Consider the following 43,034-nt stretch of genomic DNA (forward strand, 5'->3'; position numbering starts at 1 on the left):
GCCGCTGTCATCGCACTGTACTTAAAGAAATCCCGGCGATTTATTTCTCCAAATAATGAACTCAACGTTACCTCCTTAAAGTTTAATTCATTGTTTTGCTCGACATCTTTTTCGTTTTATTCAAATTCTGATTTTGGTGACTGAATTTTTTTATCGAAATACTATTGATTAATGAGCTTTTGTTATCTACATTTTTCAAATGACATTTACCGCACTTTTCCTTATTGTCAACATCATGGCAGAGCATACAGGTACCATGGACACCTTTTCGAGCCAATACACTTATCGATGGTGGTTGTTCAGCATTCTGATAATGACAGGCGATACATTTCCCTTTGGTATGACAATCGGCGCATACTAACTGCTGCTTGGTTGAATGCTTTTCATGCGAGAATTTCACATAGGGACCTTCAAAATAGCGACAAAAATAGACCAACTCGTTAGGCTTTTTAGGTTGGCGTAGCGCCGGTCGTGTATAGCTTGTTTTTTCACCATTTTTACCATTTGTTGAATGACAATAGTTACAATCTGTTTTTTTACTCCATTCTACATGGCATCCTACACACTTTCGATGATAAGCTGCTTTTAATTCAATTTCTGCTAAATTTGTCATTGAAAAATCTGGTTCATGACATTCACTACATTTAGGAAACTTCTTTTTTAATGGCGTGTGGTGATGACAATCTGCACAATCACCCAAAGTTTCTGCCATGTGCAAATGCTTGTTATGGTCGAATTTTACAGGACCATATTTTTCTTCTATTTCATAAATAATTATCGAGTCTGCCGGCAGTCTATCTCGTGATATTTTAATATCCTTGTCCAAAAAAAATGAATCTTTAAGCTTGAGACACGGATTTTTTGTGGTGGGATTGACGCATTCATGACAGGCAGAACATTTTAAATCTTTTATCGTATTGTGGAGCTTGCTTATTTTTCTCTCCTGCGCAGTCAGTACTGTTACAAAACCAACTACAAAAATAAAAATTAACGATACTAATTTCTTAAACATTTTTCATCACTCCTTTTCCAAATTTTTATCAAATATTTTTCAAGCTTGCTTCTCATGAGCAGGTAATATGGGAAAAATGCTAACAATAATTCGATAAAGTAAAATCAGCGCTGCAATCAATCCGATGGTTACAGCAAATTCGCCGATGGCCGGAACGTATTGTTTTTCAGCATACTGAGGCTGATAGGCGATAAAAAAAACATTGACTCGATTCAAAAGAACGCCAAATAAAATATAAAGTGCAGATGCAATAAACAGCAACTTTGGTGATCTTCTTACTTTTTCGAATAGTAACATAATTAATGGAATGACTAATCCTACTACAAATTCAAGAAAAAACATATTACTCTGCAAACTTCCTTCAAATGCAAAACCCCAGGCTTCTCGGATGGTCAAATCAATAATGCGCATGAAAAAATAAATAGCGATGATGACTGCTGCTACCTTTGACAGGGGAGAAAGAACATCCATTTCCGGTTTTCGTTTAAATGACCAGGACGCCCAGATTGATTCGAACATGACCATAGGAAGTCCTACTGCGATCGCAGATGTTAAAAAGAGCAACGGCATAACACGAGTGTACCATAACGGGTGCATTTTATAAGGTGCAATTACCATTAAGTTACCGAGTGAAGATTGGTGGAGACATGAAAGCAAGACACCAAGAATAATGAATATCCACATAATTTTATTGAAAATTCTATCCAGAAATTTTAAGATTGCATCTATCCATTTGGGAGAATGTCCGATAAATCTTTCTGTGACAATGGGAATGAATTCAATATACAAAACAGTTAAATAAAGCATCACGCACATACCCACTTCAAATAGAACTGAATTTCCCTGCCACATTGTGGGCAGCAGTGGATGCCAGACATTATACCATCGTCCCAGATCAAATAATAATCCGATCGCCACAAAGGTGTACCCCAGCATGGCAGTGAGATGAGCAGGCCGACCAATAACTGCGTATTTGTCCCGGTAAAAAATGTGGATGAGCGCTGCGGTCGTAAAACCTCCGGCAGCCAGGGCAACGCCACTGGATACATCAACGCCAATCCAGAGTCCCCACGGATATTGGTCATTTAAATGGGTCACGGAACCTAAACTGAAAATAAAACGATATAATCCGAATGCCATGCCGATGCCAAATATAGCGATTAAAATTTTGACACCAGTCGTAAAGAATTTTTTTTCTATCGGAGCTGCTTGAATATGTCCGCTCATTCTTCACCTCCCTCCCGTTTGCCTTCAACCTCGTCTCTCTTTTTAAATAGCCACATAATACCGCCTAACAAAGCAAATAGAGAAATTTGGGGAACAAAATGTTTGAAAATTCCGTGTTGAACCGGCTCGGTATAAGTGGGAATGGGCCGTTCGCCAAATTTCTTCATGCCCATTTCAGTCATTGGCTTACCTGAAAGGTATAGCCACGCGGTTCCTCCCAGTTCATGTTCGCCGTAAATATGATCAACATACCTGTCTGGATAAGTTCTGATTTTCTGCCGCGCTATCTCGATTAATTCTGATCGTTTCCCGTAAGTCATTGCCTGAACCGGACAAATCTCGACGCAGGCCGGCCGCCCCTGATATTTGGATAATCTTTGGTAACAAAAAGTGCTTTTTCTCACCTGCGGTGTTAAAGCATTATCATATTCATAGGCAGGAATTTGAAAAGGACAGGCAACCATACAATAGCGGCAGCCAATACATTTCCAGGGATCATAAATAACTGCTCCTGTCTTTGCATCTTTTTTTAGCGCTCCTACGATACAAGCAGAAACACAGGCAGCGTCAATACATTGCATGCACTGATATTTTACGTAATAGGGCTTTTCAGGACTTTTAGGATTTTCAAACTGATTGACAACAGTATATGCTCCTGCAGAAGGGCGTCTCATTTTCTTAAAGACTGATTTGTCTTCATAACTTTCTATGGGTTCAGTGGGAAGTTTATTGATGTTTTTACACGCCCATTCACATTTACGACAGCCAATGCAAACCGTCGTATCCAGCAAGACACCTGCCCAGTCACCCGAATCTGGTTTGGGAGTCGAAGCTTTAACTTTCTGAACAGCACTCGCAGCGCCCATTGTTCCTGTTGCAACCGTGAATTTTAGGAAATTTCTTCTGTTCAAGTCCAAATTTTATCCTCCTCAAGTTTAATCCTTTAATAAAATATTTTATGATAAAAATAAAATATGCGACAATTATATTAAAACTTCAGAAGTCCTCTGTATTCTTAAGCAGATTAAGAATATTCTTGATGCTGTTTAAAAGCTGCTCCCAACGACATAATTAATTGTTCTTTATTTAGCGGTGGTGCCATCAACTGAAACACACCTTCACTCAAAATTTTTCCCCCAAATTTCCTATTTAATCCGGAAGCAAAAACAAGTAGCGGTATTTTGGGTCTCATTCGACGAATTAATTTTATTGATTTTAACGAATCCCAACTTCCCAGTTCAAGATCAAAAAGAATTACCTGATACTCACTTTGTTGAATAGCAAGCAGAAAATCCTCAATTTTTTCTTCCAATAATAATTTAAACCCAAGTTCATCTGCCACTTCATAACAAAGTTGAATAGTTTCTATGTTTTGGCTTCCTAAGAGGAATGTTGGAGATAACATAAGAAATCCTCACTACAAATTAGGTAAATTAATACTCAAAAATTATTCCAGCTTCACATAAAGTGCCGCTTCATCGTTGATTAAATAATAGGATAAGTCCTTAAAAATCAAGCACACCAACAAAAAATCGTAAACAATCAAAACAATTTTAAATTTAAAAATATACAACCGGGACATTGGTGTCTCAAGATATTTAAAAATAATTTCTAATTCTTTAATTAATAATGTATTAGTAAAGGTGGGACTATGGCATGAAAATGAGACAACAATGACTCAATTTTTTTAAAAGATATGAATTAAAAAAAATGGGTAAGCTTTGTTAGAAGAATCAAAGCTTACCCATGATGTGCTAATTCTGTGGGAATTTCCCTAAATTTATTTAAGCAAAGTCATCTTTCTGATGCTTTTGTATTCAGCGGCTGTAATCCGGTAAATATAAATTCCGTTCGGCACTTCTTTTCCCACATCATTTCTGGCGTCCCAAACTACCGAGTGCTCGCCGGCGTTTTGTTGTGAGTTCACCAGCGTTCTCACTTTTTCTCCGAGAAGATTGAAAATTTCCAGTGTCACCTGGGTGCGTTCAGGAAGCACATAAGCAATTTTTGTCGTTGGGTTAAATGGATTCGGGTAGTTCTGAAAAAGCGAAAAAGTTCTAGGGTTTTTGACTCCATACTCTTGAACACCCGTTGCAGCAAGAATATCATTAGCATTTTGAATAACATTTGCTAATAAATCCATTTGATATTTGTGATTATGAAAGCCGCCGCTTTCGTCTCCTTCGACCAAAGCAAGATTGGTTTCCGCTTCAGCTAACTTGGCCTGCAGCGTGGCATCTGTGTTGCCTTCCATCTGGCTTGCTGCTAAGGCAAATTTTTGTTCAGCGCTATCCAGACGCGCTTCCGTCTCATCCTGATATGTTTGGATGTCTGATCGGGAAACGGTCGCGTCCTTGTCCTGATGACAGGCTTGACAGGAAACTGTCTCACTTCCGTTCTCCTCTGCCACAAATATTGACCAGCTATGACCATGATACATGGTTGAATTGCTTTCCTCAACATCGCTGGCGTACATGTGGCAGTCAGTACAAGTGACGCCGGACATGGTTTCGCTGAATTGAACGCCGGACGCGCCTATGCCTTTCAGAATATTATAGGATAAATGATCCGTATCAGGAAATCTTAAATTTCCGTGACATTGCCCACACAATTTATCCGCGCTATCCATAGTCTCATATTCCTTGGTACTGGAATTAAAATAAGAGACTTCGTTCGGTGTGTGTGGATTGTGGCAGGAAATACAAGAAACATCGGGCCACTCATCTTTATGAAGAGAAACCGTATTTGAAGAGAAAACACCATTTTCTGTGGAAAAGAAATAGTCAAGTGCTTCTACCTCACTCATTTCTCCGTTGGCAAGAACAGCCGTGGGCCCATGGCAGGCAATACAATTTTCAGGATCAGAGCCAGCAATAACCGAATCCGGTGATTCACCGGTACGTTCTTCGGCTAACTCATCAGCCACGTCATCCTGGGTTAGAGAATGTTTGCTCATGTCCCAGGCATTGTAGGTCAGATGGTCTGTCCCTTCAAAACGAATATTTCCGTGACAACGCCCGCATAAAGTCGCCACTTTGCCTATATCATCGTAGTTGGTAGTTGTGGAATTAAAATAGCCAAAAACTGGCATGGAAGCCGGATGATCTGTCGGAACATTGTGGCAGGTGGTACAATAAGTATGAGGCCAATTTGCTGTGTCAGCAGCAGTAGTAGATTCTGTAAACACACCGTTAGTCGTCGTGAAAAAATGCGCTAATGCCTCTGCTTCGGTCATTCCGCCGTTTTTTGTAACAGCTAAAGCTCCATGGCAAGCGATGCAATTTTCAGCATCCGAACCATACAATACAGTATCTGGTGATTGTCCGGTACGTTCTTCCGCCAATTCACCCGCAACGTCCATTTGCGTGTCGGAATGGCTTCCGGCTAACCATTGTTGATAAATGGAATTATGACACAATTTACAATCCAAATTGGATTGCGAGAAAACCATCTGATTCGTTGCCATGATGAATAGCGTCATAGCAGCTAAAAAGATGATTGAACCGTAACGTTTAATTTTCATCTTTTGTAACCTCCAATGTTTTTGTTTAACTACGAATTGCGTCAATGATTTTTCTCGCCTTTTTGAAGCGTTTTGAAAATTTCGCTTTTGATGATTACTTTGTTATAAATTTATTCTTGCTTCCCATGATAAAATCTCCTTGATTTTAAGAGGTGCGGTGTGTTAATAGATAATTTTCTCAGCCCATTGATTCTCTCAATCTTTTTCCCAAAAAGCTTTAGAGGTAAAAATTTATTATTCGCTAAAAGCTAAGTATAATCAATAATTGTACCAAAAATAACAATGGAATAAATACTTTTACGATTTACTAACTTAATAACTCTAATAAAAACAATGGACAAAATTAAATTGACTAAATTAGCTTCCTAATGAAAAAAATGTTAGGGAGCCCATGCGTCAAGAATGTCACATTTAAAATTTTATAATCACAACTAACTCATTGAAAATATTATAAGATAATCATTGTAGAGCAAATTTCTTTCAATGGGACATCAATGACTCACTTTTGATTTCGCCAGGCGGCTGGGTTCAGACCATGGCGATTTAATATGCGATGTAAATTTCGTCGTGTCATTTTTGATTTTTCAGCGATTTTGGTGATATTCCCATGATATTCTTTTAACAGAGCAAGAAGGTAAGTTTTCTCTGTCTTTTCAATGGCACGGCGTTTTGCTTCAGCTAAAGGTAAAGAAGTCAACGGTTGAATTTCATGATGGTTCTGCACGAATTGCAAAATAGATTCAGGCAAGTCATTCAGCAAAATTTCATCCCCTCTTGCCAATGAAATGGCGTGTTCGACAACATTTTCCAATTCGCGAACATTCCCGGGCCAGGGGTACACTTGAAATAAATCCATCACCTGAGGGTGAAATCCCTGAATGGACTTGGGAGAGGATTTCAATTGTTCTCTTAAAAAATGCTCCATTAGCAAAGGAATATCCTCGGGTCGTTCACGAAGCGGCGGCAAATGAATATTTACCACATTCAAGCGATAATAAAAATCGTCTCGAAGCACACCTTTCTCCCGTGCTTGCTGAAGGTCCCAATTCGTAGCAGAAATCACTCTGACATCAACTTGAATTAACCCAGTACCGCCAATATGACGAAGCCGCTGATCTTGAAGAACCCGTAACAATTTTGCCTGTAAAGAATTCGGTAGTTCACACACTTCATCGAGGAAAAAAGTACCGCCATCGGCAAATTCCAGCAAGCCCATTTTGCGTTTGTTTGCCCCGGTAAACGCGCCCCTTTCGTACCCGAAAAGTTCGGCTTCAAACAGACTTTCCGGAAAAGCGCTGCAATTTACAGGGACAAAAGGATTTTTTTTTCGATTACTTCTGGCGTGAAGACTGCGAGCGATCAATTCTTTCCCAGTACCACTCTCTCCGGTAATAAGCACACTGGCATCAGTTTTAGCAATACTTTCAATCGTATCAAAAATACGGCGCATTGCCATGCTTTTTCCAATAATATTCTCAAAGCTATATTTTTCTTCGAGTTGGTTGATTAAATTTGTTCGTTCCTGATAAAGCCGACGTTGTTTTAATCCTTTCTTGATGAGAACTTTTAAATATTCGATATCAAATGGTTTTTCGATGAAATCAAAGGCGCCGTATTTCATCGCATCAACGGCACGGCCGATCGTACCGTAAGCTGTAAAAATCACAACCGGCGTAAATGGCGCCAGTTGTTTTGCCTGTTTTAATACCTCCTTACCATCCACATCAGGCATGAAAAGATCGCATAAAATTAAATCGAATTCATCTTGTTGAAGCAAGTCTATTGCCAGCGCGCCACTGGCAGCGGTGGCGGGAATATACCCCAACGCTTGAATAATTTTACTACAGCCATTGAGCATATCCGTTTCATCGTCAACAACCAAAATTCGAGCGGCTCGCGTTTTCATAATTCTGACCCATTATTAGAATTTACCGGAAGAAAAACATTGAATGTGGTACCGACGCCACGTTCGCTAATGACACTAATTTTGCCATGGTGTCGCTGAATAATTGCCTTGGAAATGGAAAGCCCTAAACCAGTTCCCCTTGCCGCAAATTTTGTGCTATAAAATGTCTCGAAAATATGTGGCAGATTTTCCGGTGAAATCCCTTCTCCGGTATCTGATATAATAATCTCCATCCCATTCGAGTCATCTCTATTGCTTATCCTTGTTTCTAATTTAATTTCCCCATTTCTGCCAATAGCATCAACTGCATTGTTAAGAATATTAATGAAAACTTGTTCAATCTGTCTGCGATCCGCAGAAATGTTGAGTGAATGTGGAGCATAATTTTTTATAATTTTAATGCTACTCGCCCTAAACCTGGGCGCCAATAAAAACAAACACTCATCAAGCAGCCTTGACAAATTAATTTGTTTGGGTTCAAAAGGCATACTTTTTGAATAATTGAGCAGCCGATGGGTGTAGTATCTCACTCGTTGGACTTGCTTCTTAATAATCTCAATTTCTTCTCTGAATATATTCTGGTCTTCTTTCATTTTTAAAAATAATGCATCTGCCTGAGTCATGATGATACTGACGGGCGTATTAATTTCATGAGCAACGGCGTCAACCAGTTCGCCCACTGATGCCAGCTTGGATGCCTGACAAGCTTGCAGATGCAAGAGTTCTTTTTGCTGACTCAGTTTTTCAGCCTCTTCTGCTTGTATTCGTTTAAGGTTCATTTGGTAAAAATAAATAGCAGTAATGACAATGAATGCGAGAATGAAAATGACCAGTACAAAAAACAAAGAAAATTTACTTCTCAAAACGGCGGTCACATCTGACAAATTGGAAGAAATGACAAGCATCCACCGCGCGTTGTGAATTTGAAGCGTAATGTGAGACATTATTTTTCGGGGTTCGTTTCCCACCGTGTACTCACCAAAAGCCGCTTCAGAAGTAAGCATCCGTTTTTGCCAATCAAAAGAAGAATGACATTCCATGCAATCTGCTGAATCATTTTCTATACTCCGCAAGACCATTTCCGAATGATGCGAGTGAAAAAGAAGACGGCCGCCGCTGTCCATCAGCCACACCGACATGCGAATTTCGCGATCCAACGGAGTCACATAATGTTTGACCAGCCAATCGAAACTCGCAATGACTCCAATGTAACCGATTATTTGATTTCTCCGGTTCTCATTTTTGGCAATCCCGGCGTTTCGAAATATCGGAAGAATTACTGAATAGCCGAGCTCTCGTTGCGTGGTTGCAAGGGGAAAGATTTTTGAATACCAAGCTTTTCCACCTTCTTTCTCCAGAAAATCGCGAATGTCCCCTGTCGGCAAGGCCAAAATATATTCGGTAATGTTATCGGGCAATGAAAAAATTGTATTGAAATTTGCATCAGTGACAAATATCCCCTTGAGATTGGAACGCGCATGAACCAGGAAAAAATCATTTAAAAACAATTTATAGTCATCTTTTGCCATATTTTGCAAACAGGGCGAAACTGCTAATAGCTGAATGTCTTCTGTCACATGTGTTAAATAATGCCGAATTCCAGTTGCGGAAACGACAATCATTTCCTTTTGCATCAGTTGGTGATTTCGTTTCGTCTCATCAAGCGCAATGTGATATATTTTCAGGGAAGAAAAACTGACAAGAGAAAGAAAGAATAGGGTGGCGACTAATATCCGGATTAAATGTAATCGATTGCTTTTCATTTTTCCCGACAAGAATATACAAAGCGATTTTTTCATGATAGCTTACAGAATATAATTTATGATTTTTTTTATAAATGTCAATAAAAAAGCAAAAAAATGAAATAAAATCGGGCCGATCATTTTGCTGGAGTTCTCGACCGCCGCTCATATCAATTGAACATCAAAAAAATGCACGCAACAATGAATCGCCACGATTTTGAAAAGCGAAGTCGTAGTGACGCAAATGACATGTCTTTTCGATATTTTGTCAGTTTGCGATATTTCAAGCTGACTTTTCCGAAAGCTATTTTGAATGAAAGCAAAAATTGTCGTTATCAAAGCTCATCTCCAAATACAAGCTTAATCGATTGAAGAGTTCGTCTCTTTTGCTACCAGCATTTGACGCCACCCAAATCAGCCAAAAAGCTTCAAGCTCGGCCAAAACTATTAAACGCAAAATGCATTGAATTCGCCCGGAATGAATTTGTTGTATTTTTCAACACGACTGTTGACATATTCATCACTCCCGACAATGCCATCGCATCATATCATATTGTTTATTAATTAGTTAATAATGTGGTATGTTTGTTGCCAACAAAATCGTAGAACTGTTTGCTCAAAGACAATGCTTTTTATGTCGGCGACGAAATCTCAAAATTCATTCAAGATAGAAATCTTCATTAATTTTGAAGGAGGAAAACATGTCAATCTTACTCGCGATAGTCACAACGATATTTTTTATGATGGTGAACGCTGTTGTTCGGAAAATTGACGCTGGACGCGTAAAATAATCGTCCCCTTCGCTTGGAAGCCCTGAAATTGTGTTCTCAATTAGATGGGTTTTTGTCTTGCAAAACCAAAAATGTGGGCAAATAGTGGCGGCGTGAAAATCACTAATTGGGAACGCACCGGCAAAGCGAATATTTATGAAATGACCTTAAGACGCGATGGAAATGCCGCAAATGTAATTTTTTGCAAACAAATTATTGGCGACCTTTCATTAGGGTGATTCCTTCGCAATCAAAAACTCTGTGTGCTTTGACATTGAGGAATCAGCAACATCCGTCAGATTTCTGTTTTCAATATTGTCACAATTCGAATAAATATTTGACGCAGATAAAAAAATCAGGTTCATTACTACTGTAAATTCCGATGAATCTCAAAATAGGAGAGAAAGCTGAAAATGGAGAGAAGAGACTTCCTTAAGACTCTGGGCGCAGCCAGCGCTTCACTTCTGGTCGGCAAATCAGCTCTTGCAAAAGACGCGAAGCCGAATGAAGAATTTGTCGGCGTTCTTTTTGACGCCACGCGCTGCATCGGCTGCCGCACGTGCGAAATGGCGTGCGCCGAAGCCCACAATCTACCGCTGCCGGATACAGATAACGAAAAAATCTTTGAAACCGAAAGAAAGATGTCTGCCCATCAGTGGACTGTTGTCAATCGCTATGATACGGACGTGGGACAGGTTTTCGTAAAAAAGCAGTGTATGCATTGCGACGAGCCGGCCTGCGCATCCGGCTGTCTGACCAAAGCAATGTTCAAGACGAAACAGGGACCGGTCATCTGGCGCAGTGAAAAATGTATGGGCTGCCGCTTTTGCATGATAAATTGCCCATTTGACGTTCCCAAATTCGAATACGATAGCCCTAATCCTAAAATTCAAAAGTGTATTATGTGTTATGAGCGGCTCCAGCAAGGCGAAATTCCCGCCTGCGTGCAAGCCTGTCCCGGAGGCGCGCTAATTTTCGATACGAGAAGAAATCTCCTCGAAATTGCCAGAAAACGAATTTACGACAATCACGACAAGTACGTAGATCACATTTACGGCGAAAATGAAGCCGGCGGAAGCGGCTGGCTGTATCTTTCACCTGTCCCGTTTGAACAACTGGGTTTTCGAACAGATATTGGCACGACTCCCTACCCTGAGTACAGCAAAGGTTTTCTTTACAGCGTGCCAATTATTCTGACGCTTTGGCCCGGCATTTTGCTGGCAATAAGCAATGCAACCAAAGCGAACAAAGAAGATATTGAAAGGGGGGCCAAATATGAATAATCTGCAGACGAATAAAGCGCCTCTAAAACCCGAATTGAAAAGATATTTTAAATTCTTGCTGAGCGAGCTAAAACCAAAAGGAAAACTGCTCACTCCTTTCAACGTCATTTCAGCAATTATTCTTCTCACTGCGGCTGTTTTGTTGGTCATTCGTTTCGCCAAAGGGCTAGGATCCATCACCAATCTTTCTCAGGATTTTCCCTGGGGATTTTGGATTGGATTCGACGTCGTCACCGGCGTCGCCTTTGCCGGTGGCGCGTATGTGATTACGTTCATGGTCTATATTTTGAGAAGAGAAAAATACCACCCCATCGTCAGAGCGACAGTGCTCAATGGATTATTAGCTTACATGTTTTATGCCGGCGCGTTGGTTCTCGATCTGGGAAAACCCTGGAATATCATCAATCCCATTATAGGAAATTCGTTCGGCGTAAGTTCTGTGCTATTTCTCATTTCCTGGCATTTTTTGCTGTACATGATATCGGAATTTCTCGAATTTTCCCCGGCAATCGCCGAATGGCTGGGTTTAAAGCGTGTACGCAAAGTTCTCAATTCATTAACATTAGGCGTTGTGATCTTTGGAATTGCACTATCAACGCTGCACCAATCAGGACTCGGCGCACTGTTTGTCATGGCGAAAGCAAAACTGCATCCGCTATGGTATTCTGAATTCATTCCCATACTTTTCTTTGTCTCCAGTATTTTTGCCGGTTTGTCCATGGTTATTATAGAGGGTTCGATCAGTCATCGCGTATTCAGGAAACTCATCAGCCCTAAACATCACGGGGAATACAAAGGTATCGTTTTAGGCCTGGCGAAAATTTGTGCCGGCACAATGTTTTTCTATTTTTTCCTAAAACTATTGGTGCTGATTCACGGACAACACTGGAATTTGCTCAACACCCCCATGGGTTACTGGTACCTGACTGAAATGATCGGCTTTGTGCTCCTACCCATGTCACTTTACGTCAAAGGACTGCAAAGCGCTCATATTCCGACCATTCGTGTCGCTGCTATCTGGTCGCTTTTAGGAATTATTGTTAATAGATTGAATATTTCAATTATCGCGTTTAAATGGTACGCTCCAAATCACTATATTCCCAGTTGGATGGAAATCGAAGTCACCTTAGCGATTATCACTATGGAAATTATCGCTTTCCGCTGGATAGTAAATCGCATGCCTGTTTTTCAGGAGTCACCGCTCTGGGAAAGTCAACAAAAAGAATCCGGTTCAAAGGATGCAAAAAAATACACGGAAATGATCACTGAGGAGGTGTAAAATGGACAGTTTCACTTATGTGGACATATTCGCGACAAAAGGAATCGAATACCTGTTGGTCATCGGTTTTCTCATCGCTTTAATTTTTTTCTGGCGAGTTTTGAATAAAACGAACCAACCCGCCCGCGCTGCTTTTCGGCAAAAAGACTCGATCCGGGTGAACGGAGGATTTCAAATCGCTCTGGGAAGATTTTACCATCAAGGGCACAGCTGGGTGCAGCCGGTTGGCGGCGACGTCGTGACTATCGGAATCAATGATTTTGCTCACAAATTCCTGGGAACCCCCAAAGCCGTTACACTTCCGGCTATCGGCTCCAAAATAAAGCAAGGAAAAGCCGCCTGGAAGCTTCAGATTGGCTCGACGAGTGTGGACATGATTGCTCCGATAGATGGCGAAATCATTGACGTGAATGAAAAATTACTTCAATCGCCTGAAGTTCTGCAAGAAGATCCATACGAAAAGGGCTGGTTTCTGAAAGCAAAAGTAACAAATTGGAAATCAAACATCAGCAATCTTCTTTCCGATAAACTGGCGCTGGCATGGATGGACCTCACTTCCCAAAAACTTCAGGAAAAATTAGCGGGGAATCTGGGCTTTGTGCTTCAAGACGGAGGCGCACCCATTACCGGATTTGCGCTGCAAACCTGGCCCAAGGAATGGAAAGAAATTGCCAAAGAATTTTTGCTAACATCTTAATTCATGAGTTCATTCAAAAAGTGACTGTTTTTAGAACAAGCTCATTCATTTTTTGATGCAGAAAAATTTATTCAAAACAAATTATTTTCGTAATGTCGAAATAGTAGGAAACGATGCCACTATTCTAACTTCATGGAGTAAAATATGAACGGCTCAATGAATCGTCTTTTGCCTGTTGCATTGTTGATCTTTGGATTTGGTTTTTCGCTTTGTTTGTCCGGTTGCCTCACTCAAAAAAGCGAAGCGACGCCCAAAGTGGTTGCGGCACACAAACCTCTCAGCAAATACGTGGTCGCAAGCAGAGAAAATGTCAAACTGCCAGCAGACTTTCAATTTCCCCTCGGCGAAGATAGTCCGGGACCGGTGGTTTTCAGTCATGAATCGCATTATGATTACGAAAGTCCCAATTGCGTTTCCTGCCACGGGAAGCATTTTAATCTGCTCGAATCAGGAAAATCACCGGAGGGACCTATCAACATGGACACCATGAGCGACGGGAAAAATTGCGGCGCTTGCCATAACGGAGACCTTGCGTTCGATAGCCAGGATCCCGAACTTTGCAGTTCCTGTCACCAGGGGATGGAAGAGTAAACTTTTTGAGAACGGGCAGGGGCACTTGTCAGCGCCTCTGTCCATTCATTGGCAAATATTTCGAAAGAGCTTTTTCGTCGTTCATTTAATTGAGTCATGACTTTCAAACAAATCTCGAAATCTATCCTGCCTTGTTCAGGCGCTATTTTCAAAAAAATATAGAAGAATATTTAAAAGTACTATCTATCTTTAAACAATCATAAATGATGCCAGTGGACTTGTTTTACGACCTTCGATCTGAACCGTGGAGGAATTTAAAAATATGCCTTTCAAGACAGCAATATTTCCTTGTGGCATTTTCCGACACATTGTGGCATTACCCCACATTTTGTCGCTGCAAAAAATCGTACAACTAATTGATTTTTAATTAATTATGCGGTTTGGCATATTTTTTGATGTTACCAAAGTAGGAAAAGAGAAAAATCAATGAGGTCATAAAATGACAGCCTCAAAACAAAATTCATCATGGGAAATAAGGAAACGAAGCAACCAGGTTTGCGAATGGGTCAAAGCCGGCATTCTGACCTACAAATTATGTGACAGAAAATTTGATTGTGAAAACTGTCCTCTTGACAAAATCCTGCGCGGCGAAACTAACCTTCAGGTGAACGGCCGCTTGAATCTGTTCAATTATTTCAGTTCATTGCGGCATTTGCTCAAAATCAAAGCCGACGAAAGATTTTACATCAGTCCCAAGCATTCCTGGATAAAAGTCGATAATAGCCATCACGTCAAAATCGGCTTCGACGATATCATCGCGATTGTGTTGGGTTCAATTGAGGCAGTAATTTTGCCGGCAATTGGGGAAAAAATAGAAAAAGGAAAATCTTGCTGTCAAATAATACAGGACGAATTCGTATTTTCATTGCCAGCGCCGCTCTCCGGAAAGGTTGTGGAAGTGAACCAGGATTTGAAAAGCTTCCCGAATGAGGCTACTTTGGATCCGCTCAATAAAGGCTGGCTGTTAAAAATTTCTCCAACGGATCTGTCCCAGCATTTGGAAGAATGCCGGACCGGCGAGAATTTATTGAATTGGTATTTGCAAGAGATAAACTGGGTGGAGCAAAAATTGGAATTTATTATGCACAAAAAAAGCTTGAAAATTGGCGCAACAATGGCGGACGGGGGAGAGCTTTCCCGTGAAATCCGCCGCTCTGTGAGCGCAAATGATTACCGCTTTCTGGTAAATTATCTTTTGGGAAACCCCTATTATTAGAATTTTCGCGAGCAAACCCGAATAAATATTATGTGAAGGAGGTGTTCATCATGACAGTCATAATGGTAGCTCTGACATTTGTCGCATTCATCGTAGCGGGAATCATCGTCGACAAAATTCGCAAACGACAGGCTGCGCCGCTGAAAGCAAAAACAGCGCCAGCAGCGTCCTTTCAGATTAAACCCGAGGACTTAGTCGTTCCCATGGGACTGTTCTTTTATCGCGGACATACGTGGGCGAAAGTCGAACCCAACGGTGAGATTAAAATTGGCATTAGCGATTTTGCCCAGAGGATGTTCAAAAAGATCGATTCTGTGGAAGTCGGCGAAGTTGGCGCGAAAGTGATGCAAGGCGATAAAACCATCGCCATTAAGCAAGGAAATCGTGAAGTGCAGCTCAGCGCGCCCGTTTCCGGTGAAATTCAAGCCATCAATCGCCAAGCGCTGGAAAATCCGGATGCCCTCAAATCTGATCCTTACGGAAAAGGTTGGCTGCTCTCTATTAAGCCTGGCAAACTGATGCAGGACATCCGTTATCTCAGAATCTCGCAGGACGCCCGTCTCTGGATGAATGACCAAGTCGAGAGGTTGAAAGATTTTTTAATGCGGGAATTTTCCAACGGCCGCGTTCTGCCGAACACCATGGCCGACGGCGGCATTCCGGTCGATGGCATCAGTGAATTTCTCGATGAGGATTCCTGGGAGCGAGCCAAAGAAACTTTTCTCATCTGAGAGAAAGCTTAATAGCAAACGCAAACAGCATTTCATTAAATTCGCACTCCTCGGAATTAGTGAAATGCTGTTTTATCATATCCGATTTTTTGGCGAACAACAGCCTCGCACTCGCGGCAGAAGATTGCGGATTTTTCATCGATGTCTTCAACATAAGTTGAAAAGTTCATCGCACAGCCGGGATGCGAACAATGCGTCAACCCGAATGTATGTCCCAACTCGTGAGTCGCCTCTTTGGCGAGCCGTTCGCTTAATAGAGCGGAATTTTTTCTCCCGCCATAAAACTCGTTTCTCAAACGATTCGTAGAAACGATGGCGCCGATGCCGTCCAATTGCGCCTCGCCGAAGACGTAGGTAAAAATTGGAATAAAAAGGTCAAAATCACACAAGCCAAGAATTTTGCAATCGCCGCTGTCAGGCGGGTCGTCAATGAGTTGAGAAAGTAAAATTGAGGAATTGTATTGCCGACGCGAGCGGCTAAAAGCTTCCTCAACTATAATTTTTTTTTGCCGCACCTCCACTTGCAAATGGAATGTGTGGGACAGATAAAAAATCAACGAATCCAATAGTTTGGTTTCTGCAAATTCTATCGGGATCAGGCATATACTTCGGATCATTAATCTATTTGCTCAGATTGTATTTTTTCAATTTATTGTACAACGTTGTGCGGTCAATTTTGAGCAACTCGGCGGCGCGAGAAATTTGCCAATTCGTTTTCTCCAACACTTTCCTGATCTGCCGCTTCTCAACTGATTCCAGACTCTGATCAAATTCACCCGCCATCTCTTCATGAAGCTTGAACGGAAAAGACAAATCTTTCTCCTGAATCGCCTCTCCTTCGCAAACGACGATGGCGCGCTCAATTGTATTGCGCAATTCGCGCACATTTCCCGGCCAATGGTATTTCATCAAAATTTTCATTGCTTCTTCGGAGATATCGCAGACCGGTTTTGTCATGGATTTGGAAAATTGATTTAAAAAATAGCGCGCCAAAAGCGGAATATCTTCTTTCCTCTCCCGCAACGGCGGAATATCAATCGCAACCACATTCAAACGGAAATACAGATCTTCTCTGAATTCCCCATTTTTTACCGCCTTTTCCAGATCTTTATTTGTCGCGCAAATCACGCGAAAATCCACTTCGATCGGTTTGTCGCCACCGACTCGAGCGAGCTGATGCGTCTCCAAAACGCGCAACAGGTTCATTTGCATCTTGACGCTGATATTACCTATTTCGTCAAAAAATACAGAGCCTTTATTCGCCCGTTCCAATTTGCCAATGCGCATGTTCTCAGCGCCGGTAAAGGCGCCTTTTTCGTGGCCAAAAAGTTCACTTTCCAGCAACGTTTCCGGCATTCCGCCGCAATTAATGGAAATGATTGGCGCGTATCGCCGTGAGCTATTCGCGTGAATGGCCCGAGCAATCAGCTCTTTTCCGGTGCCGCTTTCGCCGCGAATCATTACTGTACTGTCTGTGGGAGCCACTGACTTCACAAGTTTCAATACATTTTTTAATTGTATGGACCTCCCGACGATATCGTCGGGCATAATCAGATCCTCGATGCGCTTGCGCAACTGGACATTCTCTTTTGCCAATTCACGCTTCTCTAATGCATTTCTTATTATGTGCGTCAAATACTCAGGGTCGATCGGTTTAGAAATATAATCAAAGGCGCCGTCTTTAATCGCCTGAACCGCGGTCTCCACGGTCGCAAAAGCGGTAACAATGATCACAATGATATTTTTGTCAATGCTCATAATGTGTCGATTAAATTCAATGCCATTCATTCCCGGCATTTTGATGTCCAAAAGAACGATGTCCCACGTTTTTTGCTTGAATTTTTCAAAAGCAGCTTCAGCGCTCTCCGCCGTATCTACATTAAAACCATCTGCTTTGAACCATTGGCAGAGAGAATCACGCACTGAAAATTCATCGTCAACAATGAGTATGCTCACATCTTTATTTGTCATAACAGCCTCTAAACTTAAGCGAACAATTTTCCAAGGTGAAAAAAAACTGTGAATTCATAACAGCACCAAAAATATTTCAACAGCGGTATTTCTCGTTCATTAGTCAAAACTTAAAATCGTGATTTTCATACTTCATGCCGATCGTAATCATTAATCGGCAAAGTGACGGCAAAGGTCGTCCCCGCGCCTTCTTCTGATTTTACGTCAATGGAGCCGGCGTGTCTTTCGACAATTCCGTAAACTACGGCGAGGCCTAATCCCACGCTTTTTTCATTGCTCTTGGTCGAATAAAACGGCTCAAAAATGTGAGGTAAATGCATCTGTTCAATGCCACAGCCATTATCGCTTACTTCTATTCGGATCGATTTTTTCTCTTCCAATCTCTCCAGCCGTACGCTAACCACGCCGCTTTTCTCCGGGCAGGCTTCAATAGCATTAATCAGCAACGCGACCGCCATTTGTTCCATCGCGGCGGCGTCGCACAGCAAATAGGTATCTTTTTCAGTAAAATCGACGTTTAATTGAATACCTTTTATATCAAAACTGTGTTTAACAAGCTTAATGCTCTTGTTCAAAATTTGCTTTAAGTCCTCTTTTGTTTCTCCCCCCATCGGTTTCTTCGCAAAAAGAAGCAAATTTTTAACAATGTTGCCGCATCGTTCGGATTCATGTCTTATTACTTGCAAATTTCCGATGGATTCGTCAATGGCGTCTTTATTCGGCTTCTGTTGCAATTTCCGAATTATCAATTTCGAATACGTGAGAATGCCAGAAAGAGGATTATTGATCTCATGGGCGACAACAGCCGCTAATTTTCCCATGGATGCTAATTTTTCAGCCATGATCAACTGGCGCTGGGCGTTTTCCAGTTCTTCGGTTTTCTCCTTTACTCGATCCTCTAATTTTTCAGACAGTTCTTTTAGTTCATTTTGTGCTTTCTTCAATTTTTCCGTCATGCCGTTGAAAGATTCTGCCAATTTTCTCATTTCATCCGGATGCTGAATCTCAATTTTGTGATCCCAATTCAGCCTGGAAATTTGCTGCGTCCCTTTGATCAAAGCAGAAATGGGCTGATGAATCTGCGTACGAATAATCCGGGCAAAAACGCCTGCAGTAACAATTGTAACAATGACAAAAATTAGCATGGCGTTATTGCGCGCCTCTACTCGATTTCTTTCTTGCTGGGCCAAGGAAATTTGCACATCAAGCAAACCGAGCAATTTTTCACCCACAGAATGCACATGACAATCGGCTTCGTAACAAGTTTTTTCGTTTTCAATCGGATTAATCAAACCCAGAATTCGCTCACCAGTCGTTGACGGAATTTCGCGAAACCTGTTGAGTTTTGGAATCGTGCCTTTTGCTTTATTCGTGGCATGGCAAAAAATACACTGTTCTGATTTTTTGCTCACTTGTTGGTTAATGTCAGAAGTATCGCTGGCAAACGCGACAACGCCGGCCTTGTTGTAAATGTGAATACCTTTGATTGCTTTTTCAGACGCTAAACCTCTAATTGTCAGCGCCAACTCTTCCCGACGGTTTTTAAGCATGCTCTGATGCAGTGATCTTTTGATCAGATTGCTGATCTGAATCGCATGATCGCGTACGTTATCTTCCATGCGTGCGATAATAAAATGGATAACCACAAAATTTACCACCACGCCAACAATGATAACCTGTAATATTAGCAAAATCAAAAGGATAAATCCAATACTTCGGCGTGGCTTTAGTAGTCTTTTCATGAGAAATTCACCCAAAATTTCCCGAATTTAGCGACTGATCCATCGCCTGACAAAACAAAAAAGCCAGAAAATGTCCTGACTTTTTTGTTTATTATTATTGCATTCCGAATATTATTTCCCTTCTTTGATGGCGCGGTCAAAATCCAGCGGATGTTCCTCGCGATAATCATCTTCATCCATTTTGCCAGTGAGGCACGTCGTATTCATGGGATAGACATGCGGGTCAAAAAATTGAAAATAGAAATGCCACACCAAAATAGCCAGCGACGCCAGAATCGCCTCGTAATAGTGAATCACCAAACTCATATCGATGAACCATTTTGGTAAAAATCTCAGGGAAATATTTTCAAACCACATGATTAATCCGGTAATAGCCATCACCGCGGTTCCCCAAATCAAAGCGAGATACTCCGCTTTTTCTATATAGCTATATCTTTCGAAGCGAGGCCTTTCATTTGCAAAGCCCAGATAATATTTCAGCATGTGTACCACGTCTTTCGCATCTTTAGCTGTGGGCAAGAAAGCGAGTATTTGTTGCCTACCGCGTTTTGTAGAAATAATATAATAAAGATGATAAAATGAAAGAGATAGCATTACTACCGCCGCCAGACGATGCACGAAACCGCGAAATGCAAATCCGCCTTCCCAGTCCAACAGCGGACGCGCCCACCAGGCTTCAGGAAATTTCATGCAAAATCCCGTGTAAGCTAAGGTAATAAAGCTCGCCATGAGCGCGAAATGTTGAACTCGCTCGTTCACTGTCAGCCGTTCAATCTGTCTTCTGAAGGTGGGGTCATAAGCTATTTTTTCCGGCGGATTCTTGAATTTCGCGCGAAGCTTTTTCAAAAAATCCAAACCGTTGTGCGCCGCCATACCGCCGATAGTGCCAAAAATAAGGAAATAATACAGAATGGTCACATAATAAATCGCCTTACTGCTTTCGCGACTGGGAGTGTAATGCACTTTCCCGACGGTGACTTTGTTGGAAGCGCCAGGATGACATTTGCCGCATGTTTTCGCCAGATTAGCCGCGTTAATTGTGGACAAGGGATCATCTGAACTGCGGATATTATGCACGCCGTGGCAACTGGCGCAATTTGCCGCAACAAGAACGCCGCCGCGAATCATGAGTCCGTGATAGCTATCATCGTAAGTTTGAACGACTCCTTTTTTTATGCCATATTTTGTAGCAATTCTTTTCCCTTCATGGCATCTCGGGCATAAAGTTTTTGAGACCACGGCACTGTAAACAGTCGAAGTGGGGTCTGAAGGCGCTTTGATATCGTGTTCCGAATGGCAATCAGTACAGACCGGAGCGTCTGTGGCTCCGAACGAAATTGCCCGGCCATGCACACTTCCCATGTATTCCTGATAAATATCATCGTGGCATTTGGAACAAGTCTTCGGAACATTGAATTTATTTGTCAAAGAATTGGCATCATTCGAGGGCAAAATATTATGTCCGCCGTGGCAGCTATGGCAAGTGGCCGCGTTAAGATTTCCCTCTTTTTTCGCCTTCTGGAAATGAATGCTTGTTTCAAAAGCTTCTACAGCGGTTGAAATCGGAATGTGATATTTCCGATTAATTTTTGGATCCGCATGACATTTGGCGCAGGTCGCCGGCTCATTCAAAACAAACAATGTAGATAGCGAATCGTCCGTAGGATACACATAATGAGAACCATGGCAATCCCAACATTGTGGCGCTTCAGCGGCTCCTTTCGCCAAAAGTTTTCCATGGACGCTATTTGCGTATTCTGCCGCCGCATCATCGTGGCATTCGCTGCATTTTACGCGCTGCAAATTTTCATCATGAGGCAGATCCTTAATATCAACATGGCAATCAATACATTCAAGATCGCCGTGTACTGAATTAGAAAATTTGCTCATGTCAATAAAAACTGAAATCTCAACGGAATCATTTACCGTTTTTGTCAATTCTTGATCACCATGGCATTCCATACAATCTTTGCTGGTAATGTCCTGGCTCCACACAATCGAACTACTCATCAGAATGAATAAAACAACTCCGGCCCAACGAACCATTTTTTGCCCTTCCTAATTAACTTCACGATGCTTAAATTTCCGAATTAAATGACGCTGTCTGTGCAATCTTTTTGGATAGCTTCAAAAAGCACAACTGAAGAGATATATTTTAAAAAAGCGCTGAAAAATTTTCCCAAAAAATTCATCGCCTTAAATTAAAAAATAGCATTTTGGCACGGAACAATTAGCTTTGCAATTCTTTAAAACGGGACACTCCCTGCCTGGTGACAATCATAACAGGACACGTCGCTCTTGCCGCCGGTCAAATCTGAACCGTGGCAGGACCTGCAGAATGAAATGGCATTGCTGTTATTGGCAATATATGCCGCATGATTTTTTTCGTTATCCACCAAAATCCAACTGGCGGGATGCGGATAAGTCTGATGGCACTGAAAACAACTAAGCCCGGTTTTGCCGCCATTCAAATCAGCGCCATGACATGCTTTACACGATGTATAACCGCTTTCTAACACTTTTGTTCCATGAAAATTTTCAGCGTCCGCCGTATTCCAACCTTCAGGATGAGCGGTACTGGGCAACGGATTTTTATCAGTTGAACATTGCCACATCAACAAGCCAAAAAGCACAATCAGGCCGAGAATAAATATTTTTTTCATTTTCTACCTCTGCTTAAAACTCGAATGATCCATTTTACTTATGGCAAACCACACATACAGGTTCACTCTGCGCATCTGAATGGCAGCTCAAACAGGAATCTAAATCCAACTGCGCGGCTCGTGCATGAGCGCCGCCAGTCGTGGTGTTACTCCAATTGGCAAACGAATGATTCCGCGGGATGACCATTCTTCTCTGGTGACAGTCCACGCAAAATGCCTGTTCTTCGTGGCAAGTATAACAATTTTCCTTGTTTCCTTTGGCGTACAAACCGTGATTGTTCACAAAATTCAAAGGATGTACCTGCCTGTCCAGATTGTCCGATTTGTGGCAGTCGAGGCAATAGGCCTTTGTGTGGCAAGTTTCACAGGAGCTTTCGTCCGCTTCGGCGGTGATGCCGTGGCTCGATTTCCAGGCAAAATCGTGCGTCGCCGGTTTCAACTGATCTTTTTTCGCATGGCAATCATAGCAATAGTCATCCCGAGCAATCTCTTTGTGACATTCGACGCACACAGTCATTTTGGGCAGATGTTTTTCCAGAATATTCTCGCTGCCGACCACATTTTCATGGCATTTCTCACAGGGGATATTTTTTGCCACGTGTTTGTCGTGCGGGAATTTTGCGATGTAATCGGTGATTCTCGGATAATCGATGGCATTGTCCGGATCTTTGTGACATTTGCTGCATTCCTCATCTTCGTCATGACAGGAATAGCAGGCATCCATATCCGGCAGCAAATTATCCGACGCCTTGGCGCTTTCGCTCGCTTTGTGACAATCGCTACAAGATGCGCCTACTTCTTCGGCGTGATATTTGTGCGAAAAAATAAGCTCCACATCCTGCGCCACTAACAAGACGCTGATAAACGCGAGAAAAATCAATGCGACAATTACAATAACGGTTTTTTTCATAACAATTTCCTCTACCAGCTAAAATGGATGTGATTTAACACACGGGAATCGCTCTCTTTGAAGCGATTTGTCAACCATTGGTATTCCAGATCAACAGACCAATATTTTTTAAATTTATAAGATAACCGAACAGCATTGGCGATTTGATTTTCAAATTCATAAACTTTTTCCGTTCTGTAGCGCGAATAATCGACATTCAAGGATGCCAACAGACTCGGCGTAATCGAATAGGCGTAATCCAGCACCACGCCGATCTGATCGCCGGCATAGCCTGACTCGTACACCAGACCTACGCTGCCGTTCAGATTGCTCACTGTGAAAAACAGACGATTGGCGGTTTCGGTGTCAAATTGGATCAATTGATATTGGCAATTCATAAAATAATCGCCTTTCAGCCGATAGCTGCCTCCCAGTCGATATTGCCAGTACGGATCGATTTCAAAAATCGTGAAAAAAGAATTAGCGTAAACCTGCGGATATTGATTCTTCACACCGAAATTCAGATACAGATTTTTCAATAAATGATGCCGGGCGTTGAAATAAAGGCGATGAAAACGGGCATTTTGCAGGTCGTAGTGAGTTTGCACCTGAACCTGAGTTTTGGGAATCAATGAAGTGCTGAAATTGACACCGGCAATCTGCCAGAAAATATCTTCGCTGTTCATTTTTTGCAAATAAAGCAATTGTAAATGAGAAGAAAAAATCTTTCTCAAGTCAATCACGCCACCGGCTGTAAAACTATCGTCAAATTTGTAAATTTTAAAACTCCGATTGAATTGAGATTCCACGCCGGCGTAAAGGGAAAGGGACAAATGGTTTACAATCCGGGCTCGCGCAAAAAGTCCGTCCAGCCCGCCTAAAACAGTCCCTGGATGAAGAAATTGACGCCCGATGATAACATCAAACCGATTCAGCACTTTTTTGAATTCCAGATTCAATTGATAGGCGCGAAATCGCATGTCGCTGTCCAGCGTCTGGTTGAAATCTGTGAGCGCACGAAAAGAAGCGTTCAACGTCGCATTTGCCAATTCCGGCGAATTCAAATTAAAGCGGACAAGTTGGTACATGCGCGTATGAGTCGTGGTATCCTCATAGCTATAAAAGGAGTTTGATGCTCTGCCGTGGAACTGAATTCCGATAGCGTCAACTTGAGAGTTGAACATTACGAAAAAAACCAGCACCCAAATTTTTGTTATTCTTTTCATAGCGTCATCTTCACTCTGGTTAAAAGATAAAATTTAAGAGCGGCAGGTTTAAACTGCCCGCCGCTCTTCACAATTTCTTCAAAAGTTAATTATGGTTTTTCCAAAATAGCATCATAAATTCCCGGCTGGGGAGGTCCGGCATATTTATGTGCGGCTAACTTTGAATAAGCAAACCCATTGAAACCATAAAGCAAACTTTTTACATCGTAGCCCAATATTTTCAGATAAGTTGATACCTGAGCGGATGTCTGACCTGTATAGCAATACACTACAACAGTCTTATTCGTCGGCAGCAGATTTAATTTCGCATCGGTTTTTAAAGATGTATTTGGTGTAAACTGATAAGCGCCGGGAATATGTCCGGGATTCAGGTACTCATTTTCAGGCCAATAATTAACAATAAAATAATTGCCTGTATTGTCCCACACATCGTCAGCACTAATTTTTGGCCATCCCGGAGCAATAACTTCTTTAAACCGAGCTTTAATGATCGCTTCTGCTTCGGTCTCACCAGTATTCAATTCCGGAAAATCATAAGTCGTTGTGGTCGTATTCGCTGTAGTTTCCAGATCATTAAAATGCTCATCCGAGGCTACCTGGCCCATCCACTGATGCGAATTGGAAATGCTTGTGTCCACAGCACACATTCCGAACAGCAAGTTTTGTGCGTCGTAGCCCAGCAAATTCAACACAGCAGTCGCCACACTTGCAGTCTGGCCTGTGTAACAAATATTCAAAATGACCTTATCTTTGGGAATAGTGCCATCATCCACTTTGTCCACAAGATCGCCTAATGCCATATTCATTGCGCCTTTAATATGGCCGCTGGCAAAATCTGTTGCGGAACGATAGTCAATGATGAACGGATCATTCGCTGTATTGCCGTCTGTAAGCACATCATAAACTGCTGAAATAGCAGTATTTACCGGCAAGCCGCTCGGTGTGGTGTAATTTGAGAAATAGGTGTCACCCTTTTCTGCGACAAGAGCAAACTCATCAACTTCTTCCGGTTCCGTTCCATTGTCTTTGTCGCATCCAAGAATGATAACTAATGCGAGCATGAGCACGAGAAAGATTGTTAAATACCTTTTCATTGCAGGACCTCCAACTTGGTTAAGAAATTAAATTAATTAGTCTTAAAACGAACTTGGTGGAATTTTGTCATCCATTACAATATCTTTGTTTGCGTCGACTTCATAATCAAACAGGTCTGTAGTCAACAAATAATATTCTTTCGTCGTGTGACATTTTAAATAACAACTTCCATTAGTACCGGTCGTATCGGTTTGCGCCGTCCACCGCTGAATATTGTGCGGCGTGGTGTATTTCCAGGTCGGTTCGCTGTTGAAATTCGGCAAATCAGCGATCCCCCAACTGGCGTAAGTGTCCGGGGCAACCGGAATGTGACGCACTGTCACATAGTCATATTCAGCGTTCTCCGCCCGAATATTGAATTTATTTTTGGCAATTTTAAATGCAATATAAGAGTTGCCGGTAATTCCCGCGCCGCCGGTGTGGCAGGCATTGCAATTTTTATAAGGCTGAGCGTGACAAATCTGGCAGGAAAGCGTGGCGCCGGCAAGACCTTTCCAGTGCATTTGATGATAGATATTGGCATCCAGTTTATCTTCATGACAACTTTCGCAGCGCGGTGCGTTTTGAACCAGATAGCGATAGTCCGCAGCGCCAGCGTCGCCATGCATCTCATTTTCGGTGTGGCAAAAAGTACATTTCGAACCGCCGGGTTTGTAGCGATGCACATCAGCGAAATAGCCTTCGCGCTGACCCAGATATTCTTCGCCGACACGGCTTCCGTGGCAAGCAACGCAGTTATTGTCCCGCTCGGGCTCGCTGAAAACATGGCCGCTGGTAAAACCACCCTTTACAGAAATCGGTCGCTGGACATGACACTGACCGCAAGTACCGTGGCATTTTCCGCACTCGGCTTTAAATTTGCCCATCATCGTCGCGTCATTTTCAATACTGTAGCCAAGACGATTTTCAATTCTCTTCAGATAACCCGACTGTGTTTTGTGCAGCGACGGGCTGTATTGATTAACGATATCTTCATGGCAGCCAGAGCAATAGGCCGTTGCTTTGTCGCTGGGCACAGCCACAATATTTTGATGAGCAGAATCTTTATCAAACGCCGTTTTATCGCCACCGTGACAAACGACACAACCAATTCGTCCGTGGGGCGTGCTGAGAAAATCTTCTTCGACATTAACCATTTCCCATGCCTCTAACTGAGGCACAGAGCCGCCTCAGCCTTCGCCCGAATCACCACTCTCCGGTGGCAATGGCGTCGCAACCTCTTTCAACAGCGACGAGTTCAAATGGCAGTAAGTGCAACTGGACTCTTTTGAAGCAAACTGGCTGGACGTCGGCTGATATTTATCCGTACAGCCGCTGCCAATGAGCAAGAAGAGGAATAACAAAAAAATGCCATAAAGAAATATTTTGGATGTCATTTGTTCCCCTTTAATCCGTTTGATATTAAGTAAGAAGTTAAATAATCAATTATCTCATTAATCGTTTCATCTTTAGGCGCAGATTTCTGGTATTCTCTGAAATAGCCATACGATTTTTCCACATCACAATAAAGCCAGAGAATAGCGAGTTTTATCAAATATTCTTTGGAATCACTGATATTTTTGAACCGCTCCTCAAAATCGTAAACCAGTTCCGGACACGGACAATCATCAAGCAAAGGGTCTGTCTCGACAATGCAATCAATATCGTTCTCATGGACAAGGCTCACAAGAAGTTGTAGCGCGCGTTCCAGATTGCCTTCCTGTACATGGCAAACGATGAGCTTTTTGCGAATCGCCTTGCTCCTCGGATTCTTCTCCAAAATGTCATCCAATTCTCTCGCTGCCAGAGCATACCTTCTGGCTAAAAAATATTGATTTCCTAACATCTCAGACATTCTTTTCTCCCAGCTATTAAGGTTCAATGTTTGTCAAAAACCTTGCCAGAAGATGTATCGCTCTGTTTATAATGGGATTAGCTAATTTTTCAAGATAAGACAAAGTGTTTCACGTAAAACACTTTATTAGCGCCCATCTCTTTATTTTTTCAATAGTTAGGGTATTTTGAAACGATTTGTTTCGTGAAACGTTTCACAGCAGGCTATTGAGGAAGATTGATCTGTTTCATTTTTCGCCACAGTGTGCTGCGGCTGATACCCAATTCCTGGGCAACGCGCGTTTTATTCCATTTATGTCTTTCCAGCAATTTTAAAATAAGCGAACACTCCTCCGATTCCAAACAGGACGCATACTGAGCACGCACAGAAGATACGCCGCTACGAACAGACAGTGGTAATTTGCTCAACGCTATTGTCGAACTGTCGCGAGTGCGGACAAAGGCATACTCCAGCGCATTTTCCAACTCGCGAATATTGCCGGGCCAGGTGTATTCGACTAATAATTCCAATGCCGGGTCTTCGATATCGTTCATCTTTTTTCCATAAATCAAAGAGAACTTTCTTAAAAAATGTTTCACCAAATAAGGCACATCTTCGGGTCTTTCCCGCAACGGCGGCACAGAAATAGGGATCACATTCAGGCGATAGAACAAATCTTCGCGAAACTCCCCGTTTCTGATTGAATCCACCAAATTTTTATTGGTCGCCGCAATCACGCGCACATCCACGGTTCGGCTTTTCGATTCGCCGACGCGTTCAAAAGCGCCCTCTTGCAAAACACGGAGAAGTTGAAGCTGCATTTGCACTGGCATCTCGCCGACTTCATCCAAAAAAATCGTGCCTCCATTTGCGAGCTCAAAACGCCCTTCTCGGTCGCGAATAGCGCCGGTAAAGGCGCCTTTTACATGACCGAAAAGCTCACTCGCCAGCAACTGCCGCGAAAAAACCGAGCAGTTGACTTTCACAAATGGTTTGTCTTTGCGTTGGCTTGTCGCCTGAATCGCATTGGCAACCATCTCTTTTCCGGTTCCGGACTCCCCTTGAATCAGAACCGACGCATCAGAATCGGAAATCTCGTCAATGAGCTCAAAAATTTCATGCATCGCTTTGCTGTACCCGACGATACCTTGAAACTGAAATCGCCGCGTATGTTTTTCTCGAAACATTACTAAATCCGAGACGTCCCGAAAAGAGATGACGCCCCCAAGCGGTTCGCCCTCGGAATTGCGCAAAATTGCGACATTCATTTTTACGGGGATCATCTTCCCTGCTTTATCTCTCATTTTTGAATCCAAGTCGTAAATATTCTTTCCCGATTCCAGCACTTGCGCAATCGGACATTGAATAAAACATAAATTAGACTTGAAAATATGCTTACAAAATTTGCCGAGGACTTCGGAACGATTCATTCCGGTAATTTCTTCTGCCGCTCTGTTGAAATAATTTATTTTAAAATCTGCATCAACAGTAAAAAGCCCTTCGGCAATGGAATCCAATATGTCATGAGTCAGTTCTTGATCAGTTGGCATTTTCACCCTTTCTCGTTTCATTTGCTGAAAATGAAACAATTCGTTCTAAAAGATAATAACTTTTCTCAAAAAGTCAAGCGAAATCCACTGGCATTACCCGGGAAATGATTGAATTGGCAGCAAACTCACTGTTGCTCCGGCATATAAACTTCGTTGGGAAATAATAAATCCTTTGCACGATAAAAAACAACATGAAAATCATTTAAAAAAAATCACACTATCGTCGTGCCGCAAAAAAACCAACCGGGCGTTATCGTAATAGTTACTATTTTTGCAATCGGTGGTTGTAGAATTATTTTGTCAATAATCATTTTGTCATTTTTTTACAACTGACAGAACAGTTGCCTTCTGTTCAAAAAAGAAGCGACTGAACGGATTTTTTTTCGCCGCGCAGTCGCTCCTGATATTTTGCAATTAGTAATTTGTAAATTTGTTATTTATTTTGAATCGCCGCTTGAGCAGCAGCCAGACGCGCAATCGGCACGCGGTACGGCGAGCAGCTCACGTAATTCATTCCCACGCGATGGCAGAAATCGATGGAACGCGGATCTCCGCCGTGTTCGCCGCAAATACCCACTTTCAAATTCTGTCGCACGCTGCGGCCTTTTTTCACGCCCATCTCGACCAACTGTCCCACGCCTTCCTGATCAAGAGTCTGAAACGGATCATCGGCAAGAATGCCCCTGTCCAGATATTCTTTGAGGAATTTTCCGGCATCGTCGCGGCTGTAGCCGAAAGTCATCTGCGTCAAGTCATTCGTGCCAAAAGAGAAAAATTCCGCTTCTTCTGCCACTTTGTCAGCAGTCAGCGCGGCGCGCGGAATTTCAATCATGGTGCCGACCTTGTATTCCACTTTCACGCCCATCTCTTTTTGCACTTCTTCGGCAACTCTGATAACCACAGTTTTTTGATCGGCAAACTCGGCTTTGGTGCCAATCAGCGGAATCATAATTTCAGGATAGACATTCACGCCTTCTTTTTTCAACTGACAGGCAGCTTCCATGATGGCGCGCGCCTGCATTTCGGTAATTTCCGGGTAAGTGATTCCCAGGCGGCAGCCGCGGTGTCCGAGCATGGGATTGAATTCAGCCAGCGCCTCAACTTTGGCTTTGACATGCTCTTTGGAAACGCCCATCTCTTTTGCCATTTCTTCCTGGTTGGCGTCGTCGTGCGGCAGGAACTCATGCAGCGGCGGATCCAGCGTACGAATTGTCACCGGCAAATCGTGCATGGCTTTGAAAATCCCGTAGAAATCTTCCCGCTGATACGGCAGCAGTTTGGCCAGCGCTCTTCGTCTGCCTTCTTCGTCTTCTGCCAGAATCATTTCCCGCACTGCTTTGATGCGATCTCCTTCAAAAAACATGTGCTCTGTACGGCACAGTCCGATTCCTTCGGCGCCGAAATTTCTCGCTACTGTCGAATCGTGTGGCGTGTCAGCATTGGTGCGCACGCCCAGTTCGCGAATTTCGTCCGCCCAAGACATCAATTTACCAAAATTTCCGGACAATTCCGGTTCCACTGTGGGCACTTTACCCTCAATGACTTCGCCTTTAGAGCCGTCCAGAGAAATCCAATCGCCTTCTTTGTAAACTTCGTTGTTTACGGTCATGGTTTTGTTTTTGTAGCTAATTTCCAGATCGCCGCAACCAGCTACGCAGCAAATTCCCATTCCGCGGGCAACAACGGCAGCGTGCGAAGTCATTCCGCCGCGAGCGGTCAAAATTCCTTTAGCCGCGCTCATCCCGCCGATATCTTCCGGCGAAGTTTCAATACGGACCAAAATGACATCTTCGCCTTTTTTCTCCCAATCTTCGGCGTCATCAGCGTGAAAAACGATGCGGCCCGTCGCCGCGCCCGGTGAAGCGGGCAAACCTTTGGCAATCAGTTTAGTTTTTGCATTAGGATCAAACATCGGATGCAAAAGCTGATCCAATTGGCCAGGTTCAACGCGCATGACTGCGGTCTCTTTGTCGATCAGACCCTCGTCAACCATTTCCACTGCGATCCGCACGGCAGCAGCAGCAGTGCGTTTCCCGGTGCGAGTTTGCAACATCCAGAGATGTCCTTTCTGAATGGTGAACTCGATGTCCTGCATATCTTTGTAGTGATTTTCCAATTTTTTGTAAATCGCTTCCAGCTCAGCGTACGCTTCAGGCATCACTTCTTGCAAAGTTTTGTGCGAAGGATCTCTTTTTGTCGAGTCGTTGATCGGCTGCGGCGTACGAATACCAGCGACCACATCTTCGCCCTGGGCATTGACCAGATATTCGCCGTAAAACTGTCTTCTTCCCGTCGCCGGATCGCGCGTGAAAGCTACGCCAGTGGCACAGTCGTCTCCCATATTTCCGAAAACCATGGATTGCACATTCACCGCCGTGCCCCAATGCGCAGGGATGTTATTCAATTTGCGGTAGGTAATGGCGCGAGGATTATTCCAGGAACCGAATACAGCGCCAATTGCTCCCCAGAGTTGCTCCCAGGGATCAGTAGGAAAATCTTTACCAGTGCGTTTTTTAATTTCCGCCTTGAACAACTCGACCAAACGCTTCAAATCTTTTGCTTCCAGCTCCGTGTCCAATTTGACGCCCTTTTCCGTCTTGACCTTATCAATGATGACCTCAAACGGATCCTCTTCCTCTTTAGATTCCGGTTTCAAACCCATGACCACGTCACCGTACATCTGGACAAATCTGCGGTAAGAGTCCCAGCCAAAACGTTCGTTATGGGCATGGTTAATGACTCCCTGAACAGTTTCGTCGTTCAAGCCGAGGTTCAAAACCGTGTCCATCATTCCGGGCATGGAAGCAGGTGCACCCGAACGTACAGAAACCAGCAGCGGGTTTTCCTTATCGCCAAACTTTGCTCCCATTACATTTTCAATATGTTTCACGCCTTCGATTACTTGTTCCCTGACATCCTTGGTCAACACGCCGCCATTTTCATAATATTGAGCGCAGACTTCAGTTGAAATAGAGAACCCAGCCGGAACCGGCATTCCCAGATTAGCCATTTCAGCCAGATTGGCACCTTTGCCGCCGAGCAATTCCTTCATCGACGCATCGCCATCAGCTTTTCCTTTTCCAAATAAATAGACATATTTCTTGCTCATCAACCAATCTCCTTCAGTTTCAATTGCAATAATTTCCAGTCATTTAATTCGCGTCATTCGGTTTTAATAATGAAAGATACACATCATTATTTTTCAATGTCTCCACTGCTTTTTTCACTACCTTATCATATTGAAAAACGCTCTCATACTTTCCCTTGGTTCCCCAAAGCTTGGCACTGATTTCTTCACGCAGATAGCGTTTAATGATTGGTAAATTTTTCTCAAAATCACCCTTTTTCTCAAAAGCGATCACTTTTTCCAACTCTCCCATTTTGGCAGCTACATTATCAGAAAAATCATCCTGCTTGATCGCTTTTTTCAAGTCGTCGATAACTTCCTCAGAGGCTGTCTTGTAAGTAAAATTTTTCTCTTTTAAAAAAGTCTTGAAGTCGGAAATAATTTCATCGCCCACGGTGAAGTCTCTGCCCAATGCCTCATGCTTGGAGGCATAATCGAGCGCAAAATTGAAAAACATGGATTTCATGATCAAATTACCGACAAGCGGCGTCATTTTTTCACCCTTCACCTCGACATCAGGTTTAATGCCGCCGCCGCCTTTAACTTCCCGTTTGGCGGCAGTGTAAAAAATCTCATCCTGCTTTTTTGTCGTCGTGTCTTCTTTGCTTTTGTCGTACCCCCACAGCACATTTGGGGAATGAATGAAATGCGGTTTCTGAATCAGCCTTCCGCTGGGCAGATAGTATTTCTCCGAGGTAATTTTCAGAGAAGAACCGTTTCTGTCCACCGGGATAACTGTCTGCACAAGGCCCTTGCCAAACGTGGGCCGGCCGACAATCACGCCGCGGTCCAAATCCTGAATAGCGCCGGCGACAATTTCAGACGCCGAAGCGCTGAACCCATCAACTAAAATAGCGAGCGGCTGATCGGGCCAGATCGCATCCACGCGGGAATAGTAATCCTTGTCAGAAGACGCACGTCGGCCATGTTTGGAAACGATCAAATTTCCTTTTCCGACAAAACTTTCCGCGACCTGCACTGCCGATTCCAGCAGTCCGCCGGGATTCCCACGCAAATCGAGAATGAGTCCTTTCATGCCTTGATCGCGCAGCGCGGCAATAGAATCCTGCATTTCTTTTCCGGCTTTGCGGGTGAACTGGCTCAATCGAATGTACCCGATCTGGTCGTCCACAAACCCGGAGTAAGCAATGTCGCTCACGTTAATTTCAGCGCGAATCAGACGGAATTCCAATGGCTTCTCGGCCCCGTAACGCCGAATTTTGATATTCACTTCCGTGCCGATCTTGCCGCGCAATCGTTGCGCAGTCTCGCTGATAGTGAAATCTTTTGTTGACCCGCCGTCAATTTCGATAATTTTGTCGCCTTCCCGAATGCCGGCGCGCGCCGAAGGAGTGCCTTCAAACGGGGGCTCCACAACCGTGGGCCAACCATCTCGCTTGGCGATACGCATGCCCACGCCGCCGTACTTGCCTGTCGTCAATAATTTCAGATCAAAATTTGTCTCTCCCTCGTGCTCGATGTACATGGTGTAGGGGTCCAACGTTCGCAACATGCCGTCTATTCCGGCACGCATAAATTTTTCGGGATCAATCACTTCCACGTAGCGTTTGGTGACCTCCTCGTAAATTCGGCCAAAGAGAGCCATGTTTTTTTTGATTTGAAAATAATAGTCAGGCTTTTCGGTTTTCGTCTGTCCGGCGATCCATCCGCCGAACATAGTCGTGGAAACCGCCAACAAAACGATCAACACTATGGTCAGATACTTTTTATTTTTCATCATACAAATCCTCCTTGAGGAAAACGTTAGTAAATTTCTACCGGCTAAGTGGCGGACAAAATTCGATGATCTATTTCTCGCCAAATTTCTCGGCTGATTTCATCAATAGCTTTTTTACCATCAATGACGCAAAATCGTTCCGAATTGAACCGGGCGAGCGCCAGATAACCCTCTCTGACCCGGCTGAAAAAATCGTGTTCCTGATCTTCCATGCGGTCGGGAATTTTCCCGGCAAGTTCTCTTCTTTTTTTCATTTCGGTTAGATCAATATCCAATAAAAAAGTCAAATCAGGATCTGTGCGCTGGCTCGCCATTCGATTTACTTTGTGAATAAAATCCAACTCAATGCCACGGCCATAACCCTGGTATGCAGCGCTGGAATCAAAAAATCGATCTAAAATCACAATTTTTCCATCTTCCAGCGCCGGAATGATTGTCTGCCGCGTCAGTTGCGCTCTTGCCGCGGAGAAAAGTAAAAACTCCGCCACCGGCGTCATGGGTTCTTCGGCTTTGGCAAGCAAGACTTCTCTGATCTTCTCCGCGATAATTGTGCCGCCGGGTTCTCGCAGCAAAATATACTCAATGCCCTTTGATTTCAACTTTTGCGTGAGCCGCTGTACCTGGACCGATTTGCCGCAGCCATCGATGCCCTCGAATGTGATCAAAAATCCGGTTTTACTCATATTAAACCTTCATTGATTTCCAGCGCCCCCCCTTGAAGCGCCAGTAATTTACCGAGTAGCGCAGACCTTCATCCAGCAGGTGAACGCCCCACAAACCTGCCACGCCCAGATTAAACACGAAAGCGACCACCCAGTTGAAACAAATTTCCAGCAGCAAAACGCCAATGAGCGTCATGTACATGATCCACTTCAAATCGCCGGCGCCGCGAAGATTTCCGATGACCACGCCGTCCATTGCTTTGGGAATCTGCACAAAAGCGAAAACTACCATAGCGTTCGCGCCAATTTGAATAACTCGAGATTCCGGCGTGAAAATATAAAGTATCTGCCGCGAGAAAACCAACAGGACAACGGCGACAACAGTAGAAAAGAAAAATCCCACCCAACTGGTCGTTCGCGCCGTGCGTTCTGCTAACTCCCGATTTTCCGCCCCCAAATGCTGTCCCATTAAAGTCATGGCGCCCATGCTCAAACCGAGGTAAGCCATGGACAAAACGTTCTGAATTTTATTGAACGCCATGTGTGCCGCGAGATAGTCTTTTCCCATTTGCGCCGCGTACAAAGAGACAATAAGCAAACCGACCGCCCAAAAAAGCTGCTCCATGGTCGTCGGCAACCCGGTGTTAACAAGACGCTTGAAAGTCTTGAAATTGGGTCGGGTAAGTTCCTTGAATGAAAGAAACAGGACGGATTTTCTCGTCCGCAAAATGTAAAGCGTCATCAAAAATCCGACCGAATGAGAAATGCCCAGCGCAACCGCAGCGCCTTCCACTTCCCAGCGGGGAAAGCCAAACCAGCCGAAAATGAACAGCGGCGACAAAATGACGTTCAAAGTATTGATGGTCAAATTGACGAACATCGACAGATGCGTATCTCCTGCGCCACGAATACAGCCGACCGCCACCAGATTGGTAATGACGATCGGGGCAAACATGGCAATGATACGCAAATAAGAAATTCCGGCATTCTGCGCTTCTAACGACCCCCCTTCTTTGATCAGCTTGAACAGATAAATTCCCCCGAAATACCAGACAAACGCAAAAACAAAAGAAATAATCACGCTAATCATGACTGCCTGTCCAAAAACATGATTCGCCTCACGATGCTGGTCGGCGCCAACGTGTCTGGCAATGATCAAAGAGCTTCCAACGATAAAAGTGATAATTATCGTCAAAAACGCAATGATGACCTGGATGGCAAGTCCCTGTCCGGCAAAAGCAGCCGTACTCAAGCGCCCGATAAAAATCGCCTCAATGGTAAAAAAAATAGTTTGCGACGATAAATCTATCATCGCCGGAACGGATGTGCGCAATATTTTTCTTAGCGGATTACTGTGTGCCAATACTGCCTCAGTTTTGCCATGCGAAAATCCCCAAATCGCTCGGTTATCATTTGCAAGAATGGCTGGAAACTAATAGCGGCAGTTTCCAGCCAATCAAAATAACTCATCGAAAATTCAAAGAGTCTGCCTTTTCATCAAAATTCTAAATGAAATCCGTTGCTGCAATTAGCGTATTTCAATCCCTGAATCAATTCAGGCGACAGGACTAATTTTCCAGCCGGCGGAAAGCGTCTCAATAATTGCTGTTATCAGGCAGGAACCTCCGCTCCCGGCTGAATAATCGACGCCATTGGTGCGCTTTACTTTCTATCTGTTCGATTTAGAATTTTGGTTAAATTTGAAAACGGAAAAAGCCAACGAAAATTTAATCGTAATATTCCATTCCCAGATGCGTGATCAGCTCTTCGCCCTTCAAATAGCGCAGCGTGTTTTTCAGCTTGATCAATTGGATGAAAATATCGTGTTCCGGATAAACTTCCGGCGCGTGCATCGGGCTCTTGAAATAGAAAGAAAGCCACTCCTGGATGCCTTTCCAATGACAACGATGAGACAAATCCATTAGTAGCGCCAGATCAAGCACAATCGGAGCCGCCAAAATACTGTCTCGGCAGAGGAAATCGACTTTGATCTGCATAGGATAACCCAACCAGCCAAAAATATCGAGATTGTCCCAGCCTTCTTTGTTGTCGCCGCGCGGGGGGTAATAATTAATGCGCACCTTGTGGTACAAATCTTTGTACAAGTCAGGATAGACTTCCGGCTGCAAAATATGTTCCAGCACCGATAGTTTGCTCTCTTCTTTTGTCTTGAACGAATCGGGATCATCCAGCACTTCGCCGTCGCGGTTGCCCAGAATGTTGGTCGAAAACCAGCCGCGAAGACCGATCATTCTCGCTTTCAATCCAGGCGCCAGAATCGTTTTCATTAACGTCTGCCCTGTTTTGAAATCTTTCCCCGCGAGCGGTACGTTTTTCTCGTTGGCGAATTCCACGAGCGCCGGAATGTCAATGGTTAAATTCGGCGCGCCGTTGGCAAAAGGAACCCCGGCCTTGATCGCCGCGTAAGCGTAAATCATGCTCGGCGCAATGCCCGGATGGTTTTCTTTCATCGCTTTTTCGAATGATTCCAGCGAATCGTGAAGCGCTTCCGGTTTCATGAAAACTTCTGTGCTTGCACACCAGATGACCACCACTCGATCCAGATTGTTTTCTTCTTTAAATCTATTAATATCATCAATCAACATCTGCGCTAAATCATATTTTGTCGCCGCTTGCTTCACATTCGGGCCACTGAGATTCTTCACGTATTTCTGATCAAAAACCGCCTTCATCGGCTTTATTTTCTCGATCTCCGGTTTTACGGACTCTAACAGATCTTTGTCCAACACGCCCGCATTCATCGCCGATTCGTAAACGTTATCCTCAAAAATATCCCAACCGCCAAAAACCAAATCATTCAGACCTGCCAATTCGACAAAATCTTTAATCATGGGAACGCGTTTTTCCGATCTTTTGCCCAGCCGAACGGTGCCCATTTGCGTCAAAGAGCCAATCGGTTTGGCGATTCCTTTTTTCACCGCCTCGACACCGGCAATAAAAGTAGTCGCCACTGCGCCCAATCCTGGCGTTAGTATGCCCAATTTCCCCTTTGGCCGGTCAATTTCTTTCACTTCTCTCACCTCAATTCCTCCTGTTATTAAATGTCTTAAACTTTATCGGTCTTATTTGACCTTATTTTTGTCATCAACATGAACGACGCTTGGCTTAAACGATAATGCCTTTGCCGTCTCCATCTGCGCGAACGCAGCAATGATAATTAAATCCCCTTTTTCCACAAGCCGGGCGAGCGCGCCATTGCTGCAAATTTCTCCCGATCCCCGTTTACCCTCGATGACGTAGGTGATGGCTCGCGCCCCGTTATTAATATTGAAAACGTGCACTTTTTCGTACGGCACAAGATTCGCCGCATCCATCAAATCGCGGTCAACAGTAATGCTTCCTTCGTAATTCAGATCGGCGGCCGTGACCGTCGCCCGATGGATTTTTGATTTTAAAAGTTCAACGAACATCCCAAACCTCAAAAAAACTAAACGTCATCAAGAAAAACTGCCATGCTAAATGTGCTTTTGTCAGACGACAATTAGGCGTTTAAGATTAAGACACGCTTTCAGCGCTCTTTTGCGAGGGAGTCGCCTTGCCTCAGGCCCTTCTCATTTCCGCAGTTCGGCAAAAAAGCCCTCGAATGGCGCCACGGCGCGTGCAACGTAGCGCAATTTCAACAAAAATGCTCAAACCATTTGCCATCGCCCACCAAAGCAGCGCACAACGAATTATTTCGCCTGATTACTTTTGCGGCACAGAGACTTCTGATTTGCGCCGCTCATTTTTCCACACATAAAGCAAACGCTGAATGGCGGTAATGTTGGAAAATATTGCCACGATGATAATTGCGATAACCAACGTTTTCAGATGAAAAATAGCGCCAAATGCAATGAATACAACTCGTTCAGCCCGCTGCATGACGCCGACTTTGCAGTCCAGCCCCAGGCCTTCCGCGCGCGCGCGAACGTAGCTGGTCATCACGCCCCCTCCAATCGCCACAGCCACAGCAACCGCAGTTATCAACGAAATTAGCGAAGCATGGTGATTCCAATCAACGATAAAATAGTAAATTAAACCGAAAAAAATCATCACTTCGGAATAGCGGTCCAGCGTAGAATCGTAAAGGGCGCCAAATTTTGTCGTGCGATTTGTCGCTCGTGCCACGCGTCCGTCAATAATATCAAACGTTCCGCCTAAAAGCATAATCGCGCCTGCGATGCGATGATAGCCGATGGCAAATAAATAAGCGGTGGGAATACTCAGCAGCAGCCCCAGCGTTGTGAAATGGTTTGGATTAAGTCTTTTTTTGATAAAGAAATTAATCACTGGCGTAATTAATGCCAAATAAAAATTTTTAATCCAATCCGGTAACAAATTTACTTTCAACTTGACCCTTTCTCTTTTTTCCACTCAGATTTTTTATGGTCTTGTAAACTTATTTTTTCTGTACCCACTCTTTCAAAGGTTTTCCGTTGTAATCAAGAGCCTTTTCCAACTTAAAGTTGATCATCATTTTTTTAATTTATCGGGATTTTCCTTTTCCCTCAACAACCAGCACAAACTCGCCTTTCGTTTTGATCAGGTCGGGTTCGCGGACAAATTTTTCAATTGTTCCCCGATAAACTGTTTCAAATTGTTTTGTCAATTCTCGGCAGATGCAAATTTGCCGGTCGCCTAAAAATTCCAGCAACTGCTTCAAAGTTTTGTGAATTCGATGAGGCGACTCGTAAATAATAATCGTGCGTTTTTCTGCTGCCAACTCCTTCAGCCGCGTCTGTCTGCCTTTTTTTTGCGGCAAAAATCCCTCAAACACAAAACGGTCTGTGGGCAGTCCCGAAACGATCAGCGCCGTCACAAAAGCCGCGGCGCCGGGAATCGCTTCTACTGAAATCCCCCGACGAATCGCCTCCCGCGCCAGATAAAACGCCGGATCGGAAATCCCCGGCGTGCCGGCATCGGAAATCAGCGCAATCGACTTGCCCGACTTGAGCCTGTCAATCAAAAACGGCGTTTTTTTTTCTTTGTTAAAATCAAAATAACTCGTTGTCGGCGTCTGAATCTGAAAATGACGCAGCAGCACGCCTGAGCGACGCGTGTCTTCCGCCGCAATCAAATCCACTTCTGTCAAAGTTTCCAACGCGCGTTGGGAGATGTCTTTCAAATTTCCGATTGGCGTGCTCACCAGAAACAATTTGCCAAAATCCTGTTCGCCCACAACGCGCTCCTCGATGGAAACTCTTCCCACACATTGAACTTCAACCTGCGGGGACAAATCAATTGGGAATAATGGTCGTCACCGGGAGCAGTCACGCCCGTCTCCCAAAAGCTCATTCGCCGTTCAGCCTTGCCAAAATGTTAATTTTAATTATACGATTTTCACGCAATTGCGTTCACTGATTTTTTTAATATTGAAATCGCTTCGTCAACAATTTCATTCGTCACATTCAGCGAAGGTCTGAAACGAAGCGATCTGTCGCCGCACGGCAAAATCAACATTTTATTTTTCAACGCCTCAACGCGCAACTGGTCTCGTTTTTCGCCATCCGGCAAATCGAATGCGATAAACAATCCCTTGCCTCTGACGTTGGAAATCACGTCGCTGAAATTCTGCTGCAAGTCTTCAAGCGCCGACTGAAAATAGGCGCCGACTTTCGCTGCATTTTCCACTAAATTTTCTTCCTCAATAATTTCCAGATAGCGCTGGCTGCGAACCATATCTACCAGATTCGCACCCCAGGTGGAATTGATGCGGCTGGACTCCTGGAAAACATTACCTTCGACTTCATCAATTCTTTTGCCTGCCATGATACCGCACACCTGCGTTTTTTTGCCAAAGGAAACGATATCCGGCTCCGCGCCATAGTGCTGATAAGCCCACATTTTTCCGGTCACGCCGACGCCGGTTTGCACTTCGTCAAAAATCAACAAAATGTCATTTTCATCCGCAATCGCGCGCAAAGCCGCAAAAAATTCGGGACGAAAATGATTGTCGCCACCCTCGCCCTGAATCGGCTCGACGATGATCGCAGCAACGTCATCGGGATTGTCTTGGATTGCCCGCTTGATTTGATTGAGGCTCGTTTCTTCAGCCTGCTTGACTTTCGTCAGATTCTCTTCATTCAACGGAAACGTAATTTTCGGGTTCAAAACGCGCGGCCAGTCAAATTTGGGGAAATATTGCGTTTTGCGCGGATCCGCCGTGTTTGTCAGCGACAGCGTGTATCCGGAACGGCCGTGAAAAGATTGCTGAAAATGAATCACTTGGCTGCCTTTTTCCTCTTTGTGGCCTTTTTGAAAATTTTTCCGCACCTTCCAGTCAAAAGCAGTCTTGAGCGCATTTTCAACCGCCAGAGCGCCGCCGCTGATGAAAAACAAATGCGGCAATGTGTCCGGCGTTGCCACACGCGAAAATGTCTCCACAAATTCCGCCATTTCCGTGGTGTAAAAATCCGAATTCGAAGGCTTGTTGATCGCCGCTCGCAATAATTTTTCCAAAAAATCGTCATCAAACATTTTCGGGTGATTTATGCCTATCGGCAAAGTTGCAAAAAACGTAAAAAAGTCAAGATAGCGATCTCCATTGCGCGCATCGTAAATATAACTGCCCTGACTTTGTTCCAGATCAACGATAATCTCAAACCCATCTGCCAATATGTGTTTCGACAACAAGCCTGTCACATTCGCCGCTTCAATTCGCTTCATATTGTTCATTCTCCCTTTTTAAATATTGGTTCTCTACAAATTCTTTGAGGACTTCCAATCCATCTTTCAAAATCAAAACACGCAATTAAAACTTATAATTATAAGAAAAATATTCATAAAAGTCAAGGGACAATCCAATGCCGCAAAAATATTTTAGCTTTCTCCACTTCAAAATGGACGCCGTGAAATTTGTTCCTTGAAATAAAAAAAAAGCGAAATGGGGCAGTGCGTCAGCAAACGCCGCTGAACGCAGCAGAAAATAACTGCCGCAATTTAAAAACATCCTTGACCGTAAAAATAATTATTGAATTATTCTCTTTTTTTCACGATATTAATTCCTTAAATCGAAAATACCAATACAAAATGAGCCTGACGAAAATATGCAAAATTTGATTCAAAACACAAAAAATCGCTGGCGAGCCGAAGGCGGGTATCGGGAAGTGCTTGCTCTATCGCTGCCGCTCATTTTAAGCACCAGTTCGACGACGATCCAGCATTTTGTCGATCGCATGTTTTTGACCTGGTACTCGCCGGAAGCAATCGCCGCTTCTGTTCCTGGGGGAATTTTGTCTTTCACACTGATGTGTTTTTTCATCGGCACCGCGACGTACACCAATACTTTTGTCGCCCAGTATTTTGGCGCCAAACAAAACGACAAAATCGCCCGTGCTGTCTGGCAGGGGGTCTATTTTTCGCTCGTTAGCAGCGCCATTGTTTTTGTCTATTTGCCGCTGGCAAAGCCGATTTTTCAATTAGTCGGACACACGCCGGAAGTTCAGACCCTCGAGATTCAATATTTCCGCATTCTCTGTCTCGGGGCTCCGGCAATTTTCGTCGCCGCTGCTGTCTCCGGATTTTTCAGTGGGCGTGGGGAAACATGGACAATCTTGTGGGCAAATTTAGCTGCCACGGCGGTCAACATTGTTCTCGATTATATTTTCATTTTCGGAAAAATTGGCTTTCCCGAATCAGGCATTCGCGGCGCGGGGCTGGCAACGGTGATTTCCAATTATCTCTACACGCTCATTTTGTTCGCGCTGATGTTGAAACCCGCTTTTCGCAAAACTTTTCAGACGTGGAAGAACAGGCAAGTCGATGGGGAAATTTTCCGCCGCCTCATGCGCTTCGGAACGCCGAACGGCGTGAATTTTATGCTGGACTTGTTGGGCTTCACTCTTTTCATTTTGCTCGTCGGCAGATTCGGCACAATCGCACTGGCTGCCACAAACATCACTTTCAACATCAACGCGTTTGCATTCATGCCCATGGTCGGTATGGGGATCGCCGTGGAAATTATCGTGGGGCAACGGCTCGGTGAAAACAATGCCCAATTAGCGCGATTCGGTACAAAGTCTGCGCTGCATTTGACAATTTTTTACATGGGGCTCATTTGCCTGACTTATCTTTTTCTCCCGCAAATCTATTTGATGCCCTTCGCCGCCAATGCCGATGCGGGCAAATTCAAAGAAGTAGCCGAAATTACAATCAAGTTGCTCTATTTCGTTGCATTTTATTCCATTTTCGACACGATGAATATTATTTTCTCCAGTGCACTGCGCGGCGCCGGCGATACGCGATTTGTGATGTTCGTCAGTATAAGCCTGTCGTGGATTTTAATGATTATTCCCACTTATCTGGGAAGCGTCGTTTACAACTGGGGCTTGTACGCCACGTGGATTTTCATCACAGCGTACATCGCGGCGCTGGGAATAGTTTACTATTTTCGATTTCGTCAGGGAAAATGGGAGTCCATGCGCGTCATTGAAGAACCGAAATTTATCATTTCTCCCAATCTGCCGGAAAATCCGACGCTTTAGTTTTATCGGCTAAATTTTCATTTTCTCTGCAACTTGAAACCACAGAGTTCACAAAGTAGGCGCAAAGAACACAAAGAATATCTTATTGAAAATAATTA

At 43.7% G+C, this 43,034-nt stretch carries 35 protein-coding genes; 7 read left to right on the top strand and 28 right to left on the bottom strand.

Annotated features, from left to right (window positions below; genetic code table 11):
- Window positions 1-82: 82 nt before the first annotated feature.
- The 7 genes from GXO74_15070 to GXO74_15100 form a co-directional block, all read right to left on the bottom strand.
- Window positions 83-1,012, bottom strand: coding sequence for a cytochrome c3 family protein (locus tag GXO74_15070; protein NOZ62975.1), 930 nt, complete (start codon window positions 1,010-1,012; stop codon window positions 83-85).
- Between the two features lie 39 nt (window positions 1,013-1,051).
- A complete protein-coding gene (gene hybB, locus GXO74_15075) occupies window positions 1,052-2,239 on the bottom strand; it encodes a Ni/Fe-hydrogenase cytochrome b subunit (protein ID NOZ62976.1) in 1,188 nt (395 codons plus the stop codon).
- Complete coding sequence (locus GXO74_15080) at window positions 2,236-3,156, bottom strand: 4Fe-4S dicluster domain-containing protein (protein ID NOZ62977.1); 921 nt, start codon at window positions 3,154-3,156, stop codon at window positions 2,236-2,238. Before GXO74_15080 ends, hybB begins: the two co-directional genes overlap by 4 nt.
- A gap of 107 nt (window positions 3,157-3,263) precedes the next feature.
- Window positions 3,264-3,644 carry a hypothetical protein gene (locus GXO74_15085; protein ID NOZ62978.1) on the bottom strand — a complete coding sequence of 127 codons (381 nt, stop codon included), beginning with the start codon at window positions 3,642-3,644 and terminating at the stop codon, window positions 3,264-3,266.
- A gap of 375 nt (window positions 3,645-4,019) precedes the next feature.
- Window positions 4,020-5,762 (bottom strand): ammonia-forming cytochrome c nitrite reductase subunit c552, encoded by a 1,743-nt coding sequence (locus GXO74_15090; GenBank protein ID NOZ62979.1) that lies wholly within the window; start codon window positions 5,760-5,762, stop codon window positions 4,020-4,022.
- Between the two features lie 499 nt (window positions 5,763-6,261).
- Window positions 6,262-7,668, bottom strand: a complete 1,407-nt coding sequence (locus tag GXO74_15095) for a sigma-54-dependent Fis family transcriptional regulator (GenBank protein NOZ62980.1) — start codon at window positions 7,666-7,668, stop codon at window positions 6,262-6,264.
- Complete coding sequence (locus GXO74_15100; GenBank protein NOZ62981.1) at window positions 7,665-8,792, bottom strand: GHKL domain-containing protein; 1,128 nt, start codon at window positions 8,790-8,792, stop codon at window positions 7,665-7,667. Before GXO74_15100 ends, GXO74_15095 begins: the two co-directional genes overlap by 4 nt.
- A gap of 1,801 nt (window positions 8,793-10,593) precedes the next feature.
- Here GXO74_15100 and GXO74_15105 point away from each other — a divergent pair.
- The 6 genes from GXO74_15105 (at window position 10,594) to GXO74_15130 (ending at window position 15,977) form a co-directional block, all read left to right on the top strand.
- Window positions 10,594-11,463: a twin-arginine translocation signal domain-containing protein gene (locus GXO74_15105; protein NOZ62982.1), complete on the top strand. Its 870-nt coding sequence runs from the start codon at window positions 10,594-10,596 to the stop codon at window positions 11,461-11,463.
- Window positions 11,456-12,742, top strand: coding sequence for a polysulfide reductase NrfD (gene nrfD / locus GXO74_15110; GenBank protein NOZ62983.1), 1,287 nt, complete (start codon window positions 11,456-11,458; stop codon window positions 12,740-12,742). Before GXO74_15105 ends, nrfD begins: the two co-directional genes overlap by 8 nt.
- A 1-nt stretch (window position 12,743) precedes the next feature.
- Window positions 12,744-13,439 (top strand): glycine cleavage system protein H, encoded by a 696-nt coding sequence (locus GXO74_15115; GenBank protein ID NOZ62984.1) that lies wholly within the window; start codon window positions 12,744-12,746, stop codon window positions 13,437-13,439.
- A gap of 144 nt (window positions 13,440-13,583) precedes the next feature.
- On the top strand, window positions 13,584-14,030 hold the full coding sequence (locus GXO74_15120; protein ID NOZ62985.1) for a hypothetical protein: 447 nt from the start codon (window positions 13,584-13,586) through the stop codon (window positions 14,028-14,030).
- A 439-nt stretch (window positions 14,031-14,469) separates the two neighbouring features.
- Window positions 14,470-15,246, top strand: a complete 777-nt coding sequence (locus GXO74_15125) for a glycine cleavage system protein H (GenBank protein ID NOZ62986.1) — start codon at window positions 14,470-14,472, stop codon at window positions 15,244-15,246.
- Between the two features lie 50 nt (window positions 15,247-15,296).
- Window positions 15,297-15,977 carry a glycine cleavage system protein H gene (locus tag GXO74_15130; protein NOZ62987.1) on the top strand — a complete coding sequence of 227 codons (681 nt, stop codon included), beginning with the start codon at window positions 15,297-15,299 and terminating at the stop codon, window positions 15,975-15,977.
- A 56-nt stretch (window positions 15,978-16,033) separates the two neighbouring features.
- Here GXO74_15130 and GXO74_15135 read toward each other — a convergent pair whose 3' ends face one another.
- The 21 genes from GXO74_15135 to GXO74_15235 all read right to left on the bottom strand — a co-directional run bounded on the left by GXO74_15135 (window position 16,034) and on the right by GXO74_15235 (window position 41,128).
- Window positions 16,034-16,594 carry an archaemetzincin family Zn-dependent metalloprotease gene (locus tag GXO74_15135; protein ID NOZ62988.1) on the bottom strand — a complete coding sequence of 187 codons (561 nt, stop codon included), beginning with the start codon at window positions 16,592-16,594 and terminating at the stop codon, window positions 16,034-16,036.
- Window positions 16,595-16,598: 4 nt separating this feature from the next.
- Entirely contained in the window at window positions 16,599-17,948 is a 1,350-nt protein-coding gene (locus GXO74_15140; protein ID NOZ62989.1) for a sigma-54-dependent Fis family transcriptional regulator, read from the bottom strand.
- Between the two features lie 125 nt (window positions 17,949-18,073).
- Window positions 18,074-19,690, bottom strand: coding sequence for a HAMP domain-containing protein (locus GXO74_15145; GenBank protein NOZ62990.1), 1,617 nt, complete (start codon window positions 19,688-19,690; stop codon window positions 18,074-18,076).
- Window positions 19,691-19,801: 111 nt separating this feature from the next.
- Window positions 19,802-21,736: a hypothetical protein gene (locus GXO74_15150; protein NOZ62991.1), complete on the bottom strand. Its 1,935-nt coding sequence runs from the start codon at window positions 21,734-21,736 to the stop codon at window positions 19,802-19,804.
- A 200-nt stretch (window positions 21,737-21,936) separates the two neighbouring features.
- On the bottom strand, window positions 21,937-22,353 hold the full coding sequence (locus tag GXO74_15155) for a hypothetical protein (GenBank protein ID NOZ62992.1): 417 nt from the start codon (window positions 22,351-22,353) through the stop codon (window positions 21,937-21,939).
- Between the two features lie 34 nt (window positions 22,354-22,387).
- Window positions 22,388-23,263, bottom strand: a complete 876-nt coding sequence (locus tag GXO74_15160) for a cytochrome c3 family protein (protein ID NOZ62993.1) — start codon at window positions 23,261-23,263, stop codon at window positions 22,388-22,390.
- Between the two features lie 11 nt (window positions 23,264-23,274).
- Window positions 23,275-24,468, bottom strand: coding sequence for a hypothetical protein (locus GXO74_15165; GenBank protein ID NOZ62994.1), 1,194 nt, complete (start codon window positions 24,466-24,468; stop codon window positions 23,275-23,277).
- An 89-nt stretch (window positions 24,469-24,557) separates the two neighbouring features.
- Window positions 24,558-25,562 carry a rhodanese-like domain-containing protein gene (locus GXO74_15170; protein NOZ62995.1) on the bottom strand — a complete coding sequence of 335 codons (1,005 nt, stop codon included), beginning with the start codon at window positions 25,560-25,562 and terminating at the stop codon, window positions 24,558-24,560.
- Window positions 25,563-25,604: 42 nt separating this feature from the next.
- A complete protein-coding gene (locus tag GXO74_15175) occupies window positions 25,605-26,723 on the bottom strand; it encodes a hypothetical protein (protein NOZ62996.1) in 1,119 nt (372 codons plus the stop codon).
- Between the two features lie 9 nt (window positions 26,724-26,732).
- Complete coding sequence (locus tag GXO74_15180) at window positions 26,733-26,939, bottom strand: hypothetical protein (protein ID NOZ62997.1); 207 nt, start codon at window positions 26,937-26,939, stop codon at window positions 26,733-26,735.
- A complete protein-coding gene (locus tag GXO74_15185) occupies window positions 26,936-27,397 on the bottom strand; it encodes a tetratricopeptide repeat protein (GenBank protein ID NOZ62998.1) in 462 nt (153 codons plus the stop codon). The genes GXO74_15180 and GXO74_15185 overlap by 4 nt, the downstream gene beginning before the upstream one ends.
- A 203-nt stretch (window positions 27,398-27,600) precedes the next feature.
- The gene (locus tag GXO74_15190) at window positions 27,601-28,926 is read right to left on the bottom strand and encodes a PAS domain S-box protein (protein NOZ62999.1); all 1,326 of its coding nucleotides are present in this window, start codon (window positions 28,924-28,926) and stop codon (window positions 27,601-27,603) included.
- A 433-nt stretch (window positions 28,927-29,359) separates the two neighbouring features.
- Window positions 29,360-32,035 (bottom strand): pyruvate, phosphate dikinase, encoded by a 2,676-nt coding sequence (locus tag GXO74_15195; protein ID NOZ63000.1) that lies wholly within the window; start codon window positions 32,033-32,035, stop codon window positions 29,360-29,362.
- 43 nt (window positions 32,036-32,078) lie between these two features.
- On the bottom strand, window positions 32,079-33,794 hold the full coding sequence (locus tag GXO74_15200; GenBank protein NOZ63001.1) for a S41 family peptidase: 1,716 nt from the start codon (window positions 33,792-33,794) through the stop codon (window positions 32,079-32,081).
- 41 nt (window positions 33,795-33,835) lie between these two features.
- Entirely contained in the window at window positions 33,836-34,474 is a 639-nt protein-coding gene (tmk, locus tag GXO74_15205) for a dTMP kinase (GenBank protein NOZ63002.1), read from the bottom strand.
- 1 nt (window position 34,475) lies between these two features.
- Complete coding sequence (locus GXO74_15210; GenBank protein ID NOZ63003.1) at window positions 34,476-35,816, bottom strand: MATE family efflux transporter; 1,341 nt, start codon at window positions 35,814-35,816, stop codon at window positions 34,476-34,478.
- A gap of 364 nt (window positions 35,817-36,180) precedes the next feature.
- Entirely contained in the window at window positions 36,181-37,485 is a 1,305-nt protein-coding gene (locus GXO74_15215) for an inositol-3-phosphate synthase (GenBank protein NOZ63004.1), read from the bottom strand.
- A gap of 51 nt (window positions 37,486-37,536) precedes the next feature.
- On the bottom strand, window positions 37,537-37,884 hold the full coding sequence (locus tag GXO74_15220; GenBank protein ID NOZ63005.1) for an aspartate 1-decarboxylase: 348 nt from the start codon (window positions 37,882-37,884) through the stop codon (window positions 37,537-37,539).
- A 274-nt stretch (window positions 37,885-38,158) separates the two neighbouring features.
- Complete coding sequence (locus GXO74_15225; GenBank protein ID NOZ63006.1) at window positions 38,159-38,791, bottom strand: CDP-alcohol phosphatidyltransferase family protein; 633 nt, start codon at window positions 38,789-38,791, stop codon at window positions 38,159-38,161.
- A 148-nt stretch (window positions 38,792-38,939) separates the two neighbouring features.
- Window positions 38,940-39,602 carry a 16S rRNA (cytidine(1402)-2'-O)-methyltransferase gene (gene rsmI / locus GXO74_15230; GenBank protein NOZ63007.1) on the bottom strand — a complete coding sequence of 221 codons (663 nt, stop codon included), beginning with the start codon at window positions 39,600-39,602 and terminating at the stop codon, window positions 38,940-38,942.
- Between the two features lie 191 nt (window positions 39,603-39,793).
- Entirely contained in the window at window positions 39,794-41,128 is a 1,335-nt protein-coding gene (locus GXO74_15235) for an L-lysine 6-transaminase (GenBank protein ID NOZ63008.1), read from the bottom strand.
- A 383-nt stretch (window positions 41,129-41,511) separates the two neighbouring features.
- On the opposite strand from GXO74_15235, the gene GXO74_15240 reads away from it, so the two are divergent.
- A complete protein-coding gene (locus tag GXO74_15240) occupies window positions 41,512-42,936 on the top strand; it encodes an MATE family efflux transporter (GenBank protein ID NOZ63009.1) in 1,425 nt (474 codons plus the stop codon).
- Window positions 42,937-43,034 lie beyond the last annotated feature (98 nt).

It is taken from the genome of Calditrichota bacterium (assembly GCA_013152715.1).
Lineage (GTDB): Bacteria > Zhuqueibacterota > Zhuqueibacteria > Thermofontimicrobiales > Thermofontimicrobiaceae > 4484-87.

Bases quoted from the DNA above. Each gene is read 5' to 3' on its own strand.
- GXO74_15165 (NOZ62994.1), bottom strand. From the start codon at position 24,468: ATGAAAAGAATAACAAAAATTTGGGTGCTGGTTTTTTTCGTAATGTTC.
- hybB (NOZ62976.1), bottom strand. From the start codon at position 2,239: ATGAGCGGACATATTCAAGCAGCTCCGATAGAAAAAAAATTCTTTACG.
- GXO74_15140 (NOZ62989.1), bottom strand. From the start codon at position 17,948: ATGACAAATAAAGATGTGAGCATACTCATTGTTGACGATGAATTTTCA.
- nrfD (NOZ62983.1), top strand. From the start codon at position 11,456: ATGAATAATCTGCAGACGAATAAAGCGCCTCTAAAACCCGAATTGAAA.
- GXO74_15185 (NOZ62998.1), bottom strand. From the start codon at position 27,397: ATGTCTGAGATGTTAGGAAATCAATATTTTTTAGCCAGAAGGTATGCT.
- GXO74_15135 (NOZ62988.1), bottom strand. From the start codon at position 16,594: ATGATCCGAAGTATATGCCTGATCCCGATAGAATTTGCAGAAACCAAA.
- GXO74_15095 (NOZ62980.1), bottom strand. From the start codon at position 7,668: ATGAAAACGCGAGCCGCTCGAATTTTGGTTGTTGACGATGAAACGGAT.
- GXO74_15115 (NOZ62984.1), top strand. From the start codon at position 12,744: ATGGACAGTTTCACTTATGTGGACATATTCGCGACAAAAGGAATCGAA.
- GXO74_15160 (NOZ62993.1), bottom strand. From the start codon at position 23,263: ATGAAAAAAACCGTTATTGTAATTGTCGCATTGATTTTTCTCGCGTTT.
- GXO74_15100 (NOZ62981.1), bottom strand. From the start codon at position 8,792: ATGGACAGCGGCGGCCGTCTTCTTTTTCACTCGCATCATTCGGAAATG.
- GXO74_15105 (NOZ62982.1), top strand. From the start codon at position 10,594: ATGGAGAGAAGAGACTTCCTTAAGACTCTGGGCGCAGCCAGCGCTTCA.
- GXO74_15190 (NOZ62999.1), bottom strand. From the start codon at position 28,926: ATGCCAACTGATCAAGAACTGACTCATGACATATTGGATTCCATTGCC.
- GXO74_15090 (NOZ62979.1), bottom strand. From the start codon at position 5,762: ATGAAAATTAAACGTTACGGTTCAATCATCTTTTTAGCTGCTATGACG.
- GXO74_15220 (NOZ63005.1), bottom strand. From the start codon at position 37,884: ATGTTCGTTGAACTTTTAAAATCAAAAATCCATCGGGCGACGGTCACG.
- GXO74_15085 (NOZ62978.1), bottom strand. From the start codon at position 3,644: ATGTTATCTCCAACATTCCTCTTAGGAAGCCAAAACATAGAAACTATT.
- GXO74_15120 (NOZ62985.1), top strand. From the start codon at position 13,584: ATGAACGGCTCAATGAATCGTCTTTTGCCTGTTGCATTGTTGATCTTT.
- GXO74_15235 (NOZ63008.1), bottom strand. From the start codon at position 41,128: ATGAACAATATGAAGCGAATTGAAGCGGCGAATGTGACAGGCTTGTTG.
- GXO74_15130 (NOZ62987.1), top strand. From the start codon at position 15,297: ATGACAGTCATAATGGTAGCTCTGACATTTGTCGCATTCATCGTAGCG.
- GXO74_15195 (NOZ63000.1), bottom strand. From the start codon at position 32,035: ATGAGCAAGAAATATGTCTATTTATTTGGAAAAGGAAAAGCTGATGGC.
- GXO74_15145 (NOZ62990.1), bottom strand. From the start codon at position 19,690: ATGAAAAGACTACTAAAGCCACGCCGAAGTATTGGATTTATCCTTTTG.
- GXO74_15155 (NOZ62992.1), bottom strand. From the start codon at position 22,353: ATGAAAAAAATATTTATTCTCGGCCTGATTGTGCTTTTTGGCTTGTTG.
- GXO74_15070 (NOZ62975.1), bottom strand. From the start codon at position 1,012: ATGTTTAAGAAATTAGTATCGTTAATTTTTATTTTTGTAGTTGGTTTT.
- GXO74_15125 (NOZ62986.1), top strand. From the start codon at position 14,470: ATGACAGCCTCAAAACAAAATTCATCATGGGAAATAAGGAAACGAAGC.
- GXO74_15200 (NOZ63001.1), bottom strand. From the start codon at position 33,794: ATGATGAAAAATAAAAAGTATCTGACCATAGTGTTGATCGTTTTGTTG.
- GXO74_15170 (NOZ62995.1), bottom strand. From the start codon at position 25,562: ATGAAAAGGTATTTAACAATCTTTCTCGTGCTCATGCTCGCATTAGTT.
- GXO74_15180 (NOZ62997.1), bottom strand. From the start codon at position 26,939: ATGACATCCAAAATATTTCTTTATGGCATTTTTTTGTTATTCCTCTTC.
- tmk (NOZ63002.1), bottom strand. From the start codon at position 34,474: ATGAGTAAAACCGGATTTTTGATCACATTCGAGGGCATCGATGGCTGC.
- GXO74_15150 (NOZ62991.1), bottom strand. From the start codon at position 21,736: ATGGTTCGTTGGGCCGGAGTTGTTTTATTCATTCTGATGAGTAGTTCG.